The sequence below is a fragment of the Marinobacter sp. genome (genome assembly GCF_014859525.1).
GTDB lineage: Bacteria > Pseudomonadota > Gammaproteobacteria > Pseudomonadales > Oleiphilaceae > Marinobacter.
This window is the reverse complement of sequence record NZ_JACUUB010000002.1, coordinates 56,839-114,509: the sequence shown is the minus strand read 5'-3', so window position 1 is coordinate 114,509 and position 57,671 is coordinate 56,839. Positions and strand designations below refer to the sequence as shown.

The following is a 57,671-nucleotide window of genomic DNA, read 5'->3' as shown; positions in this document are numbered from 1 at the left end:
GTAGGCCGGTTGGCCGCCGGAGTCGCTCACGAAATCGGTAATCCCGTGACCGGCATCTCCTCACTGGCACAAAATCTGAAACTGGAAACCGACGACCCCTCCATTCTGGAGACCGCAGACCAAATTCAGCAGCAAACCCGGCGAATTTCCACCATTCTTCAGTCGCTGATGAATTTTGCCCGTACCGGCAATCACGCCCACGCCAATCGTTACGAGCCGGTCAACATTCATCGCTGCATCGAAGAATCCATCAATCTGCTCTCATTAAGTGACAGGGGCATGGGTATCAGCTACCTCAACCAATGCCCTCAAAGCTTGCAAGTGCTGGGCGACGAGCAGCGCCTGGTTCAGGTCTTCGTCAACCTCCTGGCTAACGCCCGCGACGCCTCACCGGATGGGGGTACGATTCGAGTCAGTGGAAACCGTGACGGTTACTCCGCTATCATCGAAGTGATCGATGAGGGTACCGGCATTCCAGCAGACCAGTTGGATCACATATTCGAGCCGTTTTACACCACCAAGGCACCAAACAAAGGCACCGGCCTTGGCCTGTCTCTGGTGTACAGCATCGTTGAAGAACACTATGGCAACGTACAAGTTGAAAGCCCGGCAAACAGAAACACCGGCCGAGGCACTTGCATGAGGTTACGCTTGCCCGCCTACGAGCCAGAAACCGATACCGGCAACAGCACCCCGAACGAAAGGTCGTGAACGCGATATGCCCCGTATTCTGATTGTTGAAGATGAAGACATTATCCGCTCAGCTGTACGCAAACTGCTTCAGCATGCCGGCTATGAGGTAGCGGATGCTGTCTCCGTAGAAGAAGCAGATACCCTTGAGCCAGACAACTTCGACCTGGTGATCACCGATTTGCGACTGCCCGGCGCCGCCGGCACTGAAATGATCAACCGCGCGCCCAACACACCGGTGCTGATCATGACCAGCTATGCCAGCCTGCGTTCCGCGGTCGACTCCATGAAACTGGGCGCGGTCGATTACATTGCCAAACCTTTCGACCATGACGAGATGCTGGCGGCGGTCGAAAACATCCTCTCTCGCAAAATCAGCCACGCAGGCAGTCAGGCCCACGATGAGCAGACCACTCCGCCCAGTGCAGAAGCATCAGACCCCTCCGCCATTATGTTTGGCCAATGCGAGCCCATGCAGAAAGTGTTCACTCTGATTCGCAAAGTGGCACCAACCGAAACCACGGTTCTGATCCAGGGTGAATCCGGCACCGGTAAAGAACTCGCCGCCCGGGCACTGCACCTGCTTAGCCCTCGGGCAACCAAACCGATCATTTCGGTTAACTGTGCTGCCATTCCGGAGAGCCTGATTGAATCCGAGCTGTTTGGCCACGAAAAAGGCGCGTTCACCGGGGCTGTCTCTGCTCGCACCGGCCTGATCGAGGCCGCCGATGGTGGCAGCCTGTTCCTGGACGAAATCGGCGAACTGCCAGCGGAGGCCCAGGCGCGCCTGCTGCGCGTGCTGCAAGAAAGTGAAATACGGAAAGTAGGCTCCACCCAAAGCCGCATCGTCGACGTCCGGATGATTGCCGCGACCCACCGAAATCTGAAAGCCATGACCCGAACCGGTGAATTCCGGGAGGACCTTTATTACCGTCTTAACGTCATGCAGATCCGTATTCCACCGCTGCGGGAGCGTCGCTCCGACATTCTCGGCCTGGCCCAGCGCTTTCTGAAGCGACAGTCACAGAAACTGGGTAGACCAGAGCTCAGCCTTAGCCCGGAAGCCATGCAGGCGCTTGAGCGCTGCCGCTGGCCCGGCAACGTACGTGAGCTGGAAAATGCCATCGAACGGGCCTCCATACTGACGGATGGCGACATCATCACACCGGCCGTACTGGACCTGGACAGCGACTCCGGCGATGAATACATTCCCGAAACCCTGGTAGAGGGCAATAATGAGCAGACCCGCTCCCGGGATGCAGATGCTTCAAACGACTTGTCTCTGGAAGACTACTTTCAGCATTTCGTGCTGGAGAATCAGGACCGGATGAGTGAGACCGAGCTGGCCCAGAAACTTGGCATCAGCCGGAAATCCCTGTGGGAACGTCGCCAGCGGTTGGGCATTCCACGCAAGAAAAACGGATAAAACCAAAAAATGAACCTAGAATCATTTGTTACCCGGCGTTCCCCACGGTAACACTTCCGAAAAACATAACGTCGGACTGGTAACACTTTAGGCAAATACGGGGTAACACTTATTTCTTGAAAATACTTAACCCCATGTTAACCAAGACATTTCAAAAACTGGCACGGCCTCTGCACTCTTAAGGGGGCACAACAACAAAAACAAAAGTGACAACGCAGCGATAAAACAAAAACAAAAAGCTGCATAGGCGTCCGCCAACAAAAACAAGAACTGGACGCAAGCGAACTGAGTGTTTTGGGTACTTTGCTTTTTAGTGGTCCCCAGGCATGTGCGAGTTGTAGATGTAGATAAGAATCGTTTTCGAAACGGCGCTGCAGCTATTCAGATAACCCGCACCATGTTCCTGACCGCTCTGTGTATTCAAAGCTTTCCGTTTGCGTTGCTTAAAGTCCTTATCGTTTGGACACCACGGTGGGGTAGAAAAATCAAAAAGAATCCCGACAACAACAAAAACAATGCAGATCGTCAACGCTTTGAGGGCGGGTTCGTGAAAACGGATCCGCCTTTTGATTATCTGGCCTTCGGTAAACGTCAAAATCTCGAAAATCCCCCCCTGATATCACCTTTCTCTTCACGAATACGGCCTAAACGTGTGCAATTCCTGCGCAAACCGTTAAAATCTTCGTTTTTGCGCACCGCAAACACGGAATTCCATGCCTAATAGACTTGTTGAAAAACTACGTTCCTTCATTCCCGGTAACGGGAAAAAGAAAGTCCGACACTACCAGCGGCAGGAGATCCCGAGGGATCAACACACTGTCTCCCGCTCCATGATCAGTGAGCAGGCCAGAAAAGTCCTGCACAGACTGAACAAATCCGGCTACGAAGCCTATCTGGTGGGCGGTGGCGTGCGAGACATTCTCCTTGGGGGCCAACCCAAGGATTTTGACATTGCGACCGATGCCACACCGGAAGAAGTGCACGAACTGTTCCGGAACTCCCGATTGATCGGGCGCAGATTCCGTATTGTGCACGTTGTGTTCGGTCGTGAAATCATCGAAGTCACCACTTTCCGGGGCAACGCCCTGGACGCCCGGGAAGAAGTCGCTGACGACGAACACCGAACCAGCGAACACGGGCTACTGCTTCGAGACAACGTTTACGGCAACCTGGAAGAAGACGCCTTGCGGCGGGACTTCACTATCAATGCCCTGTATTACTGCATTCGCAACTTCAGCATTATTGATTACGCCAACGGCGTTCAAGACCTGAATAACCGCCAGATTCGCCTGATCGGCGATCCGGAAACCCGGTATCGGGAAGACCCGGTGCGCATGCTGCGGGCAATACGGTTTGCCGCCAAACTCGATTTTAATATTGAGCCGAACACCGAAGCACCGATTCGCAAGCTGGCTCCGCTGCTGACACACATTCCGTCAGCCAGATTGTTCGATGAAGTACTCAAGCTATTCTCTGCCGGTCACGGTGAAGCCACGTACGATTTGCTACGCGAATACAACTTGTTGGCGCCGTTATTTCCGGAAACCGCACAGGCCATCGAGGCCGGCGAATCCGACGAACTCATTCGCCAGGCCCTGCGCAACACCGACGCCCGGATAGCTCAAGGCAAATCGGTCACGCCCTACTTCCTTTTTGCGGCTATGCTATGGCCGGCTCTGCAGGCGGAATGGCACCGCCGACAAGATAACGGTGACCCGGTGCAGCCTGCATTGCACGGTGCCATCGGCAAAGTGATTGGCCGCCAAGTACAAGCCACAGCCATTCCCAAGCGCTTCTCCGGCCCCATGAAAGAAATCTGGGAGTTGCAGATACGCCTGCCGCGCCGCCAGGGCAAACGGGCGTTTGCAACCCTGACACACCCACGCTTTCGCGCCGCTTATGACTTTTTGCTGGTACGGGAATCCGCAGGCGAAATTGAGCCGGGACTGGGCCAGTGGTGGACCGACTTCCAACGAGCGGATGAACGGGTTCAGGAAAAGATGTTATCGGAGCTTGGGTCGACCACAGCGCCCCGCAAACGCCGCCGTAAGCGCAGTCCGGTAAAGAGGCCGCCTCAGTCATGACGGTCATGGTCTATGTGGGCTTGGGCAGCAACCTTGAAGATCCGGCAGGTCAACTGGCACGAGCCGTTTCTGAACTGGCCAATCTTCCAGACACCACCCTGCAGGCACAGTCGCCCTTTTATGCCAGCCGACCGGTTGGCCCCCAGAATCAACCGGATTTCGTTAACGGCGCGGTAGCGCTTGCCACCAAACTGCCCGCACACCAGTTACTGGACCACCTGCAAGCCATAGAGCAGGCCCATGGCCGAGAACGCCTTCAACACTGGGGGCCGCGAACGCTGGACCTGGACCTGCTGATATATGGTAATGACAGCATCTGCGACGAACGCTTGACGGTACCCCACGCTCAATTGGCCGAGCGTGACTTTGTACTGCAACCGCTGCTTGACCTGAATCCCGAGCTGACCCTACCCGATGGCCGGAGCCTTCAGGCGCTGCGCAGGAAGTGTCCGGATAATCGGCTGCGGCTGCTGCAACCCCAAACCGGAAGCCACTGAATACCTGTCAGGCTCTCCATGCTACTCTTGTGTCTTATATACCTCGGCATTAATCTATCACTTTGAACTCGGCGGACCCCGAGCATAGCTGGCTCATCCACCCAAAAGGCAAGGATCTTATGGCAGTTACCATTAATACCCTGCGGGAATACAAGCAAAAAGGCGAAGCCTTCTCTGCCCTTACCTCTTACGATGCCACTTTTGCACACGTGGTCAGCGAAGCAGGGGTAGACGTAATCCTGATTGGTGACTCCCTGGGCATGGTATTGCAAGGCCACGACAGTACTTTGCCGGTAACCATGGAGCAAATGGTCTATCACACCGCCTGCGTTGCCAGGGGCAACACCGGCTCATTGATCATGGCAGATATGCCGTTCCTGTCGTACGGCACAGTCACCGACGCGCTTGATAACGCGGCAGAGCTGATGCGCGCCGGGGCACACATGGTCAAACTCGAAGGCACCGACTGGATGAGAGACACCATCGAGGCTTTGAGCGAGCGCGGCGTGCCGGTGTGCGCCCATCTTGGGCTCACCCCACAGTTCGTCAATAAATTTGGCGGTTACAAGGTGCAGGGCCGTGATGAAAAAGCCGCTGAAGCGATGATTGAACACGCTTGTGAACTGGAATCGGCCGGTGCCGATGTGATTCTGCTTGAGTGCGTGCCCGCCCCCCTGGCGGCCCGCATAACCCAGGCTGTCAGAGCACCAGTAATTGGCATTGGCGCAGGCTGCGATACCGACGGCCAGGTACTGGTGCTGCACGATATGCTCGGCATCACCGTCGGCCGCAAACCGCGATTTGTGAAAAACTTTCTGGCTGAGAGCCACTCGATTCCCGAAGCGATTGCCGCCTACGCCACGGCAGTGAAAGAGCGCTCATTCCCGGCTGCGGAGCATACGTTCAAGGCATGAGAACTGTACATTCACTGAAAGAACTGCGATCCATGCTGCGCAGTGCCCGGCAGCAAGGTAAAACCATTGGCCTGGTACCCACGATGGGCAACCTGCATGAGGGTCATGTTTCGCTGGTGCGAAAGGCCTCAGAAGCAGCAGATGTGGTGGTGACCAGCATTTTTGTCAATCCGATGCAATTCGGTGCCAACGAAGATCTGGACAAGTACCCGCGCACCCTTGCAGAAGATCAGGATAAGCTGGCCAGTGCAGGTAACACGCTGGTGTTTGCGCCGTCCCCGGAAGAAATCTACCCGGAAGGTCTGGCCCGGCAAACCAAGGTGGTGGTGCCGGATGTCAGCGAAAGCCATTGCGGTGCCAGCCGTCCCGGGCACTTTGAGGGCGTGGCGACCGTTGTGACCATGCTGTTCAACATGGTCCAGCCAGATTTTGCTGTGTTCGGCGAAAAAGATTTTCAGCAACTCGCGGTGATTCGAAAACTCACTCGCGACTTACTGATTCCGGTAGAAATCATCGGCGCGCCGACGGTACGAGAAGACGACGGTCTGGCCAAAAGCTCCAGAAACGGGTTCCTGTCCAAGCAGGAAAGAGCCATTGCGCCGGTTGTGTACCAAACTCTTGCCAACATAGCGACACAACTGACGCAGGGCCGCACCGACCATGACTCGCTTGAGCGTGAAGCTTGTGAAGCCCTAAGTCAGGCTGGGCTGCGGCCGGATTACTTCAACATCGTGAATAGCCACACGCTGGAGCCCGCTACCGCGACAGACCAAGAGATCACCTTGCTGGTCGCAGCGTTTTTGGGCACCACCCGGCTGATCGATAATCTCAGCATTACTCGATAACTCAGGAACCACCGCCTCTGCCGGCAGAGGCGGTAAATAGAAAGGATCCTCTGATGGCGGACAAACCGGCTACACCCACTGATCGCCCGCAGTGGCGCACCCTGGCCCAACACAAGCAAGAGCTTGCGCAAACGACCATGCGGGATCTGTTTACGCAAGACCCAGAGCGCGCCCGTCGCTATCTGGTGGAAGGTGCCGGACTGGCCCTCGACTTCTCTCGTAACCGCATTACCGATGCCACCCTGTCGGCACTGATCGAGCTGGCCAATGCTTGTGGCCTTGAGCAACGACGATCAGCCCTGTTTGCCGGCGACATCGTTAATCTCACCGAGAACCGCCCTGCCCTGCACACGGCGTTGCGTCAGCGCCGTGACACAGACGTTCGGGTTAACGGCCAGAACATCGTTCCAGAAATCCGCGCCACCCTGGATCGCATGGAGCAATTGGTCTCAGCCGTTCATGCTGGCAAACACGCAGGCCATACCGGCAAAGCCTTTACCGATGTGGTCAGCATCGGTATCGGTGGCTCATTCCTCGGCCCCAAGCTAGTGGTTGAGGCACTAAAGCCCTTCTGGCAGGGCAATCTGCGTTGTCATTTTGTAGCCAATATCGATGGCACCGACATTACAGAAACCCTCGCCGGGCTCAATCCTGAAACAACGCTTTTTCTGGTGCAGTCCAAGTCCTTCCAGACCCAGGAAACACTCGAGAACAGCCTGATTGCGAGGCAGTGGTTCGTTGATAACGGCGGCACCAAAGCCGCCGTGGCAACGCATTTTCTGGCAGTGACCGCCAACGTTACCGAAGCAACCAAGTTCGGCATAGCCCCCGGCAACATTTTTCCCATGTGGGACTGGGTCGGCGGACGTTACTCGTTGTGGTCAGCGATCGGTCTGCCTATTGCGTTGACGTTGGGCATGGACCACTTCCGGGGATTGCTCGACGGCGCCTACGCCATGGATTGCCACTTCCGGGATCAACCTGCCGGGCGCAATCTGCCGGTCGTGATGGCGATGCTGAGTATCTGGTACAACAACTTCTGGGGCGCCGAAAGCCATGCTGTGTTGCCTTACGACGAATACCTGAAGCATTTGCCAGAACACTTGCAGCAGCTTGATATGGAGAGCAATGGCAAGCGGGTTACCCAAAATGGTCAGGATGTTACCTGCCAAACCGGCCCGGTGCTCTGGGGCGGGGTGGGGGCCAACGGTCAACACGCCTATCACCAGCTGATTCATCAGGGCACCCGACTGATACCGGCCGACTTCATTATCCCATTGCAATCTCATAATCGGGTCGGGCATCACCACGCCATTCTGTTTGCCAACTGCCTGAGCCAGAGCAGAGCCATGATGGCCGGCAAAAGCCGCACAGAAGCCGAACAGGAATTGATCGATAGTGGCATGGATGTCAGCAGCGCAAAAGCACTGGCGCCCCATAAAACGATTCCCGGCAACCAGCCCAGCAACATTCTGATGATGCAAAAACTGACGCCACAAACACTGGGGGCGCTGATTGCATTGTATGAACACCGAACCTTTGTGCAGAGCGTGATTTGGGACTTGGACTGTTTTGATCAATGGGGGGTGGAGCTGGGCAAGCAGATTGGCAACGAGATACTGCCGCTACTGTTGGGCGAAGAGAAAGCCGGTAGCGCCGGTGACAGCGCCACCGACCACCTGATTCAAAGGTTCCGGTCAGCTAACAAGTGCCCGTGACACCAGGCGGCCCTGCCAACTGAAGTCCACCGGCCACAACTTCTGGTCGCGCTGATAGTTCTGCCAGAGCGTGTGGTAAGGCTCGCCACAGACAGGGTGCCGCTCATCGCCGGCAATGTCGGCCAGCGGCCGCAGCACAAAGGCATTTTTTAAAATTTCTGCCCGTGGCAATTCAACGCCATCCACAACTCCGTTCGCTTCGTCGTAGGTGAGAATATCCAGATCCAACGTTCGGGGGCTGAACTTTGGTGCCGATTGGACCCTGCCATTGTCCGCCTCCAACTGCTTAAAGCGACGCGACAACTCCCCCACCGTCAAATTCGTGTCGATTCCCACCACAAGATTAAGAAAATCAGAGCCCTCAAAGCCCACAGACTCACTTTCATAGACTGGCGAGATGATCAACTCGCCAAACCAACTAGCCAGCGCATCCAGCGCTGCCGTCACGTGCCGATAACGCTCGATATTGCTGCCAACGCTGATGTAGACCCGACTCATGCCCTTACTCCACGCTCAATCCGCACACCCACGGAACGTGCGGCAGGTACGGCACCTGGCTTGTGCAGAGCCAGACGCAGCCAACGTACACCAAATTCGGATTGCAGCATCGCCGCAACCTCTTCTGCCGCGCGCTCAATCAGCTGGGGTTTCATGGCTTGCAAACACTGGCTTACCCGCTCACTAACCGCCGCATAGTCTAATGCATCGGCGACATCGTCGCTGGCTCCGGGTATCCGGATATTCCAGGCCATTTCCAGATCCACCAACAATCGCTGACTAACTTCCCGCTCCCAATCATAGACACCCACAACGGTTTCCACCGCCAGGCCCTCTATGAGCACCGTGTCTAAAGTATGCTCTGCCAAACCGGACTCCCAGTAGTTGTACTCAAGGCTGATTGAATATTGCGCAAGCAAGCGATACTGTGATCACTCACCTGCTTGTTGGATTTCAAAACGGGCATATTCTCACAGAACACCCGGTGCCGTCTGCGCGCCCATGATGTAACCATGGACCTGACCAGCAATCCGATCTTGATTGTCCTGCTTTGCTTCGGTGCCTATCTGGCAGGCTCTGTGCTGTTTGCCTTACCGATATGCCGTCTCTGGCACTTGCCGGACCCAAGAGCCCTGGGCTCTGGCAACCCCGGCGCCACCAACGTTTACCGGGCAGGCGGCTGGCAACCCGCACTGACAACCTTGATGTTGGATGCCTTCAAAGGATGGCTGCCGGTTTGGCTTGCTCACATGGCCGGCTTGTCGATCCTGGTACAAGCCATGGTGGCTCTGTGCGCCGTCACCGGCCACATGATCCCGCTGTTCTATCGATTCAAAGGGGGGAAAGGTGTGGCAACGGCTCTGGGGGCCGGGCTGGCACTGGCACCCCTGACGACCTTTATCATGGCCACACTGTGGCTGGTCATCATGTGGCGGTGGCGAATTTCCGCCGTCGCATCGCTGATCGCCATCACCAGTGGCCCGGTAATCAGCGCCTTAATTGAACCAGAAACCTTGCCCCTGTTCGGGTTACTGACCCTGTTGATTGTGGTGCGCCACCGCAACAACCTGATTCGACTGGCCCAAGGGCGGGAAACCGGCCTGTAACTGGCGTCAATCCACCAAGCCGTTGGCTCTGGGCTCGTGCACCGGCGGTAGCGTGTTCATTGGCCAGCGTGGCACAGACACGATTCGCTCACCGTCCCGCTGCCCCGCCTTCAGGCGCTGAGTGCCAGCGTAGGCGATCATCGCGCCGTTATCGGTACAGAATTCCGGGCGAGCATAAAATACCGAGCCACCGGTTTTTGCCGTCATCTTTTCCAGCGCGGCTCGTAGCCGCTTGTTGGCACTTACTCCACCCGCAATCACCAGTCGCCTGGAGCCGGTCTGTTCCAGCGCCCGCCGGCATTTAATGGTCAGAGTATCGACCACCGCCGCTTCAAACGCCAGTGCGATATCCGCCTTCGTCTGCTCAGTCAGCTCGCCGCGCTCCCTGGCCGCGTTGACCGTGTTCAGCGTGAAGGTTTTCAGCCCGCTAAAACTGAAATCCAGTCCCGGCCGATCCGTCATCGGGCGAGGAAACCGGTATCGCCCCTCCTGACCCTGCTCCGCCAATGCCGCAACCCGGGGCCCGCCGGGATAATCCAGCCCCAACATCTTGGCGGTTTTGTCGAACGCCTCACCGGCCGCGTCATCCACCGATTCACCCAGCATCTGATACTCACCAATACCATCCACCTTGACCAACTGGGTGTGACCACCAGAGACCAACAGAGCCACGAAGGGAAAGGCCGGGGGATTGTCCTCCAGCATCGGAGCCAGCAGGTGCCCTTCCATATGGTGCACACCCAACACAGGAATATTCAGAGCAAACCCCAGGGCATGGGCCACAGCCCCACCGACCATCAAAGCGCCAACCAGACCGGGGCCCGCGGTATAGGCAATGCCATCAATGTCTGCACGGGTCTTGCCAGCACTGACCAGAATCTGGTCACACAGCGGCAACAGCTTGCGAACATGGTCACGAGACGCCAGCTCAGGCACAACCCCACCATAATCGGCATGCATGTCGACTTGACTGAACAGCGCATGGGCCAGCAGGCCGTGCTCATCGTCAAACAAGGCAACACCGGTTTCATCACAGGAAGTTTCGATACCAAGAATCAGCATAATCAGGGTCGCGTCCGAAAGGGTCGTTGAAAGCTGCCGGCATTTTAGCAGAAACCCGAAAGGCTCTGGCAGATTCGTTGAACAGTCGTTGACCTGAACCAGTCCAGGCGCTATCATTGCCGCCCTAAATTATGCACTGGTCGAGTTTTAGCCAATCTGACCAGGGATCGAGCCGATCAGGTGCCAAGCGCCGATCGAATTCATTGAAACCGAATCTATCAGGTAGGTGATTTTCGAATGCCAGCTGTTAAAGTGAAAGAGAATGAGCCGTTTGATGTAGCACTGCGTCGCTTCAAGCGTTCTTGCGAAAAAGCCGGTGTACTGTCTGAAGTACGTCGTCGTGAGCACTACGAGAAGCCGACTGCCGTACGTAAGCGCAAAGCAGCTGCTGCCGTTAAGCGTCATCTCAAGAAGCTTCAGCGTGAGCAGCGCAAGTTCGAGCGTCTGTACTGAGTTCAGATCGTATCGACAGCAAGACTGATTGCCGGAACGGCGTTTCGCCTTATCCGGCAAACTGAAAATGCCGCCGAGGCCTGGCTTCGGCGGCATTTTTGGCTATGGTGAATAACGTTTGTATCCGGCGTTCCGGATGAAGTGGAGCCACCATGAGCGGACTGATCCCTCAACGATTTGTTGAAGACCTGCTGGATCGTATTGATCTGGGAGAGCTGATCGGATCCCGCATTACTCTCAAGAAAGCCGGTGCCAACTACAAAGCCTGTTGCCCATTCCATGATGAGAAAACGCCCTCATTCAATGTTCGGCCAGACAAAGGCTTCTATCACTGCTTTGGCTGCGGCGCTCATGGCGATGCCATCAGCTTCATCCGTGAATTTGAGGGTCTGGGCTTTACAGAAGCCGTGGAAGAACTGGCCAAACGTGCCGGCATGGAAGTGCCTTACGACCAGGCCGCCAAACAGGAAATGCAGCAAGCACGGACACTGACCGACGCTCTGGATTTTGCCGGCAAGTTCTACCATTCGGCATTGGCCAGCCAGCAAGGCGCTTACGCAAGAGATTATCTGAAGCAGCGCGGCCTGGACGACGCCATTATTAAGCAGTACCAGGTGGGCTTTGCACCCGGTACAGGCACGGCCCTGTATGAGGCCGCGCCCAAAGATTTGAAAGGGCCACTGTTAGAAACCAAAACCGTCTCTGACAAGTTCGGCCGGCCAAGAGATTTATTCCGAAACCGGGTGATGTTCCCGATCCGGAACAGCCGTGGTAAAACCGTCGCTTTTGGCGGTCGCACCCTGGGCGACGACAAGGCCAAGTACATCAACTCGCCGGAATCGGACGTATTCCATAAAAGTCGCGAGATCTATGGCCTGCACGAAGCCCGGCAAGCCATCCGCCAGCTCGACAAGCTGCTGGTAGTAGAAGGCTACATGGACGTGATCGCACTGGCCCAGCACGGCATACATTACGCCGTTGCGACCTTGGGCACAGCGACCAATCAGGACAGTTTGACCGCCTTACTCAAACAAGTGAGGCACATTGTATTTTGCTTTGACGGTGACCAGGCCGGATTCCGGGCGGCTGATCGGGCCATGGAGAACGCCCTGGAACTGATGGCGGATGGTCTGCATCTTCAATTTTTGATGCTGCCGCACGGCGAAGATCCAGACACTCTGATCCGCAAGGAGGGCGCCAGCGCCTTCCAAAAACGCATTGAAGGCGCAACACCGCTCTCGCGCTACCTGTTCGACCGCCAGAGTGAAGGCCTGGATTTACAGCAACCAGAACACCGGGGCGAACTGCGGGCAAGGGCCGAGCCCCTGCTGAACAAAATGCCCCGCAGCACACTGCGGGACGCCATGTGGCAGGAAATGCTGCGCCTGTGCGGAGGCCGCAACCAGTGGCAAAACCGCCAGCAGGGCGACCAGAAATATAAAGCCAGAGGCTGGCGGGGCGAACGCCAGAACCGGCCAACGGAAGAACGGATTGATGTAAAGCTGAGCAAAGACAGCACACTGTGCCTGGCTTTGCTGGAGACGCCAGAACTGGCTACCGAAGTCATAGCACTGGCCGACAGCACACGACAACTGGAGCAGGCCGGGCGCTTTGCCCGCTGGCTACTGGAACAGGACATCCGGACCCGCAAAGCATTGGTGGCGGGGCTGGCAACAGACAAACAGGCCCGCGACAGGTTTTACAACCTGTTTGACGGACTGGAGCACATACCGGCACGGGACAGCACACTGGCAGCCGCCAGAGAGCTTTTGAGCCCGAACGAAGAAGCCGCGCGCCAGCAAAAGCTGGCTACCCTGCTCCGGAACCTGGCAACGCTTACCCCAGAACAGCGGGATGAGCTAAGAACGCTCAGTGCCGGCACGTTAAATCCGAAAGCTGAGGACTGAGCACTTGAAACCATTGCCATTGATCACCATCTAACCATCGGTGGCAGACCAGATGAGCGACAGCTATAATAGCTGTTTAACTTTTTTCCTCTTTAAAAGCGAGTTCACAGGGTGTCTATGTCAGGCAATTCGCAGAAATCACGTTTGAAAGACCTCATCGCACGGGGCAAGGAACAAGGTTACCTGACTTACGCCGAGGTCAATGACCACCTGCCAGAAGATATCGCAGATCCGGATCAGGTTGAAGACATCATCCGGATGATCAACGACATGGGCATTCAGGTGTGCGAAGAAACACCGGACGCCGATACGCTGCTGATGACCGAAGGCGACTCTACTGCCGACGAAGCCGCAGCGGCTGAAGCTGCAGCCGCACTCGCCGCTGTAGAAACTGACGCTGGGCGCACCACCGACCCTGTGCGCATGTACATGCGTGAAATGGGCACCGTTGAGCTGCTGACCCGCGAAGGCGAAATCGTTATTGCCAAGCGCATCGAAGAAGGCATACGCGACGTTATGGCGGCGGTTGCTCACTTCCCCGGTACTGCTGGCACCGTTTTGCAGGCTTACGAGCGCATCATCGAGAACGAAGGTCGCATCAGCGACATCGTGACCGGCTTCCTCGACCCGGACGACGCCGAGCCGTTCATGGGCGAAGACGCCAGCGAAGACACCGCCTCCGACGACAGCGATAACAACGATGTCGACGACGATGACAACGGTGACGAAGAAGAGAAAGAGAGCGGTCCGGATCCCGAAGAGACCCGTCTGCGCTTTGAGCTGCTTAAAGAAAAGCTGGATGCCGCTGGCGCTGCACTGGCCAAGCATGGTCGCAGCCACAAGAAAACCCAGGAAGCACTGAATGAACTGGGCCAGGTGTTTGCGCCGTTCAAGCTGGGCAACAAGGCCTTTGATGAGCTGGTCCGGGTTGTTCGCTCCACCAACGATTTGGTTCGCGAAAACGAACGTGCCATCATGCAGATCTGCATCCGCGACTGCAAAATGCCCCGTAAGGATTTCATCAAAGAGTTCCCCGGCAACGAAGTGAATCTGGACTGGGCGCCGCAGATTGCCAAGAGCAAAAAGGCCTACGGTGCTGCCATCGGCGAACGTCTGGACGAAATTGTTCGACTGCAAAAGCGTATCCACAACGTACAGACCGAAGTGGATCTGGATGTAGTCGACATCAAGGAAATCAACCGTCGCGTCTCCATCGGCGAAGCCAAGGCCCGCCGTGCCAAGAAAGAAATGGTCGAGGCCAACCTGCGTCTGGTTATTTCCATTGCCAAGAAGTACACCAACCGCGGCTTGCAGTTCCTTGACCTGATCCAGGAAGGCAACATTGGCCTGATGAAGGCCGTGGACAAGTTTGAATACCGCCGTGGCTACAAGTTCTCAACCTACGCCACCTGGTGGATTCGCCAGGCCATTACCCGCTCCATCGCGGACCAGGCCCGGACCATCCGGATTCCGGTGCACATGATCGAGACCATCAACAAGCTCAACCGTATTTCCCGCCAGATGCTGCAGGAAATGGGCCGCGAGCCCACGCCGGAAGAGCTTGGCGAGCGCATGGAAATGCCGGAAGACAAGATCCGCAAGGTCCTGAAGATCGCCAAAGAGCCGATCTCCATGGAAACCCCGATCGGTGATGACGAAGACAGCCATCTGGGCGATTTCATCGAAGACATCCAGGCCCTGTCGCCGGTGGATTCCGCCACGGCTGAAGGTCTGCGCGAAGCCACCCGCTCTGTGCTGGCCGGCCTGACCGCTCGGGAATCCAAAGTACTGCGTATGCGTTTCGGTATTGAAATGAACACCGACCACACCCTGGAGGAAGTCGGCAAACAGTTCGACGTAACCCGGGAGCGTATCCGACAGATCGAAGCCAAGGCCCTGCGCAAACTGCGCCACCCTTCCCGCTCCGATCACCTGCGCGGCTTTATTGACGACCAGGGCAACGGTTAATCCGAAAGACAGTAGCGGGCGCCACCCCTCGTGGGTATAATGGCGCCCGCTTTCTTTTCAGGGCCTATAGCTCAGTTGGTTAGAGCAGGGGACTCATAATCCCTTGGTCGCTGGTTCGAGTCCAGCTGGGCCCACCACTCCTTTCAGTCGCGCTGAATCTCATCGGACTACTCCAGCCACAAATCACAGATTTCTGTCGCTTCGCAGGGCGAAAGCTTCGCTTCCGCTTTATCCTGCTTCGCCCAGCTGGGCCCACCACTCTTCCACGTCAAATAACTTTACACTCCCGATATCTGGCGAGACAAAAATCTCATATCAATCAACGTGCCGCAACCTTGGCACGCCGATTGCTAAACCTACTATGTCATCCGTATGGAAACTCGACACTACAGAGCCCGAGGGAACGAGTAGTGGCAAAACCGATACAGGGTGCCGTTGGTCACCGACAGGTGTTGATCTCAAGGAGTGTGTCATGATGAAAATCAAAACTATGTTATTCGGTGCGTTACTGGCCTTCAGTGTCAGCGGCAGCGCCTTTGCCTACACCATCGCCGGTGGTATTGACGTGGGTGGTGAGGATACCTTTCTCGCTGAAGCCATTGGTCTTAACTCAGGAGAAGCGTCAGAAACTGAGTGGGCATCAGGAATCGCCGGTACTCAACTTACCTTTGCCGGTAGAACCGAACCTGCCAGCTTTATCGTGACGGAAGAAGACGCCGGCGTCATTGCGTTCGAGCTGATGACCATGCCGACTTACTTCCTGGTGAAAGACGCCCAGAAACACGTTCTGTTCAAAAACGAGCAAAGCATGGATTGGGGTGTGTTCAACCTGCTGAGCTACTTCGGCTCCAACAAACTGGAAGATCTTGAACTCAGCCACTTGACCGAGTTTAACGGCAACACTGTTAAAGTGCCTGAGCCGGGCACACTGGGTCTTCTTGGTCTCGGTATCCTGGGCCTGCTGACAGTTCGCCGGAAGTTGCAGCACAATGCTTAACGGGTAACATCAGTTAGCTAACCTACAAAACTCTCCTCTTGGGGAGTTTTGTTTTTTGGGCTATAGGATCCATCTTCCGCCCAAACTCGCCAAGATGTCAGGCTTCTTTACACTTCACGCCGCGACCATCCTTATCAAGCACATCAAACCCGGACAAATGTGAACTGCATCTCAAAAACAGAATTTGCACTCCAAGCCTCGCCTCTGCTCTGAAAAACAACTTCTTTTTAGTCAGATACTTATATCAACTTTGGCCCTCCAACGTCTTAATGCGCGTCTCCAAAGCCACACCGCATCCTCCCGCTCCCGATTTATGATCAGACCATAACGATAAATCGGTCAGAAGACCGGCAAGCGACTAAACAAAAAACAACGGAGTATCAAAATGCACGGCTTTGATTTCGCAGGTAAGCGGATTCTCTGCGCCTCTGTTTCGGCGATCAGTCTATCCCTGTCGTTCCCCGTGTTTGCCAGCATGGGTAACCTTGGCACCACCTACGGTGTGATGCCCAGTGACATAGCCTCAGCGCAGGCACTGTCAATGTTTAATACACAAGTGTCTGCCACTTATTACAATCCTGCCTACCTGACCAAAGACCCCCGGGGCGAACTCACTGCCGGCCTGTTGCATGCCGAGCAGGAACTACGCGCCAGCAGCCCCACCCGGGACGGCGATGTAGTGTCTAACTCCCCAAGCCAGCACGTACTCATTGGCATGAAAACCAATCTGGGCTCGCTGACTCGTTTCGGCCATCCTCTGTATCTGGGCTTTGTGGCCGGCGTTGAGAAATACGGTAAGGAAATGCTCGCCTTTGAATCGGAAACCTCCGAAGACGGCCAGTTCCTGCAGTACGGCCGCGAGCCTCTTTTTCTGAACATCGGCGGCGCAACCAGGATATGGCGCGGCATCGATGCGGGGGTGGCAGCACGGATTACCCTGCAGGCTGAAGCCAGCCTCGATGCTCGCTCTACCCTCGGCGGCGAGACTAGCCAGGAAAGACTGGGCGTTAGCGCCAAACCGTCCATCAAAGGCATTGGCAGCGTTAACGTCGATCTTGGCGAAACGATCTGTCCAGAGCGGGCGTGCATCGTGAGCGGCTTCGAGACAGCCCTCGCCTATCGCGCCCGCTCCAACACCAAAACCACGGTGGACGCCAATGTGGTGGTCCCTCAAGTGATTCCTGAGCCGGGATTGCCTCTGGCGGTCTCCACCATCGACTCCTTCCAGCCCGAGATCATCGCTTTCGGCCTGCATTACCAGGGAGACGGGTGGCGGATCGGGGCCAGCCTCGAACATCAGAAGTGGTCGGAACTTGAAGATGCCTTCGCCAAGGACACCATCAAGAATCAAAGCGGAGTCAGTGAAGGGTTGAGAATGTCTTTCGACGACATTCTGGTACCCAGAATTGGCGGTGAATACCAGCTGACCAGAGCGTTTGCTGTCACCGCGGGCATCGCTTATGAAGAATCGCCCCTGCGCACCACCCAGAATCCGGAGGTCAACTATTTCGACAACGACAAGATCGTGATCGGCCTGGGTGTCAGCGCTGAATACGAGCGCACCCGCCTGTTTGCCTATCCGGTCCGGTTTGATCTCGGCTACCAGTACCAGCAACTGCAGAAGCGGGATTTTCAGGTAACCCCGTTTGGTAGCGAAACCGCCAATGAAACCGTCGAAACCGATGGCGACGTTCACGTTGTCGCGGGCTCTGTGACCTTCAAGTTCTGACGAGGCTAATCATGAACAAGACAATTCTTGCGCTTGCATTGACAGGTTTGGGCTTGACGGGCTGTGGTGGTGAAAAACAGACTGTGAGCAAGGCAGCTTCAGCTCCTGAGCTGTATTTCGCCTACCCGGCTGACACCCCGGTGATGGCTGACGGCAACCAACTGTTTACCAATACGGTGCCGGTGTCGGCTCCGATTTTTCTGCGCTTTACCGACCAGATCACCACACCGGAAGACGAACTTTCAGACGCACTTATCCTTACTGACAGCCAAGGCAATGCCGTCCCGTTGGGTGTTGCGACCATGACCGCAGGTAATAAAGGCCTCGCGGTCAAACCCGCATCCCCTCTGGCGCCACGCCAGGTCTACACGCTCAAAGCAAACGGACTGGAAGTCGCGGGCCAGCCGGTTACGCTCACTAGCGATGGCATTGTTTTCAAGACAGAACCCGCAACCAGGGGGCCTCTGGTTAATCAGACTGAAGACGTCGATTTCCGTATCGCACGGTTTATCCCGTTCGATGACAACCGGTACCCTGCAACAGACCTATCGGTGCTCAGGATTCAGTTTACAGAACCGGTTAAATCTTCAACCTTGATCTATGGGGAAACCATCAGTCTTCGTGATGGCGCGGGTAATCTGGTTCCAGCCGAAGTATTTCTCCGCGGACACCGTTTAACGATTGACCCCGACGACTACCTGGACCCATCACAAACCTACTCTATTGAAGTCACTGACGGCATTGAAAGCGAAATACTCGGGGCAAAACTGCACGTGCCTGAAGAAGCCCCCTGGACCTTTCAACCTGCCGACACCCGCTCTCCAAATGGAGAACGGCAGTTTTCAGCCCAGAAAGCTTCGACAAATGCTGGAGAAGTCGCGCTGTCAGGTGAAAAGTTCAATACTGTAAATCTGCAATCAAAACTTTTGGGCGAGAAGAATCCTACCACTGCAAGCGGCGTGGTGTTTGCGGAGCTCGGATACATTCCTGGCTTCGACAGGGCCGGGAAGAGTGTGCCACTGGCAATAAGCCGTGGATCACTGATGACAGGCTCAAGTGTTGTCGTCAATGTTGCCGGGGCAGTACCCGCAGGTTTCGAATCCGATACCGTCAGCGTTCGTTTCATCTCTGACGCCAACGGATTCCTGATGCCTAACCCCTACACAACGGCAGAGGATGCTCCGAGGCTCGTCGAACTGTTCATCGATATGGCGCTCAACACCGAGAATCCGGTTGCCAACGCAGCACTTGCTCAGCAAATGCTGCATGTACACTTAGTCGGCACCGCCATCGTGGAAGATGGGACTTTGACCATTGAGGCTGTCGGAGTGATTGAACCAGATGTTATGGGCGTAGACCAAGCCTCAGGACTGATATCTTTCAGACTGGAGGGATTCCGCTTCGAGAAGGATGCCCCAACGCCAGGGGAGTTTGCGGACCAGACGTCGCCATTCGTCAAAAGCTGGGTGCCAGGTGACAATACCGACAATTTCCGTTCCGGCGATCCCATTATCGTTTACTTTTCAGAGCCCGTGCTGCCATCGTCGATAAACACCGAAAACATCCAGCTAATTGGTAACGATGGAGCTGTCACAAGCGCCATTGCAGCAGATCTGAGCGTGAATGGTTCGGTGCTGATCATGAATCCCCATGAGCCGCTTGAGCATGGACTGGATTACACTCTGCAAATCGAGCGCGTAACAGACCTTTCCGGCAACCTGGCGGGCAACATGTCCTTACCTTTCCAGCTGCCTGAGACCAGCGAAACCACTCCAACGGATGTGGGTCCGGTTGCCTTAACAACCCTGCCCGGCTACCCCTGCGCTAAAACCGACATGGACCAGACGCCAGACAGGCAGGGGCGCTGCCTCGGCGGGATCACTAGCCTCACGCCTAGCTCACCTAACTTCGGAGCGCGCTTACTAGACGACCTGCTCCCTATCGATCAACACCCGGCAGACAAGCCAATCCTGGTAAGATTTTCACAGAACATTGACCAGGCCTCCGTTATAAAAGGAGAGAGCTTCAGGATTGAGAAGCGTGTCGACGGAGCCTGGCGTGAGGTCGAGGGTCAAGACGACTACCAGCTGGAAATCGATGCTCGAACGATTGTAGCCAGACCCTTGGAAAGTTGGGAGCCATCAGTAACCTATCGATACATTCTTACCGATGCCATTACCAATACCGAGAATGTGCCGCTTTATTCACGCCTCCTTAACCAGTATCAGGATCCTGGCAGGCCCCTCAGTGCCTTAAAAGCGGGCGGGCATAGTCTGGAGAACCGTTTTGTTGCCTCGGCGCCTGGTGAAGAACGCCTTTTCTTGCCATTAAACAACCTCCCCTCCAAGGATGTTAACAGCAACTTGCGGCTGGACAGACCAAGCGAGGCGACCGGATTCGAGAACATCCCGGCAAACTCGGGACGCCTCGAGATTACTGGGGTAGACAGTGGTGTGCTTGGGTCAGCCAGAATCGGCTGCTCAGTCGGCTCAGCCTCATGCGACAGATCCAGGGAATTCATCGCCAAAACGGCCAAACTTGACGTTGCCGTCGCTTCTGATGCCATCGAAGGGAGCGATGGAATAAAAAGAGTTCCGGTAAAGCTACATCCCTCCATTCTCCTTACAACGTCGAGTGACGTGTGGATTCAGTTAGACAACAACTTCCTCGCGAGCTTGGCGACTGAGACCGGCGACCCGAATCAGGTTTTGCCAACTGGCCCGATGTTAATGCGAATGCGCTATCAAGGTGAGAACCGGAACCAGCTGATCGATGGCGTTATCTCCGAAATTGATGGCCAACTTACCTTTGAGACAGAGCTGGACATCTACCTGGATGCGCCTTATCTGAACTCGAGGCTGAGTGGGCTGGCAAACACCAGGCTTGAGGACAACCTCCGAAGCTTTCCGATTGACGGACTAAAGCTACGAGGAGCAATCACATTCCTCGACGATGGCCGTATGGTCATTGAACAGCGCAATGTTGAGCCGATTAACGTTGATATCCAGCTGCGGGGCGAGGCTACCGTAAGCTTTCTGGAAAACTGCGGTATCTTCCAGTTCTTCTGTAACGTGGTTAATCGTATTACCAACGTGATTATCGATGTGAATACCGATATCACGATGACCATTGCACCTGACGAGCTTCACGTGAGGTACCTCTCCCCCTACACCCAGAATTGAGGGCAAGCGTGCCCGGGCAACCGGGCACGCTACTTCACCGAACCTTCCTCATGGTCAGCCATCCGCTGGCCTTTTTTCATACAAAACGTCGCATTTACTCACAAACCCCCAACAAACCCGGCCTGAACTGCCCTACCCAAGCCCGCCGTTATCAACAAAGATGAAGCTGAGAAATTCTCGTGATCATTCCGACGGGCCATGAGTGTCACTCCGGCCAACGTCCTAAAAAGACAAGCTGTCTAAACTCCAGCATAGATGTATAAATACTACAAAAACAATAGAGGTTTTATTTATGCCAGGTTCTCATCGTTTTTCCTTGCGGGCACTAACTCTTGCAGTCGCCGCAACCACAGCCGGCTTATCCGTTAATGCTCATGCCAGCATGGGCAACCTGGGCACCAGCTACGGCGTTATGCCCGTAGACGTGGCAACCGCACAATCCCTCTCCATGTTCAACGACCAGGTATCGGCAACCTATTACAACCCGGCATCGCTTACCAGTGATGAGCGGGGTGAGCTGACAGCAGGCATTTTGCATGCCGAACAGGAACTGCGATCCGCCAACCCCAGCGCCAATGGCGATGTACTCTCCAACTCACCCAGCCAGCATGTGCTGATCGGCATGAAGACCAACCTGGGCTCACTCACCCGCTTCAAACACCCCATCTACCTGGGGTTTGTGGCCGGTGTGGAGAAGTACGGTAAGGAAATGCTGGCATTCGGCTCCGAAACCAGCGAAAACGGTCAGTACCTGCAGTACGGCAGAGAGCCACTGTTTCTGAACATTGGCGGTGCCACACCAATCTGGCGCGGCATTTCCGTGGGTGCCTCTGTACGAATCACCCTGGAAGCCACCGCCAATCTCGATGCAGTCACTACCCTGAACGGTGAAACCAGCCGTGAGCGGCTGGAGGTAAACGCCGAACCGTCCATGAAATCGATTCTCGGCACCAAGATCGATCTGGGCAGCACATTCTGTCCTGACCGCAATTGCTTCCTGAACGGCTGGGAAACCGCCATCACCTACCGCACCAAATCCTCAGCCTCCACTGCGGTAGATTCCAACTTTATAGTCACCCAAACCATCCCGGACCCCGGCCTGAACCTGGCGGTGACCACTATTGACTCCTTCCAGCCGGAAACCTTTGCCATTGGGACGCAATATGTCGGTGACGGCTGGCGCGTCGGTGGCAGCATCGAGCAGCAGAACTGGTCAGAACTCGAAGATATCTTTGCTGGGGATACCATCAGAAATCAGTCGTCCGTTGCCGCGGGCGACCGAATCCGATTTGATGATGTGCTCATCCCCCGTCTGGGCGCCGAGTATCAGCTCAATCGAAACTTTGCGGTACGTGGTGGTGTAGCTTATGAAGAGTCGCCCTTGAAGACCACACGCAACCCGGAACTGAACTATCTGGATACCGACAAGATTGTGGCCGGGCTGGGTATCAGTGCCACCTATGACCGAACCCGGCTGCTCGCGTATCCGGTGCGCCTGGACCTGGGTTATCAGTATCAGCAGCTCCAAAAGCGCGATTTCACGCTGGTTGATTTCGACGGCAACGAAACCGACGTTACGGCAGACGGTGACGTTCACGTATTCAGCGGCTCCATCACGCTGAAGTTCTGAGGAGAAGCAGGCCATGAAATACAATAAAACGCTGGCTCTTGTTCCCGCAATTCTGCTCGCCGCCTGCGGTGGTAGTGATGAACAAACCATGAATGAGCACACCGCGCCGGGTTCGGTGGTGTATTCCTTTCCGATGGACGGGCAAGCCGATGTGAGCCCGAAAACCGAACTGGTGCTGCGGTTCTCCCACGCCATTACCGACGATGAGGCCACACTGCGCGAGAAAATCCGCATCATGTCTGGCGATACTTCTCATGACGTTAGCGTCGAAAAAATCGACGGCGGCAAAAGCCTGAAGCTCCAACCGGTGAACAGGCTCGATACCCTGACACGCTACTCCGTCACCTTCGAGCAGCCGCTTTCGACCCAGGGTGGCCGCACCATCGCCACCCCGAACGCCGTCGGCGAGCCGGGCATTCAGTTCGACACGCGGGGCGATTTTACCGCCATCGCCAGCCTGACCAACACAGACGAAACATTCCGGGTGGCCTGGCAGGTGCCGGATGAGGGCAGCGCCTTCCGGGCGATGAATTTCTCCACCTTCCGCCTCGCGATGACCCATCCGGTCCATCCGGACTGGAAAAAACTCGGCGGCACCATTGAACTGCTGGATTCAGACAATCAGGCTGTGCCCGCCACCTTACTGGTCAAAGGCAATCGCATTACGGTTGATCCGTGCCTGACAGCGAATATTGAAGACTGCGGCAGCAAGGCCGATGTGCTGCAGTCAGGCCAGACCTATACACTTAGGCTGAATAACCTGACCAGCCTGACCAACGGCCCGGACGGTGACCGCTTCAGCCAGGAATTCAGTTTCCAGCCCCGCGCTACCGGCCCGACCGTGGTTCTGCAACAGACTGCGGTAGATTCCGGCCTGGCCCAGGGAGCATCGGAAGATGCCGCGCAACGCTCTATCCTGAACGGCCAGATTATCAACGGTGTTACCCTGAACTCTGTACTTCAGGGCGTAGCAGGCCCCTCCCAGCAAACAGGCGATCTGTTTGTTGAGCTGGCTTATGCCCCTGCTTTCAAGTCGGATGAGGCGCTGCCATTGCGGGTACCCAAAGGCAGTGTGCTGAACAGCACCAGCCTGGATGTTCGCATAGGCGGCGAGGTTCCCATCCTGGACGCCGCTACGGGCCAGCTGCAGACGACAGGTAACATCAAGGTCACCATGCTGTCGGATGCGTCTGGCTACCTCAGCCCGAATCCCTATACCGACGACCTGAACGCACCGCGCCATATCACCCTGTTTATGGATGTCTCCATGAACACCGAAGAGGCCCAGCCCAATGCATCGCTGTCTCAGGATCTGATGGGGGTGGAGCTGCGCGGGATTGCGCTGGTCCAGGATGGCATTCTGACGATTGATGCCATCGGCATAGTCGAGCCTAACCTTTTGGGTCAGGAATTTACCGACTCCACCATTGCCTTCCACTTACAGGCGGCCACCGATGTGGACTCTGTACTGGACGCCGATTCAATACGCGAACTGGACACCACATCGCCGCAGCTGGTCAGCTGGATGCCCGGCCCGGAGAGTGCCATTCCCCGCACTCGCCAGGCCATGCAGCGCCCGGGTGATCCCGTGATTCTGAATTTTGATGAACCACTGGACCCAGCGACGGCCTCGAATGGCGTTACCCTGTTTGAAGCTGGAACCGTTGTTGAGAATCTTCATGTGAAAGTGGACGGCACAACGCTCACCATCAATCCTGAGGGCGGCCTGAAACATGGCCTGGCGTACCGGGTCTCTCCGAACGGGCTCTCGGACCTGGCAGGCAACCAAGCCCTCTTCCAGGACCTCGATTTCGTCATGGCCTCAACCGGCGACAACGATGACAGCGTAACGAAACGCTCGCCGATTGCCTTGACGACTTATCCCGGCTTCCCCTGCGTGACCACGGCTGCTGATTTCGGGACTCTGAGCCATGGCCAATGTCTTGATGCAGCGCCCAGCGGCCCTGCTGGCGACATGTTGCCAATTACAGACATGCCGGCAGACCGCCCGATCATTGTCGTGTTCTCCCAGTCCATGCGTGTTGACACGATCAACAGAGAGACATTGGTTGTTGAAAAGGTCAGCGACCCGGCAACCGCTGTCGGCGCCGGCGAGATCGTCAGCGGCCGCATTGAAAAGAACAACCAGCGCATCCGGTTCTTCCCGGATCAGCCATGGGAACCAGGCAGCTTTTACCGCTACACGCTGCGTTCGTCTACCGCCGTGGGCAATTGTGCTCAAGCTATTTGCTCCGACCAGGGGCCGGGTTATCCCCTGAAAACGGATCTCCTGGTCAACCCGGAGGCTGTTGGCGGCCCGGACATGACCATCTACTTTCGGGGCGCCGAGTCCATTGCGTCGGTGTTTACACCACTCCGGAACTTGCCTGTCAGGGATACCAATTCAAACTTTGAAGTTGATTGTCCCACTCTTGGCGGAGAAAGTTGCCTGGAACCATTCGAGCACGAAAGTGATGGAATGGGCGGTTTCCTGCCTTCGGCCAATGCCGCGAAGCTTCTTGTTAAAGGGAAACAGGCAACCGTCCTGGGCGCACCGGCAGGGGCCGCCGTGGGATGTGCGGCCGATACCGAAGGTGGCTGCCCCCGCGACAAGTTCATTTATCAGACCTACGGTTTGAACACCGAAGTCGTTGGTCCCGCCATCGACCCGGAAACCAACAAAGCGGGCATCAAGATTTTACTGTACCCGACTATGCTCGTTGCAACGTCCGCAACCGTAGTGCTGGACGGCCTTGGCGATCAGGTTACCGGCCCGCAGGTACTGAGAATGCGCTACAGCGAGGGTGCAGAAGGCCGCAGGGACCAACTCATTGAAGGCATTATTATAGAAGATGCCAACGGTGGCCCTATCTTCAAAACCACGGCAGAGCTGACCCTCGATGCGCCAAACCTCTCCGTACCGCTCCAGGGGGTGCTCCAGCATAACCTGTACAATCTGCCGATTACATTGAGCCTGGATGGCCCCATCACCTTCTTCGACGATGGCCGGATGCAGATCGAACAGCGCAACAAAAACGCGCCCGACATCAACGTGCTGGTCAGTACCGAAAGTGCGATTGTTAATTCCGGCATCGGGCTGATCAGCTGTCTGGGGGGACTCCTGTTCGGTGATACCTCGGATTGTGAGAACCTTCTTGACGGGTCGTCAGCGGACTCAGGGGCAGTCTTGATTCCGCTGACGATTCCGGAAGGCGGCATCTACCTGAACTTCATCTCAAACCCCATAAAGGAACTGCCGATCGAGCATTAAGTCTTCTATCAACCTCTCGATAGACGTTCAGGCCAGTCTCCGGACTGGCCTTTTTTATGAACAAAGGTCATACCCCTCTATTATCCTTGCTTTCAACTGACAGCCATTTCCTGATAATCTGGTTGCAACTTGAAACTTAAAACAAAAATCCGGGAGAATCCGATGCAAAACGGCACACACTACCGTACCTGTCATCTTTGTGAGGCCATGTGTGGCGTCGCCATTGAGGTGAAGGATGGCAAGATTGCATCCATAAAAGGCGACGAGCAAGACCCGCTCAGCCAAGGCCACATCTGTCCGAAAGCAGTGGCGCTGCAGGATTTGCACGAGGACCCGGAACGGCTCAGGAAGCCGGTACGCAAAACCGCTGACGGTTGGCAAGAAATATCCTGGGATGAGGCTTTTGACCTGGTCGCCAGCCGTCTGCATCAGGTTCGCCGTCAGCACGGCAAAAACAGCGTTGGTGTGTATCTGGGCAACCCCAATGTGCATAATCACGGTGCCATGATGACCACCATGCCGTTCCTGCGGGCCATCGGCACCCAAAACCGGTTCTCGGCAACGTCCAATGACCAGCTACCCCACATGCTGGCAAGCCTGGAGATGTTCGGGCACCAAATTCTGTTCCCTATTCCCGACATCGACAATACTGATCTGTTTATCTGTATTGGTGGCAACCCAATGGCCTCTAACGGCAGCCTGATGACGGTTCCGGATGTGCGCGGGCGACTGAAAGCGCTCAAGCAACGGGGCGGCAAGCTGGTGGTCATCGACCCTCGGCGCACCGAGACCGCAAAGCTGGCCGACGCGTTCCACTTTGTGCGCCCGGGCACCGATGCCTTGGTGCTGATGGCCATGGTATACACGTTGTTTGATGAAAAGCTGGTCAACACCGGTGCGGCCGAGCGTTTACTCAAAGATCTTGACCTGCTGCACCTCGCCTGCCTGAGCTTTGCACCAGAGTCTGTAGCGGACCACACCGGCCTGTCTGCAGAGACCATCCGCCAGCTGGCCCGCGACCTTGCCAACACTCGCAAGGCCGCGTTGTACACTCGCATGGGCACCAGCACTCAGGCCTTTGGTGGCACCACCACCTGGCTGGCCTACTGTCTGAATATTCTTACCGGCAAACTGGATATTCCGGGTGGTGTACTGTTCACTCAGCCCGCTGTGGATCTGATCGCTTTGGGCGCTATGTCTGGCCAGAACGGTCATTTTGGCAAACGCCACAGCCGGGTAAAGAAGCTACCGGAGTTTGCCGGCGAATACCCGGCCAGTACCATGGCGGACGAGATACTGACACCGGGCGAAGGCCAGGTCCGTGCCTTTGTGACAGTAGCTGGCAATCCTGTGCTATCAAGCCCTAATGGCCAGCGCCTGGATCAAGCGCTGGGCGAGCTGGACTTCATGGTATCGATCGATTACTACCTGAATGAAACCACCCGCCACGCCGATGTTATTTTGCCACCGACAGCGGCACTTGAGCGTAGCCATTACGATCTGATTTTCAGCATGTTTGCGGTTCGTAATGTGGCCAAGTACAGCGAGGCGCTGTTTGACCCGGGTGCCGACACCCGTCACGACTGGCAGATTCTTCTGGAACTCGCCCACCGCCTGGAAAAAGAGCGCGCGGGTGGCAGCCTGCCCTTGCGCGCAGAGCTGGGGTGGCGGGCCTTTAAACAAATCGGGCCCGACCCGATACTTGATATGCTGTTAAGAACCGGGCCCTACGGCGCCAACCTGGGCAAGGCGGGCAAGCTGGCGCAACCCGCTCTGGATCTGGTTATGGATATTCTGCCCAAGCGTCATCCGCTGAAAGGGCTGGCAAACCTGAGCCCTTTGAACCGGCGCTGGCAGGATCTGCCCAAGGGCCTGTCATTGTCGTTACTGAAAGGCTATCCGAGCGGGGTCGATCTGGGCCCGCTGCAACCAAGTTTGCCGGAACGCCTGTTCACCCGGGATGGCAAGATCCAGATTGCGCCTCGCCGCTACCTGGCCGATGTGGAACGCCTGAAAGCGTTGCTGGAGCAACCGGCAACTGACGGTTTGCTGATGATTGGCCGGCGCCATGTCCGGAGCAACAACTCCTGGATGCACAACAGCCAGCGACTGGTAAAAGGAAAGAACCGCTGCACATTAATGATTCACCCGCAGGATGCGGATGCTCGCGGTCTTGAAGAGGGCCAGCAGGCACACATCGGGTCTGCTGATCGATCTGTGATATTACCCGTAGAAATAACGAGTGACATAATGCCCGGTGTGGTTTCCATTCCCCACGGCTGGGGGCATAACCGCCCGGGCACTGGCCAGTCCATTGCCACCGCCCATGCTGGTGCCAGCATCAATGATGTGCTGGACGACGCCCAGGTTGATCCGGTTTCTGGCACCTCGGTGTTGAATGGGCAGGTAGTGGACGTCAAAGTCTGGCAAACTGAGGTTCAACGCGAGAAGGCGTGACCCATTCTGAACCGGGAGATTCACTATGCCCAGAGGGCTTCAACTGGCCATCATAGCCATCGGCCTGGTCGTAATCGCGATTTTGTTGTTCTACATCTGGCGGCAAGCAAAGGCCCTTTCTGAGCACCGCTTACGCCAGAGAAAAACAGCAGAATTCCAGGCCAAACGACGGGACGAGATGATCGAAAGCATCCGCATTATTGCCATGGCGGTTGAAGAAGATCAGGTGGAGCACTCTGAGGCCTGCCTGCGATTGAAGGGACTGCTGGACTATGTAGCCCCAGACCTACTGAATAAATCGCCTTACCGGGTGTTCCAGGAGGTTCATGAAAAAATCCAGCACATGCCCACCCATCGTGCCCGGCAAAGCACCGATACCAAATTTGTTCAGAAGATGGACAAAGAGCGTCTTGCGGTAGAAGAACTGCATTCCGATGAGGTACGGCGGGCGGCAACGGCTATTCGGCATTACCGGTTTGACTGAAACCACCCCCTTTATGTAATTTTTTGTAACAGAGAATCGTCGCCACGAAAAATATCACACGTCAAAACAACAGGTTTCGTCGCCTCGAAAAACTGACGCCGCGCTCATTTCTGTTGCGGCACCGTTTTCTGCTTTTCTTTTTCCCAAGTTTGTCTAACTTTAGATCAAGACCCTGCACCATGCCTCCGGGCGATGGTTGGTGTTGTTTTCTCCTGAGCGTTTTGGACAACTCTGCAACAAGCGGGTGATCTTGCCGGCCTAACGTGCCGGCTTTTTTCGTTAGTTTTGGCCCATCATGCCGGCCATCGCCATGATGCTGTCTTTGCTGTTGACCAACTCATCAAACTGCGCCTCGACTGCCTCCCGGTCCAAGCCCAATTGATCGTAGACGGACTGGGCCACCGTCTCACCCGCACCTAATGCCACGCCGCGTTCTGTCAACAGCTGCCGCCCCAACCATAAAAGACGTGAATAGACGTTGTGGAGCCCATCGTAGGCCGGGTTTTTTTGGTAACGGATGGCCAGGGTTACCTCGTCTGGCATGCCCCAGTTTTCCATCAGTTGCGCCGCGATCTGTTCACGGGTGATGCCCAGCAGAAAGTGCTCTATCACACTGGAATCAATATTAGGATTCACCTCCAACGACCGGCACACCAGTTTGAAGTGAGGCGGAAAAACCTGGGCGAGGACTAGATGGCCAAAGTTGTGAAGCAGTCCTGCCAAATAGGCCAGGCCAAACAATGGCCGCTGGCCTCTGGGCATCATACTGGCCAGGATGCCCGCTGACTGGGCCTGCCAGATCGCCTGCTGCCAATAATCCACGTAACCGTCGGGATGATCCTTGGGGTGCTTCAGGGCCCGGCCAAGCGCCAGCCCCATCGCCAGGTTCATAACCAGATCAAAGCCCAGCACTCTGGAGACTGCATCGTGCACAGAGCGCACTTGCCCCGCTGCCGCATAGAAAGACGAAGACGCCCAACTGACCACCTGTGCCGCCAGGCTGGGGTCACTCTCCACCACATCGACCAGGTCACCCATCACCGCATTGGGGTTCACCCGCAAGTGGATAATGCGCTGGGCGGTTTCAGGCAGCGGCGGCAGCTCCAGAGTGTCTTCCAGCCGCTGCTGGATGCGCAAACCGGTAAACTTCTTGATGGCCGAATGCAATTGATCGCGATCCGCGCCATGGTTGTCCAGATTCACACAGACGGTGCCGGTCTCTACCGCGCAATCAAAACGATCGGCATTGACCGTCAACTGCGCAAAATCCTCGGCCGGCATCACAATGGCCAGGTTCTGGTCCGTCAATTCCAGAGCTACAGAGGCCAGCTGGTCAACGCGGCGATCCACCACCGTGGGCCAACCGGTTAATGAGGGTAATGCCGGCAGCTCCTGCAACCCTGACCGCTGGCGCACTCGTACCTGTTCGCGGCGCTGCATCATTCTCAGATCCCGGCCCAGGCGCTTGTTTAGCAGCTCAAGATCGAGCATATCGTCACGACGGCAAATAACCTGCAGATTACCGTCGCTGTCGGTCAGCAACACCATTCGTAACACATGGTGGGCTTGGACCTGGCTCACGCTCCGCAATGACACACCGGCGGCATTGTCGCCAAGAGCTTGTTGAACCACGACAGGCAGTTCCATAACTATCTCCGAATGAATGTTCAATTTCTATTTGGCTGCATTTCGCAGGTATTATCAAGGTAACAACCAACAATAACTGACTCAGCGCAAGACTCGCTGTCGCTATGGCACCACGGGCTCATACCTCACCGTAACGACTGTTTTCTCCAAGCCATCGACGAATCAGAGCGTCAACCGCTTTCGGCTGCGCCATCAAACCCGGTGCCATCTCCTTGACCGGTTCTATCCAGCCCTTGTCCCGCTCAAACTCTGCCAGCCGGAATTGCATCAAGCCGGTTTGACGGGTACCCAGCACCTCACCGGGACCGCGAATCTCAAGATCCTTTTCCGCAATGAAAAAGCCGTCCTGGCTGTCTCTCAGCGCCTGCAACCTGGCTTTACCGTTATTAGACAAGGGCGGGTGGTACATCAACACACAGAAACTCGCCTGCTCGCCCCGGCCTACCCTGCCCCGCAACTGATGCAGCTGTGCCAGGCCGAGGCGTTCCGGGTTTTCAATAATGATCAGTGAGGCGTTGGGCACATCCACACCCACCTCAATTACCGTCGTCGCCACCAGAAGATCAAGCTCACCGGTCTTAAAACTCGCCATCACATCGGCCTTTTCCTGGGCCTTCAATCGCCCGTGCACCAGTCCGATTTTCAGGTCTGGCAGGCGTTCGGATAACTCCTGTGCGGTCACTTCTGCAGCCTGACACTGCAATGCCTCGGATTCTTCGATCAGGGTACAGACCCAGTAGGCCTGGCGGCCAGCCTGACAAGCACCGCGCACTCGCTCAACGATGTCGTCACGGCGACTGTCTGGCAGCACGATTGTTTCGATAGGCTTGCGCCCCGGAGGCAGCTCGTCAATGACCGAGGTATCCAGATCGGCGTAGGCGCTCATGGCGAGAGTTCTGGGGATCGGCGTTGCCGTCATGATCAACTGGTGAGGTGCCAGGCTGCCGCCAACGCCCTTTTCCCGCAGGGCAAGACGCTGGTGCACGCCAAAGCGGTGCTGTTCATCAACGATCACCAGAGCCAGTCGCTGAAACCGGACTTCGTGCTGGAACAGCGCATGAGTGCCGATGACCACTTGCGCACGACCCTCTGCCACCGCCGCCAGCGCTTCTTGCCGGGCTTTGCCTTTGACCTTGCCTGATAACCAGGCAAGCCTGACACCCAACGGCTCAAGCCAGTCTGAAAAGTTCCGGTAGTGTTGCTCCGCCAGGATCTCGGTAGGTGCCATCAGGGCCACCTGCGCGCCCGCCCCCAGGGCCTGTATAGCAGCCAGCGCGGCAACCACGGTTTTGCCGGAGCCGACATCACCCTGAACCAGACGCAACATGGGTATTGGCTGGCTGAGATCCTGGCGGATGTCCTTCACAACGTATTTTTGCGCACCGGTCAGTGCAAAAGGCAATTGTTCCAGAAAACGCTCCGCCAAGTCGCCCGCAGGCAATAGCGGTAATGCGTGCCGGGCCTGTATTTGCTGTCGAACACGCAACAAACTGAGCTGGTGCGCGAGTAACTCCTCCATAACAAGTCGCTGCTGGGCGGGATGACAACCTTCCATCAATAAATGGACTGGCGAGCCGGCAGGCGGCAAATGCACCAGCTTTACCGCCTCAGTGATTCCGGGCAGCTGGTAATCTGCCATCAACGCCTCTGGCAACCAGTCTTTAATCGGGAAACGCTCAAGATAACCCAGCGCCTGTTGGCACAGCCCCCTTACCCTTGGCTGCTGAATACCCTCAGTCAGTGGGTAGACCGGAGTCAGGGTGGCTTCACTGGCGGCGGGCATGGGCGGTGGGTTGGTCTGGTATTCCGGATGATAGAATTCATAACCCGCCCGACCGGGGCGGACCTCACCAAAGCACCGAACTCTGGTGCCTTCAACCAACTGGTTCTTTTGGGCGGCATTGAAATGGAAAAAGCGCATCACCAGAAAACCGGTGTCATCGCGCAACGTCACCTGCAGTGAGCGCCGGCGCCCCATGACCAGGTCGGTTTTCATCACTTCGCCTTCAACCACAGCAACGTCGCCGATGCGCAGGCTACCCATGGGCACTATCCGAGTGCGGTCTTCGTACCGGTGGGGAAGGTGGAACAGGAGATCCTGAACGGAGTGGATGCCCAGCTTGGCAAGCTTGTCCGCGAGGGCGCTTCCTACGCCCTTGAGCTGGGTAACCGGGATGTCATCCAGTGACGTCATAAGTACCCTCCGGCGCGCTAAGCGACCGCCGGCGGCTCAGTTTTGGCCCGCTCCATCACGCGGCACTGACTGGCGGCCAGTGATAGCACATCAATCGCTTTGGGGCGGGGAAACGTAACACGCCAGGCCAGCGCGACGGTTCGGAATGGCACTGGCGCAGCAAACGGGCGTACCACCAGAATGTCTTCCTGGTACTTCATGCCGGTGGCGGCTGACAACGGCAGTACCGTAATGCCAAGACCGGACGCCACCATATGGCGGATGGTTTCAAGTGAACTGCCTTCGGTGACGAGTTCGGGCGTGCCATGATCAACCCGCTTGGTGATCGCATCCACAAGTGGCGGGCAGGATTCCAGCACCTGATCCCGGAAACAGTGCCCCGGGCCCAGCAACAACAGCGGTTCTTTCGACAGTTCTTCAGGGGTAATCTGATCTTTTTTCGCCAGCGCGTGATCGGCCGGCAGCAGCACCACAAACGGCTCGTCATACAGCGGCAGCGTTACCACTTCGGGCTCTTCAAACGGTAACGCAATAATGATCGCGTCCAGGTCTGAATGCCTCAGTTTCTGGCGCAGACTGGCCGTGTAATTTTCTTCGATATAGAGCGGCATGCTGGGCGCGGCCCGGCGCAGTTCCGGCAACAGATGCGGGAACAGGTAAGGGCCAATGGTGTAGATGGCGCCGACCTTCAACGGTGAGTTAAGCTGGTTTTTACCATCCTGAGCCATGTCTTTGATAACGCCCACCTGATCAAGCACGCGTTGGGCCTGCTCGATAATTCGCTGACCTACCTCAGTGACGCGGATGCTGCTTTTGCTCCGTTCAAACAGCGGAATACCAAGCTCTTCTTCCAGTTTTTTTACCGCCACACTCAGAGTGGGCTGACTAACGTGACAACGCTCCGCCGCACGGCCAAAATGCCTTTCCCGGGCAAGCGTAACGACGTATCGTAACTCGGTGAGTGTCATGTTGAGCTCCGGTCAGTGGGTGCGGGTCGAAGTTTTACATACTTTATCAGCGAAAGCATAAGGATTGAAATTGTCTATGGCAATGACAGATCACAAGCAATCTGCGCGAATACTGGTGGCCGGCTGTGGCAAGTTAGGTGGCGACATAGCAACTCTACTTTCGACAGATGCCGAGGTGTACGGACTGCGCCGCAATCCGGACCAGGTTCCGGTAGGCGTAACCGGAATCGCTGCCGACCTGACCCAACCCGAGACGCTCACCGGCCGCCTGCCAAAGTCACTTGATGTAGTCATTTATTGCCTGACCCCTTCAAGCTATGACGAACAGGGCTACCACGATGCCTACGTGACCGGACTGCAGAATCTGCTCGATGCACTCGGAAACGAGCCCCTGACCAGGCTGATTTTTATCAGCAGCACCAGTGTGTATGCCCAGAATGATGACGGATGGGTAGACGAAACCAGCCCGACAGAGCCAGACCGATTCACCGGCCAGTACATCCTGAAAGGCGAGCAAACCGCACTGAACAGCATCCATCCGGCTACCGTGGTCCGCTTTAGTGGCATTTATGGTCCTGGCCGACAGCGTTTTCTGGAAGAAGTGCTCGAGGGCCGGATGAATCCGCAGGCACCAGCACCCTTCAGCAATCGCATTCACGAGAAAGATGCCGCCAGAGCGGTGGCCTGGCTGAGCGAACAAGCCCTGGCAGGCAAGGAAATAGACAACCTGTACATTGGCACGGACTGCGAGCCGGTCAGGCTGGACGAGGTCGTAGCGTGGGTTCGGCAGCAGGTACCGTGCAAGCAACCGGTGGAAAGCGCTCGCAAAGGTGGTCGAGCGGGGAGCAAGCGGTGTGACAATCGGAGATTGCTTGAGGGTGGCTTTCAGTTCCGGTACCCGGACTATCGTGCCGGGTACCGGGAGATGATCAACAGCCTTAACTGAGCACCATCACCGCTTCCATTTCTACAGGAACACCCTTCGGCAATGCTGACACGCCCACTGCAGCGCGGGCCGGGTAAGGCTCCTGGAAATAGGTCGCCATGACTTCGTTAACGGTGGCAAAGTTCGCCAGATCGGTCATGTAAATGTTCAGTTTGACGATGTCTTTGAGCTCGCCACCGGCGGCCTCGCACACGGCTTTGAGGTTTTCAAACACCTGACGGGTTTTGGCCGCAAAATCACCAGCTACCACCTCCATGGTCGCCGGGTCTAACGGAATCTGGCCAGACAGATACACGGTGTCCCCTGCTTTGACGGCCTGGGAGTATGTGCCGATCGCCTGCGGGGCATTTTCGGTCTGGATAACAGATTTGTTGGTCATGACGTGTACTTTCCTTTCGTCTAAAACGCCAATCGTCGCCCTTGGCTGCGGTGCCTGTCAACCATACCTGCACCTGCTCAGTGGCGAACCCGGCTGATATGAGTCACTGCCCGAACATTCCGCACCCGGCGCATCACTCTGGCCAGGTGCCGGCGGCCATGCACATGCACCACGAGGCTGACAATGCCGAATTTGGCATTCTGATCTTCAACGCTGATCCGCTCGATGTTGCCATCGGCAATCGCCACCGCATTAGCCACTTCGGCAATCACGCCGCGCTGCCGCTCAAATTCGACACGCAACTCGACCGAAAACTCATCGGTAATATCCTTGGCCCACTTCAGATGGGTCAGGCGCGCCCGGCTTTCATCGTCCTCCGGCAATTTTGAGCAGGTATCCGAGTGAATCACCATGCCTTTGCCGGAGTCCATCACGCCCAGCACCGGATCGCCCGGGATCGGCTTGCAACAGTTGGCAAACTTCACCAACAAGCCCTCGGTACCACGAATGGTTACCGCGCCCTGCTTGCTGCCCGGAACGGCTTCCAGGCTAGAGGGTGTATCCAGGGATTCGTTGCCCGACACTAACTGGCGTGCAACCAGGTAGGCCATTCGATTGCCAAGACCAATATCACTGATCAGGTCATCAAAACTGTTAACCTGATTGTGATTCACCACCGACTGTTTCTGGGCGTCACTGATATCGGAAAGCTTGGCACCGAAGCCTTTCAGAGACTTCTTGAGCAGAGCGCGCCCGAGTTCAATCGATTCAGCCCGTTTACGGGTTTTCAGAACGTGGCGGATGCTGCTCCTGGCCTTGCCAGTCACCACAAAGCTGAGCCAGGCCGGGTTGGGTTTGGCACCCGGAGCGGTGATAACTTCCACAGTCTGGCCGCTCTGCAGGGGTTGGCTCAAAGAGGCCAGGTTGCGGTTAATGCGGCAGGCGACCGAGGCGTTGCCAATGTCGGTGTGAATCGCGTAGGCAAAGTCCACCGGCGTAGCGCCACTGGGCAGCTCCATGATGCGACCTTTGGGGGTGAACACGTAGATCTCATCCGGAAACAGATCAACCTTCACATGCTCGATAAACTCCATAGAATCATCGGCCCGCTCCCGCATTTCCATCAGGCCTTCTACCCAGCGGTCAACTCTCGACTGGTTGATGTTGGAAAGACCTGGCTCTTCATGCTTGTACATCCAATGGGCCGCAATGCCATTGTTGGCGATATGCTCCATTTCTTCTGTACGGATCTGGATCTCGATGTTCACGTGCATGCCAAACAATGTCGTGTGTAGCGACTGATACCCGTTGGCCTTGGGCATGGCAATGTAATCTTTGAAGCGACCGGGGAGAGGCTTGTACAGGCTGTGAACGGCGCCCATGATGCGATAACAGTCGTCTTCGGTATCGGTGATGATACGAAAGGCGTAAACATCCATGATTTCATGGAAGGATTTCTGCTTGAACTTCATCTTATTATAGATCGAGTTCAGGTGCTTCTCGCGCCCCAGAATTCGCCCCGGCAGGCCGCGCTCTTCAAGTTTTTCCTGCAATTTGCCACGGATGTCATCAATGATTTCCCGGTGACTGCCCCGCAGTTTATCTACTGCCTTGGAAATGTATTTGGAACGCATCGGGTAAAGCGAGCTGAAACCCAGGTCCTCCAGCTCTGTGGATATGGAGCGCATGCCCAATCGGTTGGCGATAGGGGCATAAATGTCGAGGGTTTCCGTGGCGATGCGCTGGCGCTTTTCATAGGGCATGGGCCCCAACGTGCGCATATTGTGCAGACGGTCGGCCAGCTTGACCAAAATCACCCGAATGTCCTTGGCCATGGCCAGGGTCATTTTCTGGAAGTTCTCTGCCTGGGCCTCGGCCCGGGAGCGGAACTCAATCTGGGTTAGCTTGGAAACGCCATCGACCAGCTCCGCTACGTCTTCTCCAAACTGCTCTGACAACGCATCTTTGGGAATACCGGTATCTTCGATAACATCGTGGAGCATCGCCGCCATCAGGCTTTGATGGTCCAGCCTGAGATCGGCCAGAATATGGGCCACCGCAAGGGGATGGGTGATGTAACGGTCGCCGCTTTTGCGCATTTGCCCTTCGTGGGCTTGCTCAGCGTAATAGTAGGCCCTTCGCACCTGATTGATGCGACTGGTATCCAGATATGAGCTTAGCTCTTTGGCCAGCTCTTCAACCGTTGCCTCTGCCGACACCGCGCCTCCACCATTTTATTGATACGCCAGGGACAAAAAAGCCCGAATGCATGCATCCGGGCTTTCCTTTGTCCTTCCAGCAGACTCTTATAGATACACTATAAACTGCCGGGACACATTTCAATGGTTCTTCATCACTAACAGGTATTTATATGAACCCTGCCGGCAATTCTTTACTCGTCGTCATCTTCTTTCAAAAGATCGCGACTCACCAGACCTTCGGCAATTTCGCGCAGTGCGATCACCGTCGGCTTGTCATTTTCTTCCGGCACCATTGGCTCCGAACCCTTAGTGGCAATCTGGCGCGCTCGTTTGGTCGCCAGCATCACCAACTGGAAGCGGTTATCAACGTGTTCCAGACAATCTTCAACGGTAACTCGTGCCATTATCTTCCCCGACAAAAAGAATCACTGATTTAGCAGACCGAGTAGTTTACTGCGCCCGGTTCAATTTGTATACAGCGAAAGCCACGATCAAGCGCTACCGGCCAGCCCGGCCAATAAGCGATGATGCCGAGCCTGCTGCACCGGCATGGCTAGCCTGCGGGCGCGGGCGATGGCCAACAAATCTGCAAGGGCAACCGCAAAGTCGTCGTTCACCACCAGGTAATCGAACGCTACCGCATGGCGACACTCTTCCTCGGCTTCTGATAACCGGCGCTCTACCACATCCGGAGCATCGGTACCGCGGCCGACCAGTCGCTGGCGCAATACCTCGGCAGACGGCGGAACGATAAAAATACTGACACATTCAGGAATCAACCGGCGCACCTGTTCAGCACCCTGCCAGTCAATTTCCAGGATCACGTCCTGGCCTTTCGCCAGGGCTTCTCGCACCCACACCTGAGACGTGCCGTAATAATTCCCGAACACATCGGCATGCTCAAGAAAATCACCACGGGCGATCATGGCCTCGAACTCATTACGGCTGACAAAGTGATAGTTCACCCCATCCTGTTCGCCTTCACGCATGGGGCGGGTGGTGTGTGATATCGACACCCTCAACTGAGCGTCCTGTCGAAGCATTTCCGACACGAGGCTGGTTTTACCTGCACCCGAGGGTGCGGAAATTACAAACAGGGTTCCCTGCTCACCGGCCTGACTCATCGCTAACTGACTCCCGAAATACGGTTTATGGCCGCCTTAGGTGGCCAGAAAGCGGCAAATTATACGGGGTTTGACGTATCTGCGCATCCCGCACAATCCTGAGATGTTAATATGGCCAAACTAACCAGGAACAGACGGATGCGCAGCATGAACAAACTTCTGATCATCATGGACCCCAAACACAAGCAACAGACCGCACTGTCCCGCGGAATTGAACTGGCCCGGGCAACCGGTGCCAGCCTGGAGGTGGTCGCTTTTGTGCATGAGTACCTCGAGGTCTTGCCACCGGACCCAGCGGTCCATAAAACCGCCAAAGAGTCACTGATTGAGCTCCGCCAGCAGTGGCTGGAGCAAATGCTGGCTTTGGCAGAGTGCACCGATCTGAGCATCACCACCCAGACGGTTTGGGAAAAGCACATCCACCGGTGGATTACCGAGCGCTGCCAGAACAACGCCATCACGGCCGTAGTGAAAACCGGCAACCGGTCAGAAACGTTCCTGTACACACCCACCGACTGGCACCTGATTCGCGAATGCCCGGCCCCGGTGATGCTGGTCGCGGCCAACAAGTGGAACAAAGCCCACCCCATTCTGGCGGCGATTGATCTGAGCTCAGACAAGCCGGTTAAAAGCGCACTGAACAATCGGATTATTGATCAAGCCTGGCATCTGGCAAAAGCCATGGGCACCGACCTGCATCTGGTACACGCTCTACACACCTCAGTGGTACTGGCCGATCTGGACATTATTGACCCGGTCGCCCAGGCTCAGAAACGCGAAGAAACGCTAAAACCGAAAATCGAGCACCTCTGCCACACCTGGCAGATCCAGCCTGAGCATGTACACATCGTTTCCGGCCCGGCCCAGAAGGTCATCCCCAGTGTTGCCAACACCATCAAGGCCGATATGCTGGTGATTGGCACGACCGGTAAAACCGGACTCGCCGCCCGAGTGATCGGCAATACCGCGGAGAAAGTTCTAACGCACCTGCGAACCGATCTGCTGGCCATCAAGCCAGCAGAGTGACCGAACCACCGCTTACTCCAGGTTCTGCACCTGCTCGCGCATCTGTTCGATCAGCACCTTCAGGTCGACTGCGGCGCGAGTGACTGCAGCATCTATGCTTTTACTGCTGAGAGTATTGGCCTCCCGGTTCAATTCCTGCATCAGAAAATCCAGTCGTCGGCCGATGGCGTCGTCGCTGTGCAGGGTTTCAGTCACTTCGCTGACGTGGGCATCCAGGCGGTCCAACTCCTCAGCAACGTCACTTTTCTGCGCCAACATCACCATTTCCTGAGCCACACGGTCGGCATCAAGCTCGACTTTCGCCTTGGCAAAACGCTCACGCAGACTGGTTTCCTGTGCCGCCAGCAAATCGGGCATCCGCTCGCGCACCTCGGCGACCAGTCGGCTCATGGTAGCCAAGCGATCGTCGAATAACGGCCGCAGGCGGTCGCCTTCACGCTCTCTCACGCTCACCAGATCGGCAACGGTATCCGCAAACAGGTTGGCGGCAGCTTCTTTGGCGGCACTGTAGTCTGTTTCAGGAACCGACAGTACGCCAGGCCAGCGCAGAATATCCAGGGCATTGATATGGGCCGGATTATCCAGCATTCGATTAATGTGGTTGGCAGCCTCGTTTACCGCCTTCGCCATTTCATCGCTGATTTCAAAGCTCTGTACCTCATTCTCTGTTGACTGCAGGCGCATCGACACATCCACCTTGCCACGCTTCAACCCCTTACGCAGCTCTTCCCGAAAGCGGTTTTCCAGTTCTCGGAAGGCCTCGGGCAATCGAAACGAAGGCTCCAGGTAACGGTGATTCACCGTCCGGATCTCACAGGTCAGGGTTCCCCAGTCACCTCGGGTATCCTTGCGGGCAAAAGCTGTCATGCTGCGGATCATATTGGCTCCAGTACGGGTAAACAGACGCTCCGAGTCTAACAGGGTATCCGCCCGGGCGGCGAACCCAACCAAAGATCAACGGCCGCCCTCCCCGCCCTTACGCTGCACCATGATATACTCAACGCCTTTTCAACATTCCGCCCGGCAGCAGTCCGGACACTAATGATCAACAAACAGGACACACCATGCGACCAAGTGGCAGAACGCCCGAGCAACCCAGAGACGTCCGCATTACGCGCAACTACACTCGCCATGCTGAAGGCTCTGTACTGGTAGAGTTCGGCGACACCAAGGTGATCTGCACCGCCTCCGTAGAGAACAAGGTACCACCGTTCCTGCGCGGCGAAGGCAAAGGCTGGATCACCGCTGAATACGGCATGCTGCCCCGCTCCACCGGCAGCCGCATGGGCCGTGAAGCCGCCCGCGGCAAACAGGGTGGCCGCACCGTAGAAATCCAGCGACTGATCGGGCGCTCACTGCGCGCTGCGGTCGACATGAAAGCCCTGGGTGAACACACCATCACCATCGACTGTGACGTCATCCAGGCCGATGGCGGCACTCGCACCGCAGCGATCACTGGTGGCTGCGTGGCTCTGGTCGATGCCCTGAACCACCTGGTCGCCACCAAGCGTCTGAAAAAATCTCCGCTGAAGCAGATGGTGGCGGCGGTGTCGGTGGGCGTTTACAAAGGTACGCCGGTGGCCGACCTGGACTACCCGGAAGATTCCGAGGCCGAAACCGACATGAACGTGATCATGACCGATCAGGGTGGCTTCATCGAGATTCAGGGAACTGCGGAAGGCGCACCGTTCGAGCAGTCGGAGCTAGACTCGATGCTGGTACTGGCACGGCAGGCGATTGATAAGCTGTTTAAGCTGCAGAAAGAAGCGCTGGCCGAATAAATCAGACGACAACTGCACAGGTAGCGGGTTCGGAGGGGGAGACCTTTCCGGACACGCGGCCGGCCTTCCTAGAGCCCGATTTCGATGTCGTAATCCATGATCACCGGCGCGTGATCGGAGAACCGGGTGTCCTCGTCGATCCAGCCATCGCGAATGGTCTTGCGGATCCCGGGGGTCAGCAGCTGGTAATCTACCCGAATGCCCGCCTTCTTGCGGGAACCCTCAGCACTCTCCGGCCACCAGGTAAACTGATTGCTCTGCTTGTTGATCTCACGGAAGCCATCAATACAGCCCATTTCATCAAACAACCGATCCAGCCAGGCACGTTCATGGGGCAGGAAGCCCGAAAAGTCGAGCTTGTGATAAAGCGGGCTGGCATCCGTAACGTGATGAGCCGTCTGCAGGTTGGCGCAGAAAATAAACTGCCGGCGCTTGCGCAGAGTCTTCTGCATATGCAAGCCGAAAGCCTCCAGAAACTCGTCCTTATGGTCCAGCACGGTCAGGTCGTCGTCGCCGATTAATTCATCTTCGCGGCCGAGTGCATTGGGGGCCAGCACGCAGGCCACCGACACCTTGTCGAAGTCGGCCTGAATAAACCGGCCCTCACGATCCGCCTGCTCATTGGCAAAACCGTACATGATCGCCTTCGGGAAATGCCGGGTGTAGATACCCACGCCACCGTGCTCATTCAGCTCACCGTCAATAAAGTAAGCCTCGTAACCTTCCGGGATCAGGTGCTTGTCCTCAATCTCGTAGGCGCGCATGCGGTGGTCCTGAACACAGACGACGTCAGCGTCTTGCTCGGCCAGCCAGTCGAAAAAGCCTTTTTCAACGGCCTGTTCAAGACCATTGACGCTGATTGATACTACCCGCATACGTGTTCCCTGATTCGGTTTGTGTGTATGATACCGGTTTTCCACTTTAATTAAAGATCAAACCCCGCCAGAAGCCTTGCCATGCATGACTATCAGCAAAAATTTATCGAGTTTGCCATTGACCGGAACGTTCTGCGCTTTGGAGAATTTACACTCAAATCCGGGCGCACCAGCCCCTATTTTTTTAACGCCGGGCTGTTTAACACCGGTGATGACCTGCTACAACTAAGCAAGGCCTATGCCGCTGCAATAGAACGCAGCGGCCTGAATTATGACATTATTTTCGGGCCCGCCTATAAGGGCATTCCGTTGGCCACAGTAACCGCGATGGCGCTGGCAACAGACGGTAACAGCAAACCCTTTGCCTTCAACCGCAAAGAAAAGAAAAATCATGGTGAGGGTGGCAGTATTGTGGGCGCCCCGCTGGAAGGCAAAGTGCTGATCGTTGATGATGTCATTACCGCCGGCACCGCCATTCGCGAATCCATCGACATTATCCGCGCAGCTGGTGCCGAGCCGGCAGGTGTGCTGATTGCGCTGGATCGCCAGGAAAAAGGCAACGGTGAACGCTCTGCCATTCAGGAAGTTGAACAGGAGTTTGGCATTCCCGTTGTCAGTATTATTTGCCTTGAACAGGTGCTCGATTACCTGAAGTCTAATCCGGAGTTTGCCGGCCACGCGGATGCCGTGGCCAGCTACCGGGACCGTTACGGAGTCTGATTCATGCCACACCGTGTGACCAAATCGACGGTTATTACCGGCCTGGCGGCTGCAGGATTACTGTTTGCCACCAGCGTGCAGGCCACCATGTATCGTTACACGGACGAAAACGGTCAACTGGTGATCAGCAACACCATCCCGCAGGAAGCAACTCAGCGCGGCTACGACATCCTCAGCAACAACGGGCGGGTGCTTGAAAGCATTCCACCAGCTCCAACGGCCGATGAAATCGCCGCTCGTGAAGCCGAAAAAGAACGCCAAAAGCAGCTAGAACTGCAGCGCGCCCAAGACCGCGAACTGCTCAAGCGCTACAGCCACCCCGACCAGGCCGTTCGCGCCATGCATCGGAAGGTTCGCGAACTGGAAGGCATTATCCAGCTTAAGCGAGGCAACATCTCGGTGATCACCAGCCAACTGGATAGCGAACAAAGCCGAGCCGCCGATCTTGAACGGGCAGGCCGGGACATTCCGGAAGCCACACTGGACAGAATCCGCCGGCTGGAATCACAAGCTCGGGATATTGAGAGAGAAATTGCTGCTCAGCGACAGGATATCGGCGCGATGAAAAGAGAGTTTGAAGCAGAGATTGAGCGCCTTGAGGTAATTACCGAAAAGGCTCGCACGCTTCCTCTGGATCCCGAATAACAGACCCCTCTTCACCCACAAAAAGGGCGCTCAAATGAGCGCCCTTTTTGTTGGACAACCACTCAGCCTTTTGATCAGGCAGAAGCGGTTTCCGTCTTCGCAGCAGGAGCCTTACGAGCAGCGGTCTTACGAGCGGCCGGCTTCTTTGCGGTAACGGACTTCTTGGCATCCTGAGCGGCTTCAGAAACAGCGTCAGCACCTTCGGCAGCTTCCTTTTCCAGCTTGGCAACCAGTTCAGCGGCGAAGTTGCCGAAACGGCTGTTCAAGGTGCGCAGCTGTCCGAACAGGTTCTCGGAGTAGCCAGTGTAACGCTTACGCAGGCCCTTAACGCTGTATTCACGAACTTCTGTTTCCAGCTTCTCGGCGTAGTCGAACGGCTTGGCCGCCAGCTTCTTCTGCTGCTCTTCAGCCGCATTGATGCCTTTCTCTACGATGTCCTGCAGTTGTTCCTGGTAGGATTTCAGTTTACCCATGGTATGTCTCCTTGATTTATCGGATCGTTCCGGCGCTGGCGATGATTCGGCGCGCCTTCAGTAACTTTCACCTCTCAAGGTACGGATAAAAATTAGAATGTTCATACTAAAACTCTGCGGTCGTTTTTGCCGATTGTTCACTTGATCGTCAGATAAGCGCTGGCGTATTCGCTCCCGAATTTTTGCAGCCCGTCTCCCGGTTTTATTCAGGCTCGTTACGACTGAAAAACACAGGGGCGTGCGAGTTTGCCATCAGCACCGTGGATGTTGATGGCCTGGAAAGCCGGCGCTCAGACCCGGTACATGTTGACTTGACCTGAGCACCGTACAGGGCGAGGTTACCAGCGAAAAATGACCCAGCTCGGAATCAGCAGGTCTGACTCAGAATCCTGGATCCAGCCACCATCTGACGGCACCAGGTAATACTCGGGGCCAACCTCTGGCACCACTTTGATTTCCATCAGCTGGCCGTTGACCCGATATTCGTAGAATATCTCGTTTTCGCCCGGCCGGATGACGATTTCGGGGCCACCCTCCGGTGGCTGATAATCCGAAATGACAACGGGGTCCTGCGGCGTCACCACCGGAGTGGCGTCCAGCGCACCTTCTTGCTGAGCCATAACAGGTGCTGACACAAACCCAACCAGCATGGCGGAACAGGCGATTCGCTTCATTTTCGTGATACCCTTTGGTTAATCTTTCTGGCTACAAAATTGCCCTCTGTTTAAAGAGTTGCACAAGCCAACCCACGCTTCAATCAGATTCCGGGCCTGCTTTGACATGACTGAGAAAAAGACTCCACCTGTGGTGCTTGTGGACGGATCGTCCTACCTGTTTCGCGCGTACCATGCGCTGCCACCGTTGACCACCAGCAAGAACCACCCCACCGGCGCCATCAAGGGCGTTGTCAGCATGTTACGCCGGCTGGAGCAGGATTTTCCGGGATCAAAAGTGGTGGTGGTATTTGACGCCAAGGGCAAGACCTTTCGCCATGATATGTATGAAGCGTACAAAGCCAACCGGCCGCCAATGCCGGAAGACCTGGCGATGCAGATAGCGCCCATTCATGAGATCGTCCGCGCCATGGGCCTGCCACTTTTGATTGTGCCCGGTGTGGAGGCCGACGATGTCATCGGCACTCTGGCCTTTGAGGCCACCAGTAAGGGCATTGACGTGGTGGTATCTACGGGCGACAAAGATATGGCCCAGCTGGTGAGCGACCACGTTACCCTGATCAACACCATGACCGAAACGGCCATGGACCGAGACGGGGTGATCGAAAAATTTGGCGTAACGCCAGAGCAAATCATCGACTACCTGGCCCTGGTGGGCGACAAAGTAGATAACATCCCGGGTGTGAACAAATGCGGCCCGAAAACCGCCGTTAAATGGCTCGAAACCTACAACGACCTGGACAACCTGATTGACCATGCCAGCGAAATCAAAGGCAAAATCGGTGAGTATCTCCGGGAAGCCATCGAAACCCTGCCCCTGAGCCGCGAGCTGGCGACCATCCGCCTGGACGTGGAACTTGAGTTCGGGCTGGAAGACCTGGAACACCGTCAACAGCAAAACGAAGCGTTGCTGGACCTGTTCCGTGAATACGAATTCCGGGGCTGGGTCGCCGAACTGGAAAACACCAGCAGCCAACCCTCAGCAGCGCCCGCCCCTGCATCAGAACCCCAGAAGGCCGTGGAGAAACGTTACTCGGTGATCACCGACCAGGCCGAATTCGACCGCTGGCTCCAACGACTGAAAGCCGCCGACCAATTTGCCTTCGATACTGAAACCACCAGCCTGCGCTACATGGACGCCGACGTGGTGGGCGTATCGTTTGCCGCAGAGCCGGGCGAAGCCGCTTATGTGCCCTTGGCTCACGATTACATGGGCGCGCCAGATCAGCTCGACCGCGATGGCGTGCTGGCACAGCTCAAACCGTTACTGGAAGACCCCGCACAGAAGAAAATCGGCCAAAATCTGAAATACGACAAAAACGTGCTGGCCAACCATGGCATTCAGCTGGAAGGCATCAGCGACGACACCATGGTGGAGTCTTACGTGCTCAACTCCGTGGTCACACGCCACGATATGGACAGTCTGGCCCGGGAGTATCTGGGTGAGCAAACCATTACCTTTGAATCCATTGCCGGCAAAGGCGCCAAGCAGCTTACATTCAATCAGATTGATCTGGACAAGGCTGGTCCCTATGCGGCGGAAGACGCAGACATTACTCTGCGACTGCATCAAGTCCTCAGCCCCAGACTGAAGAACACCGGCCGGCTGGAATCGGTGTACCGGGACATCGATCTGCCCCTGGTACCGGTATTGGCTCGCATGGAACAACGGGGCACTCTGATCAGCGCCAGCACCCTGCGCCAGCACAGCCAGGAATTGGCCGAGCGCATGGCCGAGCTGGAGAAAGAAGCCCACGAGGTGGCCGGCGAAGCGTTCAACCTGGGCTCCACCAAACAATTGCAGGCCATTCTTTACGATAAGTTCGGCCTCAGAGTGATCAAGAAGACCCCGAAAGGCGCGCCCTCCACCGCCGAGCCGGTGTTGCAGGAACTCGCCCATGAGCACGAATTGCCCCGGCTGATCGTGGAGCATCGTAGCCTGAGCAAGCTCAAGTCGACGTATACCGACACCCTGCCAGAACTGATTCACCATCGTACCGGGCGCGTGCATACGTCTTATCATCAAGCCGTGACCGCAACCGGCCGGCTGTCGTCGTCCGAGCCCAACCTTCAGAACATTCCCATTCGTAGCCCCGAAGGCCGCCGAATTCGACAGGCTTTTATAGCGCCGAAAGGGTACAAACTGCTGGCGGCGGACTACTCCCAGATTGAATTGCGTATCATGGCGCACCTGTCTGGCGACAAGGGCCTGCTGAAAGCGTTTGAACACGGCGAAGACATCCACAAAGCCACTGCCGCAGAAGTTTTCGGGGTCAGTCTGATTGAAGTCACGTCTGACCAACGCCGCAGCGCCAAAGCCATCAACTTCGGCCTGATCTACGGCATGTCGGCTTTTGGCCTGGCCCGCCAGCTGGATGTAAATCGCAACGTTGCGCAGGAGTACATTGACCGCTACTTTGATCGTTACCCCGGCGTATTGAAGTACATGGACAACATTCGCAAGCAGGCTCACGACGACGGCTACGTTGAAACCCTGTTTGGCCGTCGCCTCTACCTGCCCGAGATCAATGCTCGCAACAAGCAACTGCAACAAGCCGCCGAGCGCACCGCGATCAATGCCCCGATGCAGGGAACGGCGGCAGACATCATCAAACGGGCAATGATTGATGTGGATAACTGGCTGCACCAGGAGCACGCCGACAATGCCTGTATGACCATGCAAGTGCACGACGAACTGATCATAGAAGTGCGGGAAGATGTTGTGAACGCGGTTAAAGATGGCCTGATCAAGCGGATGTCGGCGGCGGCCAGCCTGAACGTACCGTTGTTGGTTGAAGCTGGTGTTGGTGACAACTGGGACCAGGCTCACTGATCGCCCGTCACACGCTCCCGCACCATCAGGTATCGCCCTGTTTTTGTTCGTTTTAAACGGAGCAGCACAAAAACAGGGCAGCGTTACCACTCCATCCTGCGTACAAAGCGTTATAACTTGCGAATTCCGGTGGCGGCACGAATTCTGCTTCTCAACTCTCTGTCTGGGCGCAACCATGCCCTTATGCAGTGACATCGATGCGAGGCCTATCATGAATTCCGTAGCGAGTGAGCGCAGCTGGCTTTTCGACCCTTCCCTTCTGAAGCTGGTGCACCAATGCCGGCGTTTGATTCAGTCCGAATTCGGGGTAAAGCTTCACCTCAATGAAGACCATCTTGAAGAACATCTGGCTGAATACGCGGGTAAAACTCGATCCCAGCACCTGGTGCACACGTGGGAAGCTTTAAAACAACGCGTGCCGGAACTCGGCCAGCTCGGCAACGACGCCTCAGCGGCAAAAACCTATCGCGGCCAAACGATTGCAAACGATGATGATGTAAAGGTGGTAAAAGAGGGGAACGGAGAAGACTGTCTGGCCACGGAAGAAACAGGTTATCTACCGTGGCCAGGTCGTCGGCTGACCCGACACTGCAGGCCAACCCTGAACTGAAGCCAGCCGATCAGAATGCTTTACTGAATTCGATGGCTGCGCTCCAGGCACTGAGCTCGTACTCGGCCTGATACCTTGAGTCACCGAAAACGGGATCCTGCTCGGTAGGATTCTCATGCTGATAGAACACTTCATCAACTTTAGCGTTGCCATCAAAGATCAGCGTTCCGATCGCAGCGTCGACCGTCCAACCGCTTTGTGCATCTTTCCACTGAGCACCCAAGGTCAACCAATGACGATCTGTCGACGGGATGCGTGCGGTAACGTATTCACCCACTGGCGACTCGTCATACGCATAACCCGCCTTGAAGGCCCATGCCGGCGTTGCCTGCCAGATACCGCCGACATTGAGTTGCCAAGTATTGTCCCATTTTTCCGTGGTGTGGCTAATCACGGCACCGGGAACGCCCGCAATGTCCCCGTTCGGATCACGACTGATGATGTCCAGCTCCTCAAAACGGCTCCAGCGCGAATAGGTCGCACCCGCCAATAGGGTCACGTCATCTGTCACGTTATGACGAACGCCAACACTGACGCTCTCAGGAATAGCCAGCGGAACTTCCACTTTTTCAGCCAGCGTGTCACCCATACCCAATTGAGGAGGTAGGCCTGACACTTCCATATCACCCTTAAGGTTGAGCTCTGTACCAGTTTGCGCCGTCAAACCAAACTGGGTTTTCTCTGAAAGCTCATACAAAAAACCAACACGAAAAGTCACGGCAACGTCATCACCTTCGATGTCGGCGTAGGGCTCTGAACCAAGCATTTCACCTTGAGGTCCGAGATCCTGATTTCTGGTTAAACGCCCTTCCGCATAAATGACATTCAGCCCCAACCCCATGGACAAACCCTGGCCGTTGTTAAGCGCAACGGATGGCGTAAAAGCAATCGCCGTCAATTCGGTCTTATCCGCAAAAAAACGACCAACAAAATCATCCTCATAGTCAGCAGCCAAACCGTAAGGTGCATGAACACCAAACCCTACATCTATGAAATCATTTACCTCATGGGCGAGATAGAAATTCGGAAGCCAAGCCCCACTCGCGATATCCCCTCCCCGCCCCGCAGGATTGACCGGGTTGCCAGAGATTCTGGTGGCAGCAGCACCCTCTTTAGCTTTCGCATCGATATTCAGGTAGGTAGCACCAAATGAAATGTTGGTACCAGACAACTGGCTCATGCCCGCCGGATTGAAAAACACAATGCTGGCATTTTCAGGATTAGCAGCGGCACCGGCATTGGCGGTACCCATGGCACTGGCACTTTGCTCATTGAGCGCAAAACCGCCGGCCAAAACACTGGCCGGCGCAGCCACAACGGCCAGAGTTGCAAGGCGGATTGCCTTTACGAGAGCATTGGTATTCTTGTGCATGGTATCTCCTTGGTTGGACGCGCGCGGAGTATACGCAGCACATAGTCTTGGCCTCAAATGCCAAAACTACTGGTTAACTTTCCTAATTAATTACGACTTTGGTATGACTGCGACCCCTGAGCAGGGGCCGCTTATAAACACGAAAGGGTAGATCAATCGCCCTGGATGGTCAGCTTATCGACCGAGGAAGAAAGCTTGTCTGCACCCTGGGCGTCAGCGCCCAGCTTGATCATCAGGCGCAGATCGTTTGCCGAATCTGCATGGGCCAGAGCGTCTTCGTATGTAATAGAGCCCTCTGCGTATAGCCGGTAAAGTGCCTGATCGAAGGTTTGCATGCCAGACTCGTTGGACTTCGCCATCAGCTCTTTAAGCTTGTGCACGTCGCCTTTACGAATGATATCGGCTACCAGAGGGGTATTGATCAAAACCTCGATGACTGCCTTTCGGCCATTGCCATCCGGTGTTGGGATCAATTGCTGTGCTACGATCGCCCGCAGGTTGAGGGAAAGATCCATCCAGATCTGGTTGTGCTGTTCAGGCGGAAAGAACTGGATAATCCGGTCCAGCGCCTGGTTCGCGTTGTTGGCGTGCAGGGTGGCCAGACACAGGTGGCCGGTTTCGGCAAACTGCACGGAGTATTCCATGGTCTGGCGAGTACGCACCTCACCGATGAGGATGACGTCCGGAGCCTGACGCAGGGTGTTTTTCAGGGCCACGTCGAAGCTATCGGTATCGATACCCACTTCCCGCTGGGTGACAATGCAGCCCTGATGCTGGTGTACGAATTCGATCGGGTCTTCGATGGAGATGATATGACCGCGGCTGTTGCGATTGCGGTGGCCAAGCATCGCCGCCAACGAGGTGGACTTACCCGTACCAGTGGCGCCCACAAACATGATCAGGCCACGCTTTGTCATGGCCAGGTCCTTGATGATCTCCGGCAGGGACAGATCATCAATCTGAGGGATTTTCACTTCGATGCGGCGCAATACCATGCCGCACAGGTTACGCTGAAAGAAGGCGCTAACACGGAAACGGCCAATGCCTCGGGCGCTGATGGCGAAGTTGCACTCGTGGCTTTCATCGAACTCAGCGCGCTGTTTGTCATTCATAGCACCATAGACAAACTCCCGGGTCTGCTCCGGCGTCAGAGCATTCTTGGTGACAGGCAACACCTTGCCGTTCACTTTCATGCTGGGGGGTACGCCTGCCGTAATAAACAGGTCTGAACCACCTTTTTCTACCATCAGCCGCAACAGTTTTTCAAATTCCATGCTATTACCTATTGTTCAGTCCAGGGTGCCAATCAGAAATTATCCGGCATTTTCGCTTTTGCCCGCGCCGCTTCGCGAGATATCAGGCCTTTTTGCAACAACCGCTCCAAGCATTGATCCAAGGTCTGCATACCCAGAGAGGCACCGGTCTGGATCGACGAGTACATCTGGGCAATCTTATCTTCCCGGATCAGGTTCCGGATTGCCGAGGTACCGATCATAATTTCGTGAGCTGCAATCCGACCGCCGCCCATTTTCTTCATCAGGGTCTGGGAAATAACCGCTTGCAGGGATTCCGACAACATGGAGCGGACCATGGACTTTTCTTCCGCCGGGAACACGTCGACCACACGGTCAATGGTTTTGGCAGCCGATGTGGTGTGCAGGGTGCCGAACACCAAGTGACCGGTTTCCGCAGCGGTCAGGGCCAGGCGGATGGTCTCCAGGTCTCGCAGCTCGCCCACCAGAATGATGTCCGGGTCTTCCCGCAGGGCTGAACGCAGGGCCTCGTTAAAGCCCAGAGTGTCCCGATGCACTTCACGCTGGTTAACCAGGCACTTTTTGGATTCGTGGACGAATTCGATGGGGTCCTCGATGGTGAGGACGTGTTCGTAGCGGGTATCGTTGATGTAGTCGATCATCGCCGCCAGGGTGGTGGACTTACCGGAACCCGTAGGGCCTGTAACCAGCACCAGACCACGGGGTACCGACGACACATCCTTGAAAACCTGGCCCATGCCCAGATCTTCCATGGTCAGAACCTTCGAGGGGATGGTCCGAAATACTGCACCGGCACCGCGATTCTGGTTGAACGCGTTTACCCGGAAACGAGCGACACCTGGCACCTCAAACGAGAAATCGGTTTCCAGGAACTCTTCGTAATCCTTACGCTGCTTGTCGTTCATGATGTCGTAAATCAACCCGTGCACTTCTTTGTGCTCCATCGGGGGCAGGTTGATACGACGCACATCGCCGTCAACGCGGATCATGGGTGGCAGACCGGCAGACAGGTGCAAATCCGACGCACCCTGTTTCGCCGAAAAGGCAAGCAGTTCAGTAATATCCATAGGATTCCTCGGAGGGCTTTTTCTTTTAGTCCAGAAGCGGCAAACTCACACTATGAGCAGCATAGCAGACAACATCGGGAGCGTAACCCGACGCATACAAAAAGCAACATTGAACGCGGGGCGCGAGCCCGGCAGTGTGCGCTTGCTGGCAGTCAGCAAGACCCGCACTCCCGACGAGCTTCGCGCCGCCGCCGAAGCGGGTCAAATCGCGTTTGGTGAAAATTACCTGCAAGAGGCCTTGGACAAGATCGCCGCGTTGAGTGATCTGAACCAGATCGAATGGCATTTTATCGGCCCGATCCAGTCCAACAAAACCCGGCAAATCGCAGAAACGTTTACCTGGGTGCACAGCGTGGACCGGCTGAAGATTGCGCGGCGCCTGAGCGAGCAGCGGCCAACGTCTCTGCCGCCGCTAAACCTCTGCCTGCAGGTCAACATCAACAACGAAGACAGCAAGTCTGGCTGCACTCTGACCGAACTGCCCGATCTGGTATCAGACGTCGGTGAGCTGCCGAACATCCGGCTCAGGGGGTTGATGGCGATACCAGACCCGGACCAGTCCGAAGCCGAACTGCGGCTCAGTTTTCGCAAACTGGCCAACACGCTCAGAACGCTCCGGCGCGAGCACCCAGAGGCCGGCCCGCTGGACAGCTTGTCTATGGGTATGTCTGATGATCTGGAGATTGCCATTGCCGAAGGCGCAACCTGGGTTCGAGTGGGCACCGCCCTTTACGGAGCCAGACCGCCCAAACACAGCCAGAGCTGAATTGACCGGTTCCTGCTATGATCGCAGTCAACTCATTAACCGACCCAAGCCTGGAGTAAATCTTGAGTAAGTCACCCACGATTTCTTTTATCGGTGCCGGCAACATGGCCAGCGCCATCATTGGCGGCATGCTGGACAGTGGTTACCAGGCCACAGATATCTGGGTCAGCGCCCCGGATGATGACCACTTGCAGACGATTCGCAAACGCTTTGGCGTGAGCGTGACCACCGACAATCGCTACTGTGCGCAGCAAGCAGACATCGTGGTACTGGCGGTAAAACCCCAGGTAATGGCCGCAGTTTGCAGAGACATTGCCCCGGTGGTACAGAACACTCGCCCGTTGATGGTCTCGATTGCCGCCGGCCTGAGCGCAGAAACTCTGGATCAGTGGCTGGGCGGCGGTATGCCGCTGGTGCGGGTGATGCCGAACACGCCCTCCCTGGTGGGCAAAGGCGCAGCCGGCTTGTTCGCCAACGACCAGGTCAAACCGGCACAGAAAGATACGATTCAGGTGATGTTTGAGAGCGTTGGCACAGCCCTGTGGGTAGACGATGAAAACCTGCTGCACGGCGTAACTGCCCTCTCTGGCAGCGGGCCTGCCTATTTCTTCCTGATGCTTGAGGCACTGGAAGAAGCCGCCACGGAAGCCGGTATTGAGCCGACAACGGCGCGAGCGCTGGCCATTCAAACCATGGCCGGTGCAGCCGAAATGGCTGGTCGCAGCGATCAGGACCCTGCGCAGCTTAAACGCAACGTGATGTCGCCTGGCGGCACCACCGAGCGAGCGGTCCACACCTTTGAGGACGGTGGCCTGAGAGATCTGGTCAAGAAAGCTTACGGCGCCGCCTTCGAGCGCTCCGGAGAAATGACCAAAGAAATGGCAGACAAACAGTAATCAATAACGGAGACACAGCTTCATGCTGGCAGATATTGTGATTACGATCTTGCTGATCGCCTCGACCTTTTACATGACCATTGTCCTGCTGCGCTTCTTGCTTCAGCTTGCGCGGGCCGACTTCTACAATCCGATTACGCAGTTCGTGGTAAAGGCCACCAATCCGCCTTTGCGCCCCTTGCGCAGGGTTGTACCTGTCTTGGGCGGTGTTGACGGAGCAGCGCTGGTACTGGCGGTTATTATCCAGGCGATTACCTTCTTCCTGATCCTGGTAGCCTTAAATGGAGGCATTCCCGCTGTCAATCCATTAACGTTATTGGTCTGGGCTGTCCTGAACGTAATCGGACTGATCGTGAAAATTTACTTCTGGTCAGTGATTGCCGTGGTGGTTGTGAGCTGGATTGCACCACAAAGCGGGCACCCGGCCATTCAACTGGTTGCACAGATTACCGAGCCGGTCATGCGCCCCGTGCGCAGCATCATGCCATCCATGGGTGGGCTGGACCTGTCGCCAATCATTGTGTTCCTGATCCTGAATGTCATTTCCGTGATGATTGACCACATGAAACTGGCTGTTGGCCTGGGCTCGATTGGCCTCGGGATGTAACCTACCTCACAAATATACATTTCTTTACAGATCAATCACTAATGACACAATAAAGACTGCAGTATCAACTTACTGATACTGCAGTCTTTTTTTTACATACTGTCACCCCCTTCTGGAAATGCAGACTGGCTCACCCCAACAGCCTGAATAAACAGGCTATGATTAACGTCATTTAATTCAGGGGGCAAGAAATACGCCGGACGTCGTCCGCAAGCTCCCTGGGATAGCACCCGGAAGTCGCGCAGAAGGATTATCCAATGAACCAGCAGGGAACTCTGTCGCAGCAGGTTGAGGCCTATCATAACTGGAAGAAAGAGCTGATCCGGCAGATTGGCCGGTACCGGCTGTGGCTGCAAGATAACAACCTGTTCTCGGAAGATGTCAGCACTCGCATTCGACACGGACTGGAACTACTCATAGAAGACGAGTTGACCATTGCCTTTGTCGGTGAGTATTCACGAGGTAAAACCGAGCTGATCAATGCTCTGTTTTTCGCTGAATACGGCCAGCGTATGCTGCCATCACAAGCCGGCCGGACCACCATGTGCCCGACCGAGCTGTTTTACGATCGCAGCGCCAACCAGAATTATCTGCTTCTGCTCCCGATTGAGACCAGAACCGGCGAACTTTCCCTGCAGCAACTCCGCAAGCAACCAGATCGCTGGGTAAAACATGACCTGGACGAGCGTAATCCTGAAATCATCCGCGAGGTACTGGCCGAGGTTGCCCGGGTCAAGAGCGTCTCGCCAGAAGAGGCGCGCAAGCTCGGTTTCGATGAGGACATGCTGGAACACGACCGCAACAATCCGGGTCATGTACTGGTGCCTGCGTGGCGAAATGCCCAGATCAGTATCCGTCACCCGTTGTTTGAGCGCGGCCTTCGCATACTCGATACCCCAGGCCTGAATGCCCTGGGGTCTGAACCGGAGCTGACCATCAGCATGCTGCCGCGTGCCCATGCGGTGATTTTTGTTCTGAGCGCAGACACTGGCGTTACCGCCAGCGATATGACCATCTGGAAAGATCATATCGATACCGAGCACGCCGATCATCGCGCTGGCCGGTTTGCGGTGCTGAACAAGATTGACGTGCTGTGGGATGACCTGCAGGGCGAACAGCACACTCAGGATGCCATCGAGCGGGTACGCAACTACACCGCTGATCACCTCGGCATCCGCCAACAGGATGTTATTCCGCTGTCCGCCAAACAGGGTTTGCTGGCGCGGGTCCGCAAGGATAACGACCTGTTCGACCGCTGCAATATCGGTCAGCTTGAGCAGTTGATTATTCAGCGCATCCTGATGCACAAAGAGCAGCTGATCACCCAGAACCTGATCAACGACCTGCTGGGCATGCTACAGAACAGCCAGGCGGCCATGCAGTACCGGCTGGAGTCATTGGAGGAAGAGCGCCAAGCCTGTGCCGGCGTCACCATAGACAAGCCCGCCTTGAGCCGGCTGGCTGAGCGGGCCCAGAAAGATTACGACTTCTACTACAAGAAACTGATCACGCTGCGCTCCTCCCGGCGACTGATGAACTCACAGGGCGAAATGCTGAACACGCTGGTGACGGAAGATCGGTTTGAAAACCATGCCAGCAAAGTCCGCCACATGATGTCCAAAAGCTGGACCACCGCCGGCATGAACCGGGCCATGGATCATTTCTTCGAGTTGCTCGAGGGCGATCTGAGCAACCTGCTCGCCGAAGGTCGGCTGGCAGAAAAAATGGTTGGCGCAATTTATCGGCGCTACAACGAAGATACCCGTGCCAGACATCTGGAGCCTATTCCCTTACGTGTGGGACGCCATGTCATTGCCATCCGGGAACTTCGCAAGAAAGCCAAGCGGTTCCGCATCAGCCCGAAAAACCTGCTGACCGAGCAGTCACTGCTGGTCCGCCGTTTCTTCAACGTAATGGTCGGCGAGGCCCGCACCCTGCACGCCCGGGTTCGCAAGGATGTCGAGCGCTGGCCGCAAGAAGCCCTGCTGCCGATCATGCAGTACTCGATGGAGCAGAAACAGCTGCTGGAACACCAGATCCGGCGGCTTCGCGATATGGTCCGGAGTGACCGCGACAGCCGCTCCGAGCGTCAGCGTCTGGATAATTCGATCGTCGATCTTCGCAAACAGCTTGAGCTGGCCGACGCGATGATGCGGCAAATCCGGAAACCGGCGCCCACCATGATTCAGCAAAAAGTCGTCAATATTTCTGGCGCAATCTGAGTGTTCGGGGCTTGGGCGATCACCGCCCTGGCCCCGAAAACTCCCGCTCCCGATACACACCGGTTGCAGCAACTCCCACCCCCCTTTAAACTGCAACGTTGTCGCAAACTTCCGCACAATTCACGGCCTGTGGCCAGACACTTGTGGACCGGACCAGGAACTCATCGCACCCATGCCCGATTCCCTGCCCTCGGATTCCGTGGGCTTAGTAAGCCCACGAACCATCCCTTTTGATGAGCCTATCGAGCTGGCCTGCGGCCAGACTCTGGATCGCTACGATCTGGTTATCGAAACCTATGGCACGCTCAAAGCGGATGCCAGCAACGCGATCCTGATCTGCCATGCCCTTAGCGGCCATCATCATGCCGCTGGCTATCACACCATGGACGATCGCAAACCCGGGTGGTGGGACAGCTGTATCGGCCCCGGAAAGCCGATTGATACCGATCGTTTTTTTGTGGTCAGCCTCAACAACCTGGGCGGCTGCCACGGCAGTACCGGCCCAAACTCCACCAATCCGAACACCGGAAAACCCTATGGCCCGGACTTTCCGGTCATTACCGTTGCCGACTGGGTAAAGAGCCAGGCCCGACTGGCGGACCATCTGGGCATCGAGCAGTGGGCTGCCGTGGTTGGCGGGTCGCTCGGTGGCATGCAGGCCCTTCAATGGAGCCTCGACTACCCGGACCGACTGCGCCACGCATTAGTCATCGCCTCCACACCCAGGCTGAGTGCTCAGAATATCGCCTTCAATGAAGTGGCACGCCAGGCCATTATCTCTGACCGGGAGTTCCATGACGGCCGCTACTATGACTTTGAGACCCTGCCACGCCGGGGATTAATGCTCGCGAGAATGGTTGGCCACATCACCTATTTGTCTGACGCCTCCATGGGTGAAAAGTTTGGGCGGGAATTGCGCGACACAGCCAACAAATTCGGTTTTGATGCCGAATTTCAGGTCGAAAGCTATCTGCGCTACCAGGGTGAGCGCTTTTCCGAAAGCTTCGATGCCAACACCTATCTGCTGATGACCCGCGCCCTGGATTACTTTGATCCGGCACATGCCGCCGGTGGCGATCTGGCGAAAGCATTAGCACCCGCACAATGCGAGTTTCTGGTGTTGTCGTTCAGCACGGACTGGCGATTCATCCCGGCCCGCTCGGAAGAAATTGTGAACGCCATGATCCTTGCCCGCAAAAAAGTCAGTTACGCCGAAATCGACGCGCCCTGGGGACATGATGCCTTTCTGATCCCCACGCCCAGGTATACCGACATCTTTACCGCCTACCTTGACCGCGTTGCACGGGAGGTGGGCGCATGAGACCGGATCTTCAGATCATTCAGCAGTGGGTCCAACCCGGCGATCACGTTCTGGATCTGGGTTGTGGTAATGGCACGCTACTCGATTTTCTGCAGCGGGAACGCGGGGCCACGGGCTTCGGTCTGGAGATTA

Annotated in this window: 49 protein-coding genes and 1 tRNA gene (2 of these 50 only partly in view); 33 read left to right on the top strand and 17 right to left on the bottom strand. The window is 56.1% G+C overall.

Annotation, left to right across the window (positions count from 1 at the left end):
• The 8 genes from IBX51_RS01300 to pgi all read left to right on the top strand — a co-directional run.
• Positions 1 to 711: the end of an ATP-binding protein gene (locus IBX51_RS01300; RefSeq protein WP_291827847.1), read on the top strand. Its footprint begins 2,253 nt before the window's first position; only the last 711 of its 2,964 coding nucleotides appear in the window; its start codon lies beyond the left edge, outside the window; it ends in the stop codon at positions 709 to 711.
• A gap of 7 nt (positions 712 to 718) precedes the next feature.
• Positions 719 to 2,116, top strand: coding sequence for a sigma-54 dependent transcriptional regulator (locus IBX51_RS01295; protein WP_291827845.1), 1,398 nt, complete (start codon positions 719 to 721; stop codon positions 2,114 to 2,116).
• A gap of 289 nt (positions 2,117 to 2,405) precedes the next feature.
• On the top strand, positions 2,406 to 2,837 hold the full coding sequence (locus IBX51_RS01290) for a hypothetical protein (protein WP_291827842.1): 432 nt from the start codon (positions 2,406 to 2,408) through the stop codon (positions 2,835 to 2,837).
• A complete protein-coding gene (gene pcnB, locus IBX51_RS01285) occupies positions 2,830 to 4,200 on the top strand; it encodes a polynucleotide adenylyltransferase PcnB (RefSeq protein ID WP_291827841.1) in 1,371 nt (456 codons plus the stop codon). The genes IBX51_RS01290 and pcnB overlap by 8 nt, the downstream gene beginning before the upstream one ends.
• A complete protein-coding gene (folK, locus tag IBX51_RS01280; RefSeq protein ID WP_291827839.1) occupies positions 4,197 to 4,697 on the top strand; it encodes a 2-amino-4-hydroxy-6-hydroxymethyldihydropteridine diphosphokinase in 501 nt (166 codons plus the stop codon). The genes pcnB and folK (IBX51_RS01280) overlap by 4 nt, the downstream gene beginning before the upstream one ends.
• Before the next feature lie 119 nt (positions 4,698 to 4,816).
• Positions 4,817 to 5,611: a 3-methyl-2-oxobutanoate hydroxymethyltransferase gene (panB, locus tag IBX51_RS01275; protein WP_291827838.1), complete on the top strand. Its 795-nt coding sequence runs from the start codon at positions 4,817 to 4,819 to the stop codon at positions 5,609 to 5,611.
• Positions 5,608 to 6,456 carry a pantoate--beta-alanine ligase gene (panC, locus tag IBX51_RS01270; RefSeq protein WP_291827836.1) on the top strand — a complete coding sequence of 283 codons (849 nt, stop codon included), beginning with the start codon at positions 5,608 to 5,610 and terminating at the stop codon, positions 6,454 to 6,456. The genes panB and panC overlap by 4 nt, the downstream gene beginning before the upstream one ends.
• A 53-nt stretch (positions 6,457 to 6,509) precedes the next feature.
• Positions 6,510 to 8,174, top strand: coding sequence for a glucose-6-phosphate isomerase (gene pgi / locus IBX51_RS01265; protein ID WP_291827835.1), 1,665 nt, complete (start codon positions 6,510 to 6,512; stop codon positions 8,172 to 8,174).
• On the opposite strand, the gene folK (IBX51_RS01260) is transcribed toward pgi, so the two are convergent.
• Together folK (IBX51_RS01260) and folB are read right to left on the bottom strand one after the other, a co-directional pair.
• The gene (folK, locus tag IBX51_RS01260) at positions 8,154 to 8,672 is read right to left on the bottom strand and encodes a 2-amino-4-hydroxy-6-hydroxymethyldihydropteridine diphosphokinase (protein WP_291827831.1); all 519 of its coding nucleotides are present in this window, start codon (positions 8,670 to 8,672) and stop codon (positions 8,154 to 8,156) included. The genes pgi and folK (IBX51_RS01260) overlap by 21 nt on opposite strands.
• Complete coding sequence (folB, locus tag IBX51_RS01255; protein ID WP_291827830.1) at positions 8,669 to 9,040, bottom strand: dihydroneopterin aldolase; 372 nt, start codon at positions 9,038 to 9,040, stop codon at positions 8,669 to 8,671. Before folB ends, folK (IBX51_RS01260) begins: the two co-directional genes overlap by 4 nt.
• 144 nt (positions 9,041 to 9,184) lie before the next feature.
• Between folB and plsY the strand changes: the two genes are divergently transcribed.
• Positions 9,185 to 9,778 (top strand): glycerol-3-phosphate 1-O-acyltransferase PlsY, encoded by a 594-nt coding sequence (plsY, locus tag IBX51_RS01250; RefSeq protein WP_291827829.1) that lies wholly within the window; start codon positions 9,185 to 9,187, stop codon positions 9,776 to 9,778.
• A gap of 6 nt (positions 9,779 to 9,784) precedes the next feature.
• Here the strand turns inward: plsY and tsaD are convergent, their stop codons facing one another.
• A complete protein-coding gene (tsaD, locus tag IBX51_RS01245) occupies positions 9,785 to 10,840 on the bottom strand; it encodes a tRNA (adenosine(37)-N6)-threonylcarbamoyltransferase complex transferase subunit TsaD (protein WP_291827828.1) in 1,056 nt (351 codons plus the stop codon).
• Positions 10,841 to 11,077: 237 nt separating this feature from the next.
• Here tsaD and rpsU point away from each other — a divergent pair, with 237 nt between their 5' ends.
• From rpsU to IBX51_RS01190, 11 genes are all read left to right on the top strand, one after another.
• Entirely contained in the window at positions 11,078 to 11,293 is a 216-nt protein-coding gene (gene rpsU / locus IBX51_RS01240; RefSeq protein ID WP_007153483.1) for a 30S ribosomal protein S21, read from the top strand.
• Positions 11,294 to 11,445: 152 nt separating this feature from the next.
• Positions 11,446 to 13,200 (top strand): DNA primase, encoded by a 1,755-nt coding sequence (gene dnaG / locus IBX51_RS01235; protein ID WP_291827827.1) that lies wholly within the window; start codon positions 11,446 to 11,448, stop codon positions 13,198 to 13,200.
• 117 nt (positions 13,201 to 13,317) lie between these two features.
• Positions 13,318 to 15,168, top strand: a complete 1,851-nt coding sequence (gene rpoD / locus IBX51_RS01230; protein ID WP_291827826.1) for an RNA polymerase sigma factor RpoD — start codon at positions 13,318 to 13,320, stop codon at positions 15,166 to 15,168.
• Positions 15,169 to 15,228: 60 nt separating this feature from the next.
• Positions 15,229 to 15,305 (top strand) — tRNA-Ile (locus IBX51_RS01225).
• Between the two features lie 335 nt (positions 15,306 to 15,640).
• Positions 15,641 to 16,165 (top strand): PEP-CTERM sorting domain-containing protein, encoded by a 525-nt coding sequence (locus tag IBX51_RS01220; protein WP_291827823.1) that lies wholly within the window; start codon positions 15,641 to 15,643, stop codon positions 16,163 to 16,165.
• A gap of 385 nt (positions 16,166 to 16,550) precedes the next feature.
• On the top strand, positions 16,551 to 17,894 hold the full coding sequence (gene aupA / locus IBX51_RS01215) for an alkane uptake protein AupA (protein ID WP_291827821.1): 1,344 nt from the start codon (positions 16,551 to 16,553) through the stop codon (positions 17,892 to 17,894).
• An 11-nt stretch (positions 17,895 to 17,905) separates the two neighbouring features.
• Positions 17,906 to 21,076, top strand: coding sequence for an Ig-like domain-containing protein (locus tag IBX51_RS01210; protein ID WP_291827819.1), 3,171 nt, complete (start codon positions 17,906 to 17,908; stop codon positions 21,074 to 21,076).
• A gap of 292 nt (positions 21,077 to 21,368) precedes the next feature.
• Positions 21,369 to 22,706, top strand: coding sequence for an alkane uptake protein AupA (gene aupA / locus IBX51_RS01205; RefSeq protein WP_291827813.1), 1,338 nt, complete (start codon positions 21,369 to 21,371; stop codon positions 22,704 to 22,706).
• Positions 22,707 to 22,719: 13 nt separating this feature from the next.
• On the top strand, positions 22,720 to 25,977 hold the full coding sequence (locus IBX51_RS01200) for an Ig-like domain-containing protein (RefSeq protein ID WP_291827812.1): 3,258 nt from the start codon (positions 22,720 to 22,722) through the stop codon (positions 25,975 to 25,977).
• A gap of 162 nt (positions 25,978 to 26,139) precedes the next feature.
• Positions 26,140 to 28,434 carry a molybdopterin oxidoreductase family protein gene (locus IBX51_RS01195; protein WP_291827811.1) on the top strand — a complete coding sequence of 765 codons (2,295 nt, stop codon included), beginning with the start codon at positions 26,140 to 26,142 and terminating at the stop codon, positions 28,432 to 28,434.
• Between the two features lie 25 nt (positions 28,435 to 28,459).
• Positions 28,460 to 28,918: a DUF2489 domain-containing protein gene (locus IBX51_RS01190; RefSeq protein ID WP_291827810.1), complete on the top strand. Its 459-nt coding sequence runs from the start codon at positions 28,460 to 28,462 to the stop codon at positions 28,916 to 28,918.
• A gap of 279 nt (positions 28,919 to 29,197) precedes the next feature.
• On the opposite strand, the gene IBX51_RS01185 is transcribed toward IBX51_RS01190, so the two are convergent.
• The 3 genes from IBX51_RS01185 to IBX51_RS01175 all read right to left on the bottom strand — a co-directional run bounded on the left by IBX51_RS01185 (position 29,198) and on the right by IBX51_RS01175 (position 33,727).
• Positions 29,198 to 30,565, bottom strand: a complete 1,368-nt coding sequence (locus IBX51_RS01185) for an aminoacyl-tRNA deacylase and HDOD domain-containing protein (RefSeq protein ID WP_291827809.1) — start codon at positions 30,563 to 30,565, stop codon at positions 29,198 to 29,200.
• 118 nt (positions 30,566 to 30,683) lie between these two features.
• Positions 30,684 to 32,759 (bottom strand): ATP-dependent DNA helicase RecG, encoded by a 2,076-nt coding sequence (recG, locus tag IBX51_RS01180; protein ID WP_291827808.1) that lies wholly within the window; start codon positions 32,757 to 32,759, stop codon positions 30,684 to 30,686.
• Positions 32,760 to 32,776: 17 nt separating this feature from the next.
• Positions 32,777 to 33,727, bottom strand: a complete 951-nt coding sequence (locus IBX51_RS01175) for a hydrogen peroxide-inducible genes activator (protein ID WP_291827807.1) — start codon at positions 33,725 to 33,727, stop codon at positions 32,777 to 32,779.
• A 76-nt stretch (positions 33,728 to 33,803) separates the two neighbouring features.
• Here IBX51_RS01175 and IBX51_RS01170 point away from each other — a divergent pair, with 76 nt between their 5' ends.
• Positions 33,804 to 34,673: an NAD-dependent epimerase/dehydratase family protein gene (locus IBX51_RS01170; RefSeq protein ID WP_291827806.1), complete on the top strand. Its 870-nt coding sequence runs from the start codon at positions 33,804 to 33,806 to the stop codon at positions 34,671 to 34,673.
• On the opposite strand, the gene IBX51_RS01165 is transcribed toward IBX51_RS01170, so the two are convergent.
• The 4 genes from IBX51_RS01165 to gmk all read right to left on the bottom strand — a co-directional run bounded on the left by IBX51_RS01165 (position 34,666) and on the right by gmk (position 38,377).
• Positions 34,666 to 35,052, bottom strand: coding sequence for a RidA family protein (locus IBX51_RS01165; protein ID WP_291827801.1), 387 nt, complete (start codon positions 35,050 to 35,052; stop codon positions 34,666 to 34,668). The two genes, IBX51_RS01170 and IBX51_RS01165, sit on opposite strands and share 8 nt — an antisense overlap.
• Positions 35,053 to 35,129: 77 nt before the next feature.
• Positions 35,130 to 37,271 carry a RelA/SpoT family protein gene (locus IBX51_RS01160; protein WP_291827800.1) on the bottom strand — a complete coding sequence of 714 codons (2,142 nt, stop codon included), beginning with the start codon at positions 37,269 to 37,271 and terminating at the stop codon, positions 35,130 to 35,132.
• 173 nt (positions 37,272 to 37,444) lie between these two features.
• The gene (gene rpoZ / locus IBX51_RS01155) at positions 37,445 to 37,657 is read right to left on the bottom strand and encodes a DNA-directed RNA polymerase subunit omega (protein WP_291827799.1); all 213 of its coding nucleotides are present in this window, start codon (positions 37,655 to 37,657) and stop codon (positions 37,445 to 37,447) included.
• Positions 37,658 to 37,744: 87 nt separating this feature from the next.
• Complete coding sequence (gene gmk, locus IBX51_RS01150; protein WP_291827798.1) at positions 37,745 to 38,377, bottom strand: guanylate kinase; 633 nt, start codon at positions 38,375 to 38,377, stop codon at positions 37,745 to 37,747.
• Between the two features lie 147 nt (positions 38,378 to 38,524).
• On the opposite strand from gmk, the gene IBX51_RS01145 reads away from it, so the two are divergent.
• Positions 38,525 to 39,403 (top strand): universal stress protein, encoded by an 879-nt coding sequence (locus IBX51_RS01145; RefSeq protein ID WP_291827797.1) that lies wholly within the window; start codon positions 38,525 to 38,527, stop codon positions 39,401 to 39,403.
• 12 nt (positions 39,404 to 39,415) lie between these two features.
• Here IBX51_RS01145 and IBX51_RS01140 read toward each other — a convergent pair whose 3' ends face one another.
• Positions 39,416 to 40,282: a YicC/YloC family endoribonuclease gene (locus tag IBX51_RS01140; protein ID WP_291827796.1), complete on the bottom strand. Its 867-nt coding sequence runs from the start codon at positions 40,280 to 40,282 to the stop codon at positions 39,416 to 39,418.
• Positions 40,283 to 40,467: 185 nt separating this feature from the next.
• On the opposite strand from IBX51_RS01140, the gene rph reads away from it, so the two are divergent.
• Complete coding sequence (gene rph, locus IBX51_RS01135) at positions 40,468 to 41,184, top strand: ribonuclease PH (protein WP_291827793.1); 717 nt, start codon at positions 40,468 to 40,470, stop codon at positions 41,182 to 41,184.
• Positions 41,185 to 41,252: 68 nt separating this feature from the next.
• On the opposite strand, the gene IBX51_RS01130 is transcribed toward rph, so the two are convergent.
• Positions 41,253 to 42,059, bottom strand: coding sequence for an exodeoxyribonuclease III (locus IBX51_RS01130; RefSeq protein ID WP_291827790.1), 807 nt, complete (start codon positions 42,057 to 42,059; stop codon positions 41,253 to 41,255).
• 81 nt (positions 42,060 to 42,140) lie between these two features.
• Between IBX51_RS01130 and pyrE the strand changes: the two genes are divergently transcribed.
• Together pyrE and IBX51_RS01120 are read left to right on the top strand one after the other, a co-directional pair.
• Positions 42,141 to 42,779 (top strand): orotate phosphoribosyltransferase, encoded by a 639-nt coding sequence (gene pyrE / locus IBX51_RS01125; protein ID WP_291827788.1) that lies wholly within the window; start codon positions 42,141 to 42,143, stop codon positions 42,777 to 42,779.
• A gap of 3 nt (positions 42,780 to 42,782) precedes the next feature.
• Positions 42,783 to 43,424 (top strand): DUF4124 domain-containing protein, encoded by a 642-nt coding sequence (locus tag IBX51_RS01120; RefSeq protein ID WP_291827786.1) that lies wholly within the window; start codon positions 42,783 to 42,785, stop codon positions 43,422 to 43,424.
• Between the two features lie 74 nt (positions 43,425 to 43,498).
• On the opposite strand, the gene IBX51_RS01115 is transcribed toward IBX51_RS01120, so the two are convergent.
• A complete protein-coding gene (locus IBX51_RS01115) occupies positions 43,499 to 43,897 on the bottom strand; it encodes a hypothetical protein (RefSeq protein ID WP_291827784.1) in 399 nt (132 codons plus the stop codon).
• A 338-nt stretch (positions 43,898 to 44,235) separates the two neighbouring features.
• Positions 44,236 to 44,571 (bottom strand): DUF2782 domain-containing protein, encoded by a 336-nt coding sequence (locus tag IBX51_RS01110; RefSeq protein WP_291827783.1) that lies wholly within the window; start codon positions 44,569 to 44,571, stop codon positions 44,236 to 44,238.
• 106 nt (positions 44,572 to 44,677) lie between these two features.
• Here IBX51_RS01110 and polA point away from each other — a divergent pair, with 106 nt between their 5' ends.
• Together polA and IBX51_RS01100 are read left to right on the top strand one after the other, a co-directional pair.
• Positions 44,678 to 47,404 (top strand): DNA polymerase I, encoded by a 2,727-nt coding sequence (gene polA, locus IBX51_RS01105; protein ID WP_291827780.1) that lies wholly within the window; start codon positions 44,678 to 44,680, stop codon positions 47,402 to 47,404.
• A 211-nt stretch (positions 47,405 to 47,615) separates the two neighbouring features.
• On the top strand, positions 47,616 to 48,014 hold the full coding sequence (locus IBX51_RS01100) for a hypothetical protein (protein WP_291827778.1): 399 nt from the start codon (positions 47,616 to 47,618) through the stop codon (positions 48,012 to 48,014).
• Positions 48,015 to 48,024: 10 nt separating this feature from the next.
• On the opposite strand, the gene IBX51_RS01095 is transcribed toward IBX51_RS01100, so the two are convergent.
• From IBX51_RS01095 to IBX51_RS01085, 3 genes are all read right to left on the bottom strand, one after another.
• The gene (locus tag IBX51_RS01095; protein WP_291827776.1) at positions 48,025 to 49,386 is read right to left on the bottom strand and encodes an OmpP1/FadL family transporter; all 1,362 of its coding nucleotides are present in this window, start codon (positions 49,384 to 49,386) and stop codon (positions 48,025 to 48,027) included.
• Between the two features lie 152 nt (positions 49,387 to 49,538).
• The gene (locus IBX51_RS01090) at positions 49,539 to 50,660 is read right to left on the bottom strand and encodes a PilT/PilU family type 4a pilus ATPase (protein WP_291827773.1); all 1,122 of its coding nucleotides are present in this window, start codon (positions 50,658 to 50,660) and stop codon (positions 49,539 to 49,541) included.
• Between the two features lie 32 nt (positions 50,661 to 50,692).
• Positions 50,693 to 51,727 carry a type IV pilus twitching motility protein PilT gene (locus IBX51_RS01085; protein WP_291827771.1) on the bottom strand — a complete coding sequence of 345 codons (1,035 nt, stop codon included), beginning with the start codon at positions 51,725 to 51,727 and terminating at the stop codon, positions 50,693 to 50,695.
• 52 nt (positions 51,728 to 51,779) lie between these two features.
• On the opposite strand from IBX51_RS01085, the gene IBX51_RS01080 reads away from it, so the two are divergent.
• The 6 genes from IBX51_RS01080 to metW all read left to right on the top strand — a co-directional run.
• The gene (locus IBX51_RS01080; RefSeq protein WP_291827769.1) at positions 51,780 to 52,493 is read left to right on the top strand and encodes a YggS family pyridoxal phosphate-dependent enzyme; all 714 of its coding nucleotides are present in this window, start codon (positions 51,780 to 51,782) and stop codon (positions 52,491 to 52,493) included.
• A gap of 62 nt (positions 52,494 to 52,555) precedes the next feature.
• Positions 52,556 to 53,389, top strand: a complete 834-nt coding sequence (proC, locus tag IBX51_RS01075) for a pyrroline-5-carboxylate reductase (RefSeq protein ID WP_291827767.1) — start codon at positions 52,556 to 52,558, stop codon at positions 53,387 to 53,389.
• Positions 53,390 to 53,411: 22 nt separating this feature from the next.
• Entirely contained in the window at positions 53,412 to 53,996 is a 585-nt protein-coding gene (locus IBX51_RS01070; RefSeq protein ID WP_291827765.1) for a YggT family protein, read from the top strand.
• Between the two features lie 257 nt (positions 53,997 to 54,253).
• Positions 54,254 to 56,218, top strand: a complete 1,965-nt coding sequence (locus tag IBX51_RS01065; RefSeq protein ID WP_291827763.1) for a dynamin family protein — start codon at positions 54,254 to 54,256, stop codon at positions 56,216 to 56,218.
• 172 nt (positions 56,219 to 56,390) lie between these two features.
• Positions 56,391 to 57,539: a homoserine O-acetyltransferase gene (locus IBX51_RS01060; protein WP_291827760.1), complete on the top strand. Its 1,149-nt coding sequence runs from the start codon at positions 56,391 to 56,393 to the stop codon at positions 57,537 to 57,539.
• Positions 57,536 to 57,671, top strand: partial view of a methionine biosynthesis protein MetW gene (gene metW, locus IBX51_RS01055; protein ID WP_291827759.1) — the 5' end (the start) only. Its footprint extends 470 nt past the window's final position; only the first 136 of its 606 coding nucleotides appear in the window; it begins with the start codon at positions 57,536 to 57,538; the stop codon falls past the right edge of the window. Before IBX51_RS01060 ends, metW begins: the two co-directional genes overlap by 4 nt.

What these genes read in the sequence shown, in the direction of transcription:
- IBX51_RS01060 (WP_291827760.1), top strand. Translation starts at nt 56,391, where the DNA reads ATGCCCGATTCCCTGCCCTCGGATTCCGTGGGCTTAGTAAGCCCACGA.
- polA (WP_291827780.1), top strand. Translation starts at nt 44,678, where the DNA reads ATGACTGAGAAAAAGACTCCACCTGTGGTGCTTGTGGACGGATCGTCC.
- gmk (WP_291827798.1), bottom strand. Translation starts at nt 38,377, where the DNA reads ATGAGTCAGGCCGGTGAGCAGGGAACCCTGTTTGTAATTTCCGCACCC.
- folK (WP_291827839.1), top strand. Translation starts at nt 4,197, where the DNA reads ATGACGGTCATGGTCTATGTGGGCTTGGGCAGCAACCTTGAAGATCCG.
- aupA (WP_291827821.1), top strand. Translation starts at nt 16,551, where the DNA reads ATGCACGGCTTTGATTTCGCAGGTAAGCGGATTCTCTGCGCCTCTGTT.
- aupA (WP_291827813.1), top strand. Translation starts at nt 21,369, where the DNA reads ATGCCAGGTTCTCATCGTTTTTCCTTGCGGGCACTAACTCTTGCAGTC.
- IBX51_RS01175 (WP_291827807.1), bottom strand. Translation starts at nt 33,727, where the DNA reads ATGACACTCACCGAGTTACGATACGTCGTTACGCTTGCCCGGGAAAGG.
- folK (WP_291827831.1), bottom strand. Translation starts at nt 8,672, where the DNA reads ATGAGTCGGGTCTACATCAGCGTTGGCAGCAATATCGAGCGTTATCGG.
- IBX51_RS01085 (WP_291827771.1), bottom strand. Translation starts at nt 51,727, where the DNA reads ATGGATATTACTGAACTGCTTGCCTTTTCGGCGAAACAGGGTGCGTCG.
- IBX51_RS01090 (WP_291827773.1), bottom strand. Translation starts at nt 50,660, where the DNA reads ATGGAATTTGAAAAACTGTTGCGGCTGATGGTAGAAAAAGGTGGTTCA.
- tsaD (WP_291827828.1), bottom strand. Translation starts at nt 10,840, where the DNA reads ATGCTGATTCTTGGTATCGAAACTTCCTGTGATGAAACCGGTGTTGCC.
- IBX51_RS01070 (WP_291827765.1), top strand. Translation starts at nt 53,412, where the DNA reads ATGCTGGCAGATATTGTGATTACGATCTTGCTGATCGCCTCGACCTTT.
- rpoZ (WP_291827799.1), bottom strand. Translation starts at nt 37,657, where the DNA reads ATGGCACGAGTTACCGTTGAAGATTGTCTGGAACACGTTGATAACCGC.
- IBX51_RS01080 (WP_291827769.1), top strand. Translation starts at nt 51,780, where the DNA reads ATGAGCAGCATAGCAGACAACATCGGGAGCGTAACCCGACGCATACAA.
- IBX51_RS01195 (WP_291827811.1), top strand. Translation starts at nt 26,140, where the DNA reads ATGCAAAACGGCACACACTACCGTACCTGTCATCTTTGTGAGGCCATG.
- IBX51_RS01120 (WP_291827786.1), top strand. Translation starts at nt 42,783, where the DNA reads ATGCCACACCGTGTGACCAAATCGACGGTTATTACCGGCCTGGCGGCT.
- dnaG (WP_291827827.1), top strand. Translation starts at nt 11,446, where the DNA reads ATGAGCGGACTGATCCCTCAACGATTTGTTGAAGACCTGCTGGATCGT.
- IBX51_RS01210 (WP_291827819.1), top strand. Translation starts at nt 17,906, where the DNA reads ATGAACAAGACAATTCTTGCGCTTGCATTGACAGGTTTGGGCTTGACG.
- IBX51_RS01115 (WP_291827784.1), bottom strand. Translation starts at nt 43,897, where the DNA reads ATGGGTAAACTGAAATCCTACCAGGAACAACTGCAGGACATCGTAGAG.
- pyrE (WP_291827788.1), top strand. Translation starts at nt 42,141, where the DNA reads ATGCATGACTATCAGCAAAAATTTATCGAGTTTGCCATTGACCGGAAC.
- IBX51_RS01220 (WP_291827823.1), top strand. Translation starts at nt 15,641, where the DNA reads ATGATGAAAATCAAAACTATGTTATTCGGTGCGTTACTGGCCTTCAGT.
- rpoD (WP_291827826.1), top strand. Translation starts at nt 13,318, where the DNA reads ATGTCAGGCAATTCGCAGAAATCACGTTTGAAAGACCTCATCGCACGG.
- IBX51_RS01295 (WP_291827845.1), top strand. Translation starts at nt 719, where the DNA reads ATGCCCCGTATTCTGATTGTTGAAGATGAAGACATTATCCGCTCAGCT.
- panC (WP_291827836.1), top strand. Translation starts at nt 5,608, where the DNA reads ATGAGAACTGTACATTCACTGAAAGAACTGCGATCCATGCTGCGCAGT.
- pgi (WP_291827835.1), top strand. Translation starts at nt 6,510, where the DNA reads ATGGCGGACAAACCGGCTACACCCACTGATCGCCCGCAGTGGCGCACC.
- IBX51_RS01190 (WP_291827810.1), top strand. Translation starts at nt 28,460, where the DNA reads ATGCCCAGAGGGCTTCAACTGGCCATCATAGCCATCGGCCTGGTCGTA.
- IBX51_RS01170 (WP_291827806.1), top strand. Translation starts at nt 33,804, where the DNA reads ATGGCAATGACAGATCACAAGCAATCTGCGCGAATACTGGTGGCCGGC.
- IBX51_RS01110 (WP_291827783.1), bottom strand. Translation starts at nt 44,571, where the DNA reads ATGAAGCGAATCGCCTGTTCCGCCATGCTGGTTGGGTTTGTGTCAGCA.
- IBX51_RS01065 (WP_291827763.1), top strand. Translation starts at nt 54,254, where the DNA reads ATGAACCAGCAGGGAACTCTGTCGCAGCAGGTTGAGGCCTATCATAAC.
- IBX51_RS01095 (WP_291827776.1), bottom strand. Translation starts at nt 49,386, where the DNA reads ATGCACAAGAATACCAATGCTCTCGTAAAGGCAATCCGCCTTGCAACT.
- rph (WP_291827793.1), top strand. Translation starts at nt 40,468, where the DNA reads ATGCGACCAAGTGGCAGAACGCCCGAGCAACCCAGAGACGTCCGCATT.
- IBX51_RS01200 (WP_291827812.1), top strand. Translation starts at nt 22,720, where the DNA reads ATGAAATACAATAAAACGCTGGCTCTTGTTCCCGCAATTCTGCTCGCC.
- IBX51_RS01130 (WP_291827790.1), bottom strand. Translation starts at nt 42,059, where the DNA reads ATGCGGGTAGTATCAATCAGCGTCAATGGTCTTGAACAGGCCGTTGAA.
- IBX51_RS01145 (WP_291827797.1), top strand. Translation starts at nt 38,525, where the DNA reads ATGAACAAACTTCTGATCATCATGGACCCCAAACACAAGCAACAGACC.
- IBX51_RS01140 (WP_291827796.1), bottom strand. Translation starts at nt 40,282, where the DNA reads ATGATCCGCAGCATGACAGCTTTTGCCCGCAAGGATACCCGAGGTGAC.
- IBX51_RS01185 (WP_291827809.1), bottom strand. Translation starts at nt 30,565, where the DNA reads ATGGAACTGCCTGTCGTGGTTCAACAAGCTCTTGGCGACAATGCCGCC.
- IBX51_RS01165 (WP_291827801.1), bottom strand. Translation starts at nt 35,052, where the DNA reads ATGACCAACAAATCTGTTATCCAGACCGAAAATGCCCCGCAGGCGATC.
- pcnB (WP_291827841.1), top strand. Translation starts at nt 2,830, where the DNA reads ATGCCTAATAGACTTGTTGAAAAACTACGTTCCTTCATTCCCGGTAAC.
- plsY (WP_291827829.1), top strand. Translation starts at nt 9,185, where the DNA reads ATGGACCTGACCAGCAATCCGATCTTGATTGTCCTGCTTTGCTTCGGT.
- recG (WP_291827808.1), bottom strand. Translation starts at nt 32,759, where the DNA reads ATGACGTCACTGGATGACATCCCGGTTACCCAGCTCAAGGGCGTAGGA.
- rpsU (WP_007153483.1), top strand. Translation starts at nt 11,078, where the DNA reads ATGCCAGCTGTTAAAGTGAAAGAGAATGAGCCGTTTGATGTAGCACTG.
- IBX51_RS01100 (WP_291827778.1), top strand. Translation starts at nt 47,616, where the DNA reads ATGAATTCCGTAGCGAGTGAGCGCAGCTGGCTTTTCGACCCTTCCCTT.
- panB (WP_291827838.1), top strand. Translation starts at nt 4,817, where the DNA reads ATGGCAGTTACCATTAATACCCTGCGGGAATACAAGCAAAAAGGCGAA.